The sequence below is a fragment of the Streptomyces sp. NPDC014006 genome, from assembly GCF_043088925.1.
Lineage (GTDB): Bacteria > Actinomycetota > Actinomycetes > Streptomycetales > Streptomycetaceae > Streptomyces.
The window spans coordinates 203,747-258,248 of the sequence record NZ_JBICAJ010000010.1 but is presented as its reverse complement, the minus strand read 5'-3'; the positions used below and the strand labels follow the sequence as shown (position 1 = coordinate 258,248).

Below are 54,502 nucleotides of genomic sequence, written 5' to 3'. Positions count from 1 at the left end.
CCGCAAGGTGATCTGCCCCGACGGCCCGGCAGCCACCCACGGCAACGCGGACTACGCCTGCAGCTACAACTCCCTCGGCATGCCCCGCGTCACGACCGGCGGCATGAACAAGATCGGCACCGCCCGGCCCGCGAGGCGGGCCGGGCCGCGGTCAGGCCACCGGATCCAGGAAGGTCAGCACCGAGGCGTCCTCCTCGATCAGCGGCGCGAGTTCGGTGTTGAACGGCGCACCGTACGGGGCCGTCAGGTGCGCCTGGAAGGCGTCCTCGTCCCGGTACGTCTCGAAGATCCAGTAGGAGCGCGGACTCGACGCCTTGGTGTAGACGTCGAAGGCGAGGTTGCCGTCTTCCTCGCGTACCTTCCGGGCGTACTCCAGGATCAGGCGGGCGACCTCGTCCTCCGCGCCCTCGCGTGCGGTGAACTCGGCGAGCAGGGTCTTGTTCACGGGTGGTGTCCTCCTTGGTCGGGTGTGATGTGAGGATCAGTCGCGGTAGGAGTCGAGCTGCCAGACACGGGCCCGGTCCAGCTTCACCGAGCCGTTCTCGGCGAAGACCTGCACTCCCTGACTGTCGGGGTCGGGGAAGATCTGGTCGGTGATCACTGCTTCGCCCCTGCCGCCGAAGACCTCGACGGACGACCAGTCGACGAGGATCCGCAGTTTCACCTTGCCGTTCCTGGCCTGCAGCGGTGCTCGCTGGGCGCCGGGGAAGGTGCTGTTGAAGTCCACGGCACCGGAGCGGGTGCGGTCGACGTACAGCTCCTGGGTCGTGGTGTCGTAGCCGATGACGGTCTCCTCGCCTCGGGCGCCGGTGCGCACCTTCAGGCCGAACCGTTCGGCGTCCTCGAGCGAGAAGGTCGCCTCGATGTCGAGCGCTTTGCCCTTTGCCGCGGGACCGATCAGGGGCTTCGAGGTGCCGTTGACGGTGACGTCGGCCGCCGTCGCCGGGCGCTTCTCCCGGAGGGACTCCAGGCTGCGCACCGGCGTGCTGGTCAGCCGGATTCGGCCGTTGACGGTGCGCAGGGCCATCTCCCGGGGGACGCTCTGCGCGCCACGCCAGGGGGAGGTGGGGATGGCGCCGCCGTAGTCCCAGTTGTTCATCCAGCCGACCATGTAGCGCTTGCCGCCCGGGGCGTCCTCCCAGGACACCGCCGCGTAGTAGTCCTTGCCGTAGTCGGCCCAGTCGGCGCGCTGCACGACCGACTTGGCGGGCTTGTCGGCTTCGGTGAACTGATCGGCCATGATGTGGCCCCAGCCGGCGGTGTTCATGTCGACGACCTGGATCTGCGCCTTCTTGCCGAGGTAGGGGTGCAGGTCGAAGGAGGCCCAGTCAAGGGTCTCGCTGTTGGAGCCGGTGGCGCTGCGGACGACCTCGCCGTCGACGATCAGGTTGACCGACGTCTCCTGGGAGACGGGCTGGGCCTTGGTGTCGGAGAGCATGATGTGGTCGACGTTGAGGTGGCCCCAGCCGCCGGTGTTGTCGTCGACGATCCTTATCTGCGCCTTCTTGCCGGCGAGGTCGCCGACGTCCCAGGAAGACCAGTTGAGTGCCTCGGCGTCCTTTCCGGTGGCGCTGCGCACCACTTGACCGTCGACGAGGAGTTCGAGGGCGGTGGGATTGGCGGAGCCGGCGGGGTGGTTGCCGCCGCCGATGAGGAAGTTGATGTGGTTCTTGTCGATGGTGAATTCGGGGGAGGTGAGGGTGCCGGTGGTGGCGTCACCGTTCAGGTAGGTGTCGACCAGGCCGTTGCCCAGGAAGCCGGAGACTTCTTGCTGGTCGGGGAGGGTGCTGGTGGCCGGTGCGGTGCCGAAGGCGTCTCCCGTCTTCGTCCAGTCGCCGTAGGTGCCGCCTTCGAAGTCGGCGAGGACCGTGCCTGCGGGTGGTGGCCCTTGCTCCATCACGGTTCCGGGCTCGTGCGGGTGCCGTCCGCCGCCGATTTCGAAGTTCAGATAGGGGCCGGCAACGGTGAATTCGGGTGAGGTGAGGGTGCCGGTGGCGGCGTCGCCCGCGTGAAAGCTGTTGGCGAGGCCCTTGCCGTCGTAGCCGTCGACCGTACCCTGACCGTCCAGCGCCCCGGCTGCCGGCGCCTGGCCGAACGCGGTGCCGGTGGTCGTCCACGCGCCGAAGTCGCCGCTCTCGAAGTCCTGCACGACCTGGCCGGCGGGCGGGGTGTAGGTGCCCTTGTCCTCGGCGGTGAACTTCCTTCCGTCGAAGTCGCCGATGAAGTACTGGGCGGCCGAACCGCCTGCGATTCCACCGGGGTTGATATTGACGACCAGCACCCACTTGATGTTGTTCTCGTCCCCGTCGACCGCGAGGGGGAACAGGTCGGGGCACTCCCACACGCCACCGGTCGCGCCGGCCGGCCCGAACTCGCTGAGCTGGTTCCAGTCCCTGAGGTTCTTGGACGAGTAGAACCGCACCTTGTGCTCGGTGGACAGCGACACCGTCATCAGCCAGCTCTTGGTCGGCGCGTACCACTGGACCTTGGGGTCGCGGAACTCTGTGGAGCCGATGTCGATGACGGGATTGCCCTGGTACTTGGTCCAGGTGCGGCCGCGGTCGGTGCTGTAGGCGAGCGACTGGGCCTGCTTGCCGCCGTTCTTGTAGGCGCTGGTGTAGATCGCCACCATGGGCGGGTTCTTCTTCGTGCCGAACCCGGTGGTGTTGTTCCAGTCGACGACCGCACTCCCGGAGAACACCATCTCCTTGTCGTCGTGCGACAGGGCGAGCGGCAGCTCCTTCCAGTGCACGAGGTCCGTGCTCACCGCGTGCCCCCAGGACATGTCACCCCAGGAGTTGCCGTTCGGGTTGTGCTGGTAGAAGAGGTGATACTCACCCTTGTAGTACACGAGGCCGTTGGGGTCGTTCATCCAGTTCTTCTCCGGGGTGAAGTGGAACTGGGGGCGATAGGTCTCGGCGTAGGGCGGGGTGTCGGCAGCCACGGCCTGAGGGGCCAGTGAGGCGGCGGACAGAGCGCAGACGGCTGCGACCGCCGCGATCAGCCGAGTGCGGGCATGAGGGGATACGCGTCCAGAGCTCATGGTGTCTCCTGTGCTGCGGCCGTCCGCGCTGCGGAGCCTGCTGCCCGGCAGGGGCGGACCGAAAAGTGACGCCTCGTCGGCACCGTCGTCCGCCGGCACCTTGCAAGGCGGTGTCATCGTTGACTTGTGTCATCGATGACATCGAGTGGCCCGATGATGAAGGCAATCCGGCCACTGCGTCAACGGTGCGAGCCTGACTGTCCCGCGCGGCCTGGCTGACCGTTCACGCACGCCCGGCTGCCGCGAGCTGCGCCGGCTCGCTCTGCCACGGCGGGTTGGGACCCGCGACGGAGCAGGTCAGGGCCGCGACCCGGGTGGCGAACCGGCAGGCTTCGGCGACGTCGTCGAGGCGTATTTCCTTCAGCCGTCCGCCGAGGAGGCCGCGGGCCCCGAGGTGGTGCAGCAGCCCGGCCGTGAAGGAGTCCCCCGCCCCGACCGTGTCGACGACCCGTGTCGCAACGGCGGGAACCTGCAGCCGTTCGCCGTCGAGTGAGGCCAGGGCGCCGTCGGCACCGCGCGTGATCACGACGAGCCGCGCCCCGGCCGCGTGCCAGATGTCGCACGCCTGCTCGGGCGGCGTGCCAGGGAGCAGGAGCTCCAGGTCGTCCTCGCTCAGCCGGAGCACATCGGCGAGGTCGCACCAGCGCGCCAGCCGGGCGCGGTAGACCTCGGGCCCCACCAGCAGTGGCCGGACGTTGGGGTCGATGCTGATGGTCGCCCGAGGGGCCGCCGCGGCCAGGAAATCCTCCACCACCGCCGCTCCGGGCTCCCGGACCAAGGCGAGGGATCCGGTGTGCACACAGCCTGTCTCGGACAGGTCCACCCCTGCCAGTTCCTCGGCCGTCCACTGCCAGTCGGCCGTGGCCTGTGCATGGAAGGAGAAGGCGGCCTGCCCCTCGGCGTCCAGCTCCGCCACCGCCAGCGTGCTGGGTTCCGCGGCCGCGACCGCGCTCGACAGGTCCACCCCGGACGCCTCCAGGTGGGCCCGGAAGAGGCGGCCGAACACATCGCCGGACAGCCTCGCGAGGAAGCGTGCCGGGGTGCCGAGGCGGGCCAGGGCGACGGCCGTGTTCGCAGGCCCGCCGCCGGGCAGCACTCGCAGGGCGAGTTCGTACGAGGCGCTTGCGGGTCCGGTGAACGCGTCCGCGACGCACTCCCCCAGGACGGTGATCTGGCGCGGGCTCATGGGCTGCTCTTCTCTGCGAATGCACGGGCGAAGCGGGCACGGACCGGGCGTCCGCCGCGACCGTTACGGACTTGTGTCGGGTGCAAGGCATTGACGTTGCCGGGAGACGGAGTCCATCATCCTCGGCAAGCAGTGTCAACGATGACATAAGTCAACGATGACACCCGGAGACGGCGTGCTCCGATGCCGCCGCACCGCCCGCAATCCCGCAGGAGTCGTTCATGTCTCGCACCCCTCGGCTGCCCTCAGCCATCCTCAGAGTCGCCGCGTGCACCGGCCTGGCAGCACTCACCCTGACGGCCTGTGGATCCGGCTCCGGAACGGACACCGCCGGCTCCGGTTCGGGCAGCGTCAAAGTCGGTCTGATCACCAAGACCGACACCAACCCGTTCTTCGTGAAGATGAAGGAAGGCGCGGAGAAGGCCGCCAAGGAGAACGGCGCCCAACTCATGACCGCCGCGGGCAAGTTCGACGGGGACAACGCCGGTCAGGTCACCGCCGTGGAGAACATGGTCGCCGCCGGGGTGAAAGGCATCCTGATCACCCCCAGCGACTCCAAGGCGATCGTGCCCGCGATCGCGAAGGCGAAGGCCAAGGGGGTCCTGGTCATCGCCCTGGACACCCCGACCGAGCCGGAGAGCGCCGTCGACGCCCTCTTCGCCACCGACAACCTCAAGGCCGGCCGGCTGATCGGCGAGTACGCCAAGGCCGCCATGAAGGGCAAGACCGCCAAGATAGCCACCCTCGACCTCGCACCGGGCGTCTCCGTCGGCATCCAGCGGCACAACGGCTTCCTCAAGGGGTTCGGCGCCACCGACAAGGACGTCGCGTGCGCCCAGGACACCGGCGGCGACCAGGCCAAGGGCCAGACCGCCATGGAGAACTGCCTCCAGAAGGAACCCGGCGTCAACGTCGTCTACACCATCAACGAGCCGGCCGCCCTCGGCGCGTACACCGCGCTGAAGGCCAAGGGCCGCGAGAAGGACGTCCTGATCGTCTCCGTCGACGGCGGCTGCACCGGCACCCAGGCCGTCAAGGACGGCAAGATCACCGCGACCTCACAGCAGTACCCGCTGAAGATGGCCGCCGAGGGCGTCAAGGCCGTCGTGACGTACGCCAAGGGCGGCAAGAAGGCGTCGGGGTACACCGACACCGGCGTCACCCTGATCACCGACAAGGCCCAGGCCGGGGTCACCGCCAAGGACACCGCCTACGGCCTGGAGAACTGCTGGGGCTGAGCCGCCCCCGAGGACCGTACATCCGCCGCCTCTCCATTCAGCGGGGCGGCCGGCCCCACCTCCCCGACGGGGACGGCCGCCTCCCCCGCCGCCTTGTCCTCCCGTTTCACCGCAAAGCCGGACAAGGACTCCTGCCTTCCGACAAGGACTTCGCATGACCGCCACGTCCACGCCCCCGAGTACGTCCTCGGTGTACGCCGACCTCAAGGCGCCGACCACAGCCCGCAGGCTGCTCACGGCACCGACCACCGGCCCGCTGGTCGCCCTCCTTCTGGCCTGCGCCTTCTTCTCCTTCTCGACCGACCAGTTCCTCACCGGCGGGAACTTCTCGCTCATCGTTCAGCAGGTCATGGTCGTCGGCACCCTCGCCATCGGTCAGACGCTGATCATCCTCACCGCGGGCATCGACCTGTCCTGTGGTGCCGTGATGGCGTTCGGCAGCATCATGATCGCAAAGATGGCCGCCGAGGGCTCGCTGCCCCCGCTCCTCGCCATCACTGTGGGCATCGCGGTCTGCGGCGGCTTCGGGCTGCTCAACGGCCTGCTGGTGCAGAAGATCCCGCTGCCGCCGTTCATCGTGACCCTCGGCATGCTCAACGTGGCGTTCGCGCTGACCCACATCTACTCCGCGGAGCAGACGGTCACCGACCTGCCCGGCCCGCTGACGGCTCTCGGGCAGACCTTCCCGCTCGGTCACACCGACATCACGTACGGCTCCCTGGTCACCATCGCCCTGTTCCTCCTCCTCGCCTACGCGCTGAGCAGCACCGGCTGGGGCCGGCACGTCTACGCTCTGGGCAACAGCCAGGAAGCCGCGCGGCTGAACGGCATCCGCACCTCTCGACTGACCATCGGCGTCTACACCGTGGCCGGCCTGCTCTACGGCATCGCCGCACTGCTGCTCATCTCCCGCACCGGAGTGGGCGACCCCCAGGCCGGCCAGACCGACAACCTCGACAGCATCACGGCCGTGGTCCTCGGCGGCACCAGCCTCTTCGGCGGACGCGGCTCGGTCCTGGGCACCTTCATCGGCGTCCTCATCGTCGGTGTCTTCCGCAACGGCCTGCAGCTGATGGGTGTCGCCTCCATCTACCAGACGCTGATCACCGGAGTCCTGGTGATCCTCGCGGTGACCGTCGACCAGATCTCCCGGAAGAAGGCCCGATGACCGCCACCTCCTCCCCCACCCCCGTCCTGCAGGCCCGCGGTCTGGTCAAGCGCTACGGCCACGTCACCGCCATCGACGGCGCCGACTTCGACCTGCTGCCCGGCGAGGTCCTGGCCGTGATCGGCGACAACGGCGCCGGAAAGACCAGCCTGATCAAGGCACTTACCGGTGCGGTGGTCCCCGACGCGGGCGAGATCCTCCTCAACGGCAAGCCGATCCAGTTCTCCGGGCCGCAGAGCGCACGCGCCCACGGCATCGAGACGGTCTACCAGGACCTCGCCGTCGCCGCCTCCATGGACATCGCCTCCAACATGTTCCTCGGGCGTGAACTTCGCCGCCCCGGCATCCTCGGCAGCGCCTTCCGCATGCTCGACAAGAAGCGCATGCGCCAGGAGGCCGCCGAGCACATGGCCGACCTGAAGATCGGCCTGCGCTCGCTGACACAGCCGGTCGAGACCCTCTCCGGAGGACAGCGGCAGGCCGTCGCGGTCGCCCGTTCCGTCGCCTGGGCCCGCAGCGTCGTCGTCATGGACGAACCCACCGCCGCGCTCGGCGTCAAGGAGTCGGGCCAGGTCCTGGACCTCATCCGCCGCGTCCGGGACAAGGGCATGCCGGTCGTCCTGATCAGCCACAACATGCCCCACGTCTTCGAGATCGCCGACCGGATCCACGTCCACCGGCTGGGCAAGCGCGCGGCCGTGATCAAGCCGTCCGACTACTCCATGGCGGAGGTCGTCGCCATCATGACCGGCGCACTCACCGTGGACGCGGCCGGAGATACTGTCGTAACGGATTCCAAGGCGGCGAAGGCCGCGGGAGTCCAGGCCACCTGACCGCATCACTCGACACTCGACGGAATCCGGCCGAGGCCGCGGCCGGAACCGACGAGCAGAGGAGACCGTTCCTCCATGGCAGCGAACCGCCGCCCCACCCTGGCCGACGTCGCCCGAGAAGTGGGCGTCAGCGCCAAGACCGTATCCCGCGTCCTCAACGAGGACGGGCCCGCCTCGGCCCAGACCAGGGAACAGGTGCTCGCCGCCGTGGCCAAGCTCGGCTTCCAGCCGAACCTCATGGCACGCAACATCCGCGTCGGCGGACCCGACACCACCATCGGGCTGGTCATCCCCGACCTCGGCAACCCCTTCTTCGGCGCCGTGGCGCGCAGCATCGAGGACACCGTCCGCGACCGCGGACTGACCCTCCTCATGGGCTCGTCCGCCGACGATCCCGACCGCGAACGCGCCCTGACGGACAAGTTCCTCGCCCGCCGCGTCAGCATCCTCATGGTCGTGCCGTCCGTCGGCGCCGACCACTCCCACCTCAAGACCCACCGCACCGCGGGCCTGCCCGTCGTCTTCCTCGACCGTCCGGGCGTGGGCCTTTCCACGGACAGCGTCGTCAGCTCCAACCGTGCGGGCGCCCAGGACGGCGTCGCCCACTTGATCGCCCACGGCCACCGGCGCATCGGCTTCGTCGGCGACCTCCCCGCCAAGCTCTACACCCGCCGCGAGCGCCTGGCCGGATACCGTGCGGCCCTGCAGGAAGCGGACATCCCCTACGACCGCTCCCTGGTCACCGATGCCCACGACCAGCACGGGGCCTCCACCGCGACCTCCCAGCTCCTGAGCCTGGCGGATCCGCCCACCGCCCTGTTCGCCGGCAACAACATCGTCGCCCTGGGCATCATCACCGAACTCGCCCGCCGCAAACGGAAGGACGTCGCCGTCATCGCCTTCGACGACGTGGAACTCGCCGAGGCACTCGAGCCGGCCCTGACCGTCGTCGCCCAAAACCCCGAAGAGATCGGCCGAACGGCGGCGACCACCGCCCTGGCCCGTCTGGACGGCGACCGCTCCCGCGCCCGCGGCATCACCATTCCCACCCGCCTGATCGTCCGCGGGTCGGGGGAACAGCCGGCTCCGGTGCTGTAAGGCTGGGCGGGGATCAGTCCTCTTCGGCTTGGACGTCCGAGTACTCCGGCTGTGTTGCGGTCCTTGGCATCATCTCGGCCGATGAGTTTCCGGCGATGGTGCGGTCTACCCGTCCAACGAAGGGAGCGCACCATGCGCAAGATCATCGTTTGCACGTTCCTGACGCTGGACGGCGTCATGCAGGCGCCGGGCGGTCCGGACGAGGACGCTGAGAGCGGCTTCGAGCACGGCGGCTGGCAGAAGCCGGTGGCCGATGACGAGGTCGGCGCGGCCATCGCGGGTTGGTACGAGGACTCCGACGCGATGTTGCTCGGCCGCAAGACGTACGAGATTTTCGCGTCGTACTGGCCGACCGCCGATCCCGGCAACCCGTTCACCGACCGGATGAACAGCATGCACAAGTACGTGGCGTCTCGGACCCTGACGTCCGTGGAGTGGCAGAACTCCACGCTGCTGGAGGGCGACGTCGTCGATGCCGTAGGCAAGCTGAAGGCGTCCGAGGGCGGCAACCTCAACGTCGTCGGCAGCGGCGACCTCGCCCAGACCCTCATGCGGCACGGCCTCGTCGACGAGTACCGGCTGACCATCCATCCGGTGATCATCGGCACCGGCAAGCGGCTGTTCGCCGACGGAGCGATCCCCACTGCGCTGGAGCCGGTCAGTGTCTCGACGACGAAGGGCGGCACGATCATCGGCGTCTATCGACCGAACGGTAAGCCGAGCTACGACAGCTACTAAGGCTCGCCCTTCTGGTCCTTGTCGGATCAGCGCACGGAAACTGCCGGCGGGCGAGGTGCTCACGGCGTCAGCACGCGTCCGGCCGGGCGCTGGTGCGGACCGCGCCCGTACGGAAGCAGCGATGACGTGGACGGAGAAAGACCATCTGAGGCGGGTGCGCCTGGGGTTGCCTGTGCGTGCGGCCCAGACGGCCAGGCCCAGGAACGTGACGTTGAGCAGGAGGGCGACCAGAAGAGCCGTGACTCCGGCCGACTTCCATACAGGAGCAACTGCCCACTGGCGGACGCCACGAAGGCCGCCAGGACGAACAGTTCCTTCTCCATCGGACCGGACAGTGTGGAACCTGGCTGGTCATCACCAACGCCACGAAGTGTGGGTGCCGGTGCCGCCTTCAACGAAGTTCGGGCAGTGAGAGCCACGAGATACGTCGCGACCGCTCCCACCGGCATGGCGATGCCATAACCGGCAAGGAGCCCGGCGAGCAGCGCCGCGCTCACACGCGGTGCACGGTCGGCCTCCGCGGGCAGCCCGGCTGCTGCTGGTCCCGCCCCGCGAAAGCGGAGGAGGGCATCTGCAGCACGGGAACGGTCACGGTGGTCATGGTGAGAATCCTCGGTGGCTCCCGGCCCGCCGGGCAACTCAATCAGCGTCTCTCTCCACCCCGACGTGTCGGCGTGGCGGGCGGCGCAAAGGGCGCACGCAACGGGCGTCCTCGATCAGCCGGCTGACGGAGACGTTCATGACGGAGGAGTGGTTCGCGGAGTCCACGTCGCCGAGTCGGCCCGGTGGCTCCGTGCCGCCTCGGCCCGGTGGGTGCCGCCGGCCGTTCACCGCGGCCCGTGCAGCGCACCCCGGTGGGTGACCCCTACCTCGCCCCTGACCGACACACTGGCCGCCTGCCGGCCGGGTCACCCCGCACGAGCGGGCCGGAAGGCGTGCAGCGCGTCGTCTCCCGGCTGGAGGACGCCGTAACTGTTCTCCGGTACTTCGTTCCAGGCGCCGGCGAGTTCGCCGAGTGGTTCGGACACGACGAGACGGGTCTCGTCGGAGATGTCCCTGAGGAAGGCGGCGTCCGGGTGGAGCGCGCGCAGCGCGGCCACCTCGGTGCTGTAGTACAGCGACCGCGAGCGGCCTTCGCTGGAGTAGCGGAAGGCCCACACACGCTCGCCGTTCGCCACCGCGATGGTCATCTGGAGCGGATGCCGGACGCCGCGGGCGTGTCCCGTGTCCTCGATCAGGTTCACCATGCGCGTCACCGCACCGGGTGGATCCTCTGTCAAGCCGAAGGTGAGTGCCAGAAAGAACATGAGTTCGGAGTCGGTGGAGCCCTCGATGTCGGGGTACAGCCCGGGATCGACGGCCACGGCGAGGTCACGCCTCATGAGCCGGAACCCGTTGATCATCCCGTTGTGCATCCACATCCAGCGGCCGTGCCGGAAGGGGTGGCAGTTGGACTGCTGCACGGCGGTCCCGGTCGCCGCCCTGATGTGGGCGAAGAAGAGACCCGATCGAACGTGGTGGGCGACCTCCTGGAGGTTGCGGTTGTTCCACGCGGGGCCCACGTCCCGCACGACAGCCGGAGTGAGGGCCGTGTCCTCGGCGTACCAGCCGATGCCGAAGCCGTCCCCGTTGGTCGTCTCCACCCCCATCCGGGAGTGCAGGCTCTGGTCGATCAGCGAGTGCTCCGGCTCGAACAGAACTCTGCTGAGAAGGACAGGAGTGCCCGAGTAGGCGATCCATCGGCACATCTTGGATCAGATCCCTTCGCTCCTCAGTGCTTCACAAAAAGCTTGAAGGAGATGATCAGCAGACCGAGGACCAGATTGACCACGGCCGTGAGCACGACCAGACGCGCCGGGGCGCCGGCCCGCCGAGCCGCCGCCACCGACCACCCCATCTGCCCCACGACGGCCACGGCGAGCGCCAGCCACAGTGCGCCCTGCACATCGAGTCCCAGCAGGGGGCTGACCGCCACGGCCACCGCCGGCGGGACGGCGGCCTTGACGATCGGCCATTCGTCCCGGCACACGTGCAGGACGGTATGGCGGTCGAGGGGGTGCTCCGCCAGGCGCGCGCCGAACAGCTGGGCGTGCACATGCGCGATCCAGAAGGCCACCGCGCTCAGGAGAAGCAGCGCGACCAGTTCCAGACGGGGGAAGGAGCCCAGCGTGCCGGCACCGATCACCACGGTGGCGGCCAGCAGGGAGCCGTAGACACCGCCGGTGTAGTCGGCGTGGGCGCGGCGCTCCCTGCGCCGCTCACGGGCAACGGTGGGGTCGGGTCTCAGCATGATGACTGCCTTCCGGACGTCGGCTCAGCCGTCCCAGGACTTCGGTCCGGGGACGGCTGGGCCCGGCCGTCCAGCCGGCCGTACCAAGGTCGCTCGGAGTCCGCCGGCATCCCACGGTTCACCTCGCCGGGTCGGCCCGGGCCGCGACGCTCGCACCCGGGGCGGCGGCCGGCCGTCCTGCCGCCCTTCCCATCGCACATCGATCCCCGGCGAGCCACCTCACCCCTTGCGGGGGATCGCGCGTGCGCAGATGCCGCCCGACAGCCGCGCCGCCCGTGGTTCGGTGGCGCCGCGAGCGGTCACCGCGCCGGGCCGCCCCTGATCCTGGCGGCGCCGGGAGCAGCCACCGAAGCGGTCGTCGGCGTGCGGTCAGAGGAGCCCCAGTCCGCGTGCCCGCCGCACAGCGTCGATCCGCCGGCTCACCGCGAGCTTTCGGTAAAGGCTCTTGACGTGGGTCTTCACCGTGTTCACCGACACGAAGAGGTCGGCGGCGATCTCTTCGGTCGACATCATCTGTGCGAGGAGCGCCAGCACATCCCGCTCACGTGCGCTCAGTCGTTCGACCAGTACGGGCGCGGGCTCGGCCCCCGCACCGGCCACCGCGTCACCCGACGTGAGCCACCCGGTGGCCAGCTCCCGTAGCGGGACCTGCTCCAGGAACGGTGCCATCCATTCACCGGCTTCCCGGAACGGCCGGCGCAGTCTGTCGCGGCGGCCGGTCAGCAGCGCTTCGGTGAGCAGCCGGCGGGTCGCGGTGTCGTCGCCGTCGGCGTGGGCGGCCTGCGCCCGCAGCAGTGTGGCGCGTACGCGCAGCGCCGGGCCGATGTGCTGCGCGCCGGGCATCGCGTTGAGCACGCTCAATGCGCTCGACCGGTCGCCGGCTGCCAGGTGGGCCCGCGCGACGCCCACCGCACACGCCGGCTGGTCGGTGCCCAGATCACGCAGCACCTCCGCTGCGGCGTCCGGCCGGCCTTCGGCCAGGTGGGCCGCGGACGCGGCGAGCGCGGCGTAACCCTCCGCCCAGGGACAGGCGGCATCGGCCGGCACGTCCTCGGCGCTGGCCGCCATCGCGGCGCGTTCCCTGCCCCGAGCCAGCAGCAGCCGGGCCGTCACGAGGGACCTTCCCGCAGCCGTCACCGGGTCCGGCGCCTCGCCATCGGGCGTCTGGTCGAGCAGGGTCTGGGCCTGGTCCAGTTCGTCGCGCTCGACAGCCACCGCTGCCATGACCAGCCCCCCGAGGCCGGAGTCGGCCCGCTCGGGCAGGGAGAAGCGTTCCGACTCCGCGATGGCTGCGGACACGTGGTGCTGGGCCCTGTCCGGCCATCCGTTGAGATAGTCGATCAGGGCCAGGTGGACCAGTGACTCCTGTCGGGGAAGCGCCGTCGACGCGCCGCCACGGTCGCCGGTGACCACGGTCAGGGCGGCTCGTGCCTCTTCCAGACGCCCCGCCCACAGCCGCGTCGAACCCACGTGGGTCAGCAGCAGGGCGGACACTTCGGGGTGTTGGTCGAGCAGCTGGACGGGGACCTCCCGCTGGAGTTCGCCGGCCGTCTGCGCCGCCTGTTCCGCCTGGTGCGGGGAGCCGGACAGCCGGGCCGCCAGGGCCTCCAGCAGCGCGCAGCTCAGCTTCGCCGCCGGGGGGCCTGGGGCCTCGGCGGCGAAGTGTTCCTTCGCGTGGTGCAGATGGGCCAGACCGCGGTCGACGTCGTGGCGGGAGAGGTCGCAGGCCGCCTGGACAAGGTCCGACTCCGCGGTCGGCGGAACAGGGTCCATGTCGGCGAGCAGCCCGGTCAGGTCGTCGGAGCACAGACCTGTGAACAGCTGCCCGATCGCCAGGTCGTCGATCAGGGCCCGGGCTGTGAACTCCCAGTCGTCCGCGGCCGCGCCGTGGCTGACCATCTCCGGCAGTGTCCCCGATCCTCGCAGCCAGTGCGCGGCCCGCCGGTGCAGTTCCGGCTCCAGGCCGGGGCATCGCTCCCGCAGATGGACGCGCAGGATCTCCCGGAACAGCGGATGCAGGCGGTACCAGGAGTGCCCGAGGTCGTCTACGAAGGCGTTCACGCGGTGCAGTCCGGCCAGGATGGGCGCGGCATCGCGGCGCCCGGTCAGCTCGTCGGCCAGGTCGGCGCAGAAACGCTCCAGAACACTGACGCGCAGCAGCAGGTCCTGCGTCGGCGGCGGCTGCCGCTGGAGCACCTCGACCAGCAGGAAGTCGGCAACCGTGCTGTGACCGGCTTCGAACTCCTTCAGGTAACGCTCCGGATCCGCGCTCTGGCGGGCGGCCAGGGCGCACAATCGCAGGCCGGCCGCCCAGCCGCGCGTGCGGTCCACGAGGGCGTCGGCCACCGCGAGGGACACGCGCAGTCCGTGCAGGTCCAGCAGTTCGGCGGCCTCCTCGGGGGTGAAGGCCAGCTCGGCGTCCCTGATCTCGGCCAGTTCGCCGGAGGCACGATAGCGGTGCAGCGGCAGCAGCGGTTCGGTGCGGGTGACCAGCACCAGCCGCAGTCCCGGCCCGGCGTGGTGCAGCACGAACGCCAGTTGTTCCGAGACCTCGGGCACGGTTTTGTCGTACTCGTCGATCACCATGGTCACGCCGGTGCTGTTGCCGCTGAGCTGTGCCGTCAGCCGGTTCAGCAGCGTGCGGTCCACCTGCCGTGCGTCGGTGGGGAAACCGATGTCAGCGGGCATCGGCACGCCCGCGGTGTGCAGGGCCCTGATCAGGTGGGCCCAGAACATGCCCGGCCGCCGGACCGTCTCGTCCACGGTCAGCCAGGCGAACGGCTGCTCGAGGCCCGCGGCCCAGTCGGCGACGAGCAGGGTCTTGCCCGCCCCGGCGCCTCCGTTGACCATCACCAGCGGTGTGGAGGAGGCGTGCCGCAGGCGTGCGACCAGCCGTTCACGACGCAGGAACGTCACAGGTCGCGCCGGCAGGGCGAACCGGGACCGCAGAAACGGATCGCCGAGCGGATCGAGCTCTTGACCAGCAGGATGTCGCGGGATCTCGTCTTCAGGTGCCACAGCTCTCATCACCCGCCGGATCGCGGTGGCTGGCTCCCCCACCACCATCACACCCTCTCAGCCCCGGACGCGCCACACGGGGGCCGAACGCCCCTGGCCTGGCGCCCGCCGGCCAGGGAAGGCACTTACGGGCTCGGGCGCCGTGGCCCGGCTTCACCCGCGGCGGGTGATGCCGTCGTCGCGGCCGACGCGAAGGCTGGAGGCGTGCCGGCCGGCCCGGCACCGTGCCGAAGGGCATGTCCGCGAGCCGGAGGCCGTCGTGACCGAATATCCGCCCATCGCAGAGCACGGCATGATCGGCGACCTGCAGACAGCCGCTCTGGTCTCCTCCAGCGGACACATCGACTGGTGGTGCACGCCCCGCTTCGACTCCCCCAGTGTCTTCGCCTCACTGCTGGACAGCGAGCGCGGTGGGCACTGCCGTCTCGCCGCGGACCTCGCCTCCGGGAGCGGCTCGACGGTGCGGCAGCTGTATTTGTCCGACACGGCCATCCTTGTCACCCGTTTCATGGCGCCCGAGGGCGTCGGCGAGGTGGCCGACTTCATGGTTCCCCTCGACTCCACCGCACCCCAGGACCGGCACCGGCTGGTGCGGGTCGCCCGCGTGGTCCGCGGCAGTCTGTCCTTCGCTCTCGCCTGCCGTCCGCGCTTCGATTACGGCCGCGCTCCCCACGAGCTGGCACTGGCCGATGACCACACGGCGGTGTTCCGCGGCCCGGGCACGGATCTCTGCCTGCAGTCCACCCCCGGTGTGTCGCTGCGTGCCGAGGGCGACGACGTCACCGCCCGATTCACGCTCGCGGCCGGTCAGGCCGCCGCGATCGTGCTGACCAGCACGGCAAGCGGCCGTTCCGCGCCACCACGCCCCTCACTGGAGGGCGTCATCGACGACCTTGAGGGCTGCCGCTCCTTCTGGCTGTCCTGGCTGCGTTCGTGCACGTACCACGGGCGTTGGCAGGACATGGTGAACCGCTCGGCGATCACCCTCAAGCTGCTCACCTACGCGCCGACCGGAGCTCCCATCGCCGCCGCCACGATGGGGCTGCCCGAGCAGATCGGCGGCGAGCGCAACTGGGACTACCGCTACACGTGGGTGCGAGACGGCTCCCTTTCGGTCCGTGCTCTGATCGACCTGGGATTCCAGGAGGAGGCGCACGCCTTCCGCCGATGGCTGCGGGACCGTATCGAAGCCCGGGAGACCCCCCACGGCGACCCCCTGCAGATCATGTACCGCGTCGACGGCGATCCGTACCTCACGGAGGAAGTCCTGGACCACCTGGAGGGGTACCGGGGCTCCCATCCGGTGAGGGCAGGCAACGCGGCGGCGGACCAGCTCCAGCTGGACATCTACGGCGAGGCGTCGGACGCCTTGATCGTCGGCGGAGACATCGGGGCGATCCGCGGGTGGAAGGCACTGAGCGACGTCCTGGAGTGGCTCACCGACCACTGGGACCAGCCGGACGAGGGCATCTGGGAGACGCGCGGCGGCCGGCAGAACTTCACCTACAGCCGGCTGATGACCTGGGTGGCCTTCGACCGCGGCATCAAGGCGGCCTACGCCTTCTCCCGCCCCGGCGACACACTCGGCTGGACCAGGGCGCGTGACACGGTGTTCCGACAGATCGTCGAGCACGGCTGGCACCAGAAGCGGCAGGCGTTCGTACAGCACTACGACACCGAGGTGCTGGACGCTTCCCTTCTGCTCATGCCGAAGGTCGGCTTCATCTCGCCGCGCGACCCCGACTGGCTCAGCACCCTCGACGCCATGGACCAGGAACTGGTCAGCGACAGCCTGGTCTACCGCTACGACCCCGCGGCCTCCCCCGACGGACTTCGCGGGTCGGAAGGCACCTTCAACCTGTGCAGCTTCTTCTACGTCGAGGCCCTGGCCCGCAGCGGAAGGCTCGCCCAGGCCCGGTACGCCTTCGACAAGATGCTCACCTACGCCAACCACGTCGGTCTCTTCGCCGAGGAGATAGGCCCCTCGGGCGAGCAACTCGGCAACTTCCCGCAGGCGTTCACCCACCTCGCCCTGGTCACCGCGGCCATGGCACTGGACGAGGAACTGGCCAAGGCGGGCAGCAGGCCGCGGGCCGACGGCCGACAGCACCCGGCGACTCGCGGTATGAAGGTGCCCACCGAGACCACTCCTGGGAGTCCCGGCCGTGGTTGATCCGGCCGCGCGCCACCGACCGGCAGGGCCCCGACGAGCCCTGGCCGCGCTGGCCCTCGCCCAGTTCATCTGCAGCTTCGCCGGCTCCAACATGAACGTGATGATCAACGACATCAGTGAGGACCTGGACACCACCGTCCAAGGCGTGCAGGTGGTCATCACCGTCTTCTTGGTGGTGATGGCGGCACTGATGATCCCCGGCGGCAGACTGACGGACCGCTACGGCCGCAAACGCTGTTTCCTGACCGGTCTCGTCATCTACGCGATCGGCGCCCTGCTGAGCGCGGCGGCCCCCGGCCTGGGTGTCCTGATCCTCGGCAACTCGATCCTCGAGGGCATCGGGACGGCCCTGCTCATCCCGCCGGTCTACATCCTCACCACCCTCCTCAACCCGGACCACGCCTCACGTGCCCGTGCCTTCGGAATCGTCATGGCGCTGGGCGGCGTCGGTGCCGCCGCCGGACCACTCATCGGCGGACTGATCACCACGGGCATCGGCTGGCGTGCGGCGTTCGTGTTCCAGGCCCTAGTCATCGTGGTGATCATCGTGCTCAGCCGCCGCCTCGACGATCCACTGCCGCCGGATCCCACCCGCTCCTTCGACGTCTTCGGCGCGGTGCTTTCCGCGGCGGGTCTCGTCCTCGTCGTGATGGGAATCCTGGCCGCGGACAACAACATCTGGCTCACGATCGGCCTGCTGGTCCTCGGCGCGGGCGTCCTCGTGTGGTTCTTCCTCTCCGCACGTGCACGGGAAGCATCCGGAAGGGAGCCACTGCTGTCGGTCTCGCTGTTCCGCGACCGTGTCTCGAACGTCGGGCTGATCACCCAGAACATCCAGTGGCTGATACTCATGGGTACGTCGTTCACGGTGGCGGCATACCTCCAGACCGTGCGCCATTACGACGCCATCCAGACCGGGATCGTGTTCACCGCGGCCACGCTCGGGCTGCTGTTCACGTCGTTGTCCGCCGAACGGCTGGCCAGGCGGAAGCCGCCGCGCACGCTGATCATGACCGGCTTCATCGCCTGCGACGCCGGTGTGGCCCTTCTAATCGCCCTGGCCGGCGCCTTCTCCACCGCCTGGGCTTTCGTCCCCGGGCTGCTGCTGATCGGACTGGGGCTGGGCCTGATGTTGACGCCGTCCGTCAACGTCGTGCAGTCACAGTTCCCCGAGAAACAGCAGGGAGAGATCTCCGGACTGTCCCGCAGCGTGTCGAACCTCGGTTCGTCCTTCGGTACCGCCGTCGCCGGCACCATCCTGGTCTCCGGACTGACCACAGGGGCCTATGCCGCGGCAATGATCACCCTGGCCGTCGTCGGACTCGGCGGCCTGGCCGCGGCCGCGCGCCTCCCCCGCGCCGAAGGGGCCGGTTCCGTGCCCGCGCCACGAGGCACGGACGTGTACCACAAGGGCTGACGCCGGGCCGGCCGCCGGCGCGGCGGGTTCGCTCGTCAGGACTTGGAGCGCTTCCCCCGGCGCCCGGAGACGTCCTTGCGGGCCGTGCGCCAGCGGGAACGGGTCTGTTCCACCACGCTTTCCCACTGCTGACGGACCTCGTGCTCGGAAGGCTGCCGGCCCTGCCGGATCCGGGCGAGCTCGTCGCCCACCTCGCGGCCCAGCGAGGCCGACGCGACGAGGACGAACATGGCCGCGAAGACAGCGGACAGCATCGCGAAGACACTGCCGACGACGCCGTAGCGGTCCGCGTAGGTGTTGAACAAACGCGGCAGGTAGAAGGCCGCGCCCCAGGAATAGACGGCCGTGAGAACGGCTCCGGTGGCTCCGAACGGGATCAGCGCGCGCCGGGCGATCCGTTTGGCCGACAGGATCCAGCCGCTCCAGGTGAGGAACACCGCCGTCACCGCCGCCTGGCACACGCCGGCCACCAGACCGGCGGCCCACTCACCGAGCACCGCGGAGATCCACCCGCTGACCAGGGCGTAGGCCCCGAGGGTGAGGATCCACCACAGGCCGTTGCGCGAGTTGCGCACGCTGAGCGGCTTCAGTTCCCAGGCCTGCTCGAAGAGCCGCTGTGCGGCGCGCGCGAAGCTCAGGACGGAGATCGTCAGGAACAGCACACCGAAGACGCCGTTGCTCGCGCTCTCGTTCTGCGCCGGGGAGAAGAGCAAGTTCACGGCGTCGGCTCCGGCGCCGCTGAGGTCGTAGCGCCGGATGATCCGTTCCGCGGCGTCGACGTGCACGATGCTGCCCAGGACGACGCCGACCAGGAGGGCGAGCGGGACCAGCGCCGTGAAGGCGCTGGAGGCCAGGGCCATCGAGCGGTCGAACCCCGCGATGTGCTGGAAGCGGTTGAGGACGCGCAGGGCGAAGGCAGGACGCAGCCAGAACGTCAGCGTCCTGCGCAGACGCTCGCGGTTGATCCCAGCCGTCTCCCTGCCCTCCCTGAGGTGCACGAACCGTGAAACGGCAGGAGCGTAACCGCCGTCTGCGCGCCATCGGGGACGCCACAAGGATCGTTCAGCGGGCCGAACCCGTGTGGCTCACCCGCGCCCCGGTCGGAAGCCGCCTGCGAGGGGGTGGCGAAGCCCGTCTCTGCCCGCAATCGCCGAGACGGACACGGGTCACCTGCCCAGGGTGATCCCCGGCGCCGCCGCAGGGCGTGAAGCTGGAACCCGAAGACCCGGACGAGCACAGCCATCGGCTGTCGGCGGGAGTGCGGCACATGCGCTACGAGATCCGCGTCGAGGGACATCTCTCGGAGACACTGGCCAAGGTCTTCCCTGAGCTGAACCACGTGGTGATCTCCGATGAGACGGTGCTGTACGGCCCTGTCGTCGACGAGGCCCACCTGTACGGGCTCCTGGGCCGCTGTCAGTCGCTGGGGCTGAGGGTGCTCGAGATGCGCCGGCTGCCCGACTGACGCGGGCGCCCCTGCCTGTCACACCATGGCCGCGCGCACTCACAGGACGGTCGCGCGGAGGCGGCCCGAGGCGACGGCCGCGGCCAGTGCGCCGGCGTCCTGCTCGTTCTGGTCGGCGTACGCCTGTGCGAAGAGGGCCAGGGCCCGGTCGAAACGGTCGCCGCCGCCCAGGTAGGCGGCGATCGCGACGGGGTCGCCGGAGCGGGCGTGGGCCCGGGCCAGACCCGCCCCGCACAGGTGGGCGAACAGACGAAACAGGCCCGGGTCCATGGTCTCGGGCCGTGCGATGCCCTTCCAGTCCCGGAGCTGCCGGACGTAGAAGTCCCGGCCGACGCCGTCCAGGCCCACCGCGTGAGTCCAGCCGAGGAAGATGTCGCTGGTGGTCTGGATCAGCCGCTGTCCGGTCACCACACGGCGGCCCTGGTTGTCGTAGCGGGCGGCACCGGTGTGGGCAGCCAGGACCGACTCGTTGGCCTCCTTGGCCTGCAGCAGCAGCGGATCGTCGTCCCCCTTGCCGAGCAGCAGCAGGATCCAGCATCGTGTGCCGACGCTGCCGACGCCCACCACCTTGCGGGCCATGTCGACCAGCCGGTAGCGGCGCAGCAGGAACCGGCGCTCCGAGGACAGCGTGCGCGCGTATCCCTCCACCACACCGCGCAGCTCCTTTTCCTGCCGGTCGTCGGACGGGTCGTCCAGCAGGTCCCGCAGCGGGGTGACCAGCGGGGGATCCGGCGTGATCCGCCGCCCCTCGGCCGTGACCCGGGTGAGCTTGGCGAAAGCCTGCAGATGGGTGCGGGTGCGGGCCTTCGCTGTCGCCTCGGCGGTGCGCCGTCTGGCCTCCTTGTTCATCGACGAGGCCATCAGGGCACGCATCCGGTCGGCGTCGTCCTGCGCGTACCAGACGTCCAGGGTGGGCATCGCGGCGAACTCCCGCATGCGGGTGCGGTAGGCGCGCACACACTCGCGTACGGCGCTGTCCTGTTCCGCGGTCGAGAAGCCGTTGTGCCGGCCGGCGATGGCGAAGGAGGCCGCGAGCCGTTTGACGTCCCACTCGAAGGGGCCGGCCAGGGTCTCGTCGAAGTCGTTGATGTCGAAGACCAGATGACGCTCGGGCGAGGCCAGCAGCCGGAAGTTCAGCAGATGGGCGTCTCCGCACAGCTGCACCGTCAGGCCCGTGTTCGGCAGCTGCCCGAGGTCCATGGCCATGAGACCGGCAGCGCCCCGGTAGAAACGGAACGGCGACTCGAGCATGCGGCCGTAGCGGACGGGCACCAACTCCTGCACGCGGGTGGCCGACTGGGCCTCCAGTACCTCCACCGGGTCGGGGCGGCCCCCGTCCGCCTCGAACCATCCGTGGCAGGAACGCGGGGCGCGCTTGCGGGCGTCCTTGCCGTACTCCGCCCGTTCGGCGGTCGACAGGGCCGTGTTGGTCGTCGGTGTCGTCATGGCCGTCCCTCCGTCTGCCCGCCGCCCTCGTCCTGCCCCGCCGCCTGCCCGTTCCGGCGGCGCAGTCCGGTCTGCACGGCGTAGGCGAGGATCCGTGCTGCGACGAAGACCAGCATGAGTCCGCCGGCCATCTGGAGCATCGTCACCACGCGCGCGGTCTGCGAACGGGCGTTGATGTCTCCGTACCCGACGGTCGTGAACGTCGTCAGCGTGAAGTACAGGGCGTCGGTCTTGGTCAGCGGTTCGTTGAAGGAGCCCGTGGCGGACTGCTCCAGGAGGTAGTACGTGCCGGCGAAGAGGACCAGATACAGCACCACCGTGGCAGCCAGCGCTTCGACCGCCTTCAGGCGGGGGTTGGGCGAGTGCATGATGGTCCGCACCTCCCACGCGAAGACGCCGGCCACGGCGAGCAGACCGCACACCAGAAGCGCGGTGGTCCCGGCCTCTCCGCCGTGGTCCAGAGGCAGCAGGTAGTACGCGGCTATGAGGGCGGCCGCTATGAGGCCGGCCCGCACGAGCGCGGCAGCCGTCACCAGACGGCCGGAACGCGTGGACCTGACCGGCGGGGAAGCAGTCCCACCCGGCTCGGAGACCTGTTCGCGGGCGGCGGCTGGATCAGTCATGGCGTCTCACGTCGTCCCTCCGGAACGCCTTGCCTCTACAGGGACCAGCCCACCGCCACGGCCCCCGGCGCGGATCACCCCCGAGGGGTGACCCAGCCCGCGGTGACGCGCAGGAAGCTGGGCGGGCGAAGGCGTTGCGCGAACAGCACGCGCACCGTTTCACCGGCGGTCCGATGCCGGGCCGTGACATGCGAGGAGGAACCATGACCGTGTCGCGTGGTACGGCACCGCGCACCGGATCCGAGCCGCTGACCGAGTCGGCGGACCTCGCCCGGGACGGCGGCCGGGCCCAGTCGGCCGACGCGACGGACGCCGGTCCCGAACGGCAGCTGGCGCAGCTGGGCGGTTCCTGGACCTGGCTGCTGGGTTCGGCGGTGACGACGCTGGTGCCGGGCATCCTGGTCCTCGTCTGGCCGGACGAGACCCTTCATGTGCTGGCTGTGCTCATCGGCCTGTATCTGGTCGTGACAGGGTGCTTCCGGTTCGTCGCCGCCTTCGCCCGGGAGCACGGCGACCGGCACACGGGCCTCCTGGTCGCGGTGCTTTTCGTCCTGGCCGGCGTGTTGTGCCTGCGGCACCCGCTGCAGACGATCGCCGCGCTCTCCCTGATCACAGGGGCTGTCTGGCTCATGACCGGCATGCTGTCCGCCTGGACGGCCCTCGCCGCCAAGGGCATGCCGCACCGCGGCTTCGTTCTCGGCTTCTCGGCCCTCGCCGTCGTGGCGGGCGTGGTGGTGCTGGCGCTGCCCTCCGAGTCCGCCGTCGCCCTGACCCGGCTGCTCGGCCTGTGGCTGGTGCTGCTCGGGGTCGCCGAACTCGGGCTCGCCCTGGCGCTGCGGGCCACCCTGCGCAGGGACCCGCACCGGACCGGGTCCAGCCCGTCGCCGCCGGCATGAGGGTCAGGTCCGAGATCCGAGGAGTTCCGCCATGGCCTCGAAGACACCCCCCGCGTCCTCCGACTCGGGCCGCGGCTCCGGCACCCACGTGGCGCTGAGCGCCGAGGAGCACGCCGACTACAAGCGGCTGCGCCGGGCCGCGACCGTACGCCACCGCAAGACACGCTACGCCGGTGCGTCCCTGGTGCTTCTGGTCGCCCTGCTGCTCGCACCGCTGGCCGTGGTCGCGGCCTGGGTGGGCGACACGGTCACCGACACCGGCCGGTACGTACAGACCGTCGCCCCGCTGGCGAAGGAACCGGCCGTCCAGGCGGTCGTCACGGACCGGCTGACCAACCGTGTCGTGGCCAACGTGGACGTCGAGGCGGTGACGGCGTCGTTGAGCAAAGCCCTGGCGGACGCCGGGGCACCGCCCGGCGTGGTGGACAAGTCCGCCGCTCTGGCCGGTCCCCTGCGCGGCGCGCTGACGAACGCCGTGCACGGCATCGTGAACCGCGTGGTCACCGGCGATGTCTTCCAGCAGGCGTGGGTGGGCGCCAACCGGCGCGCTCACGCGGGCGTCGTGGGCATGCTCACCGGGGACGAGAGCAGGGCCGTACGGGCCCAGGGCGACACCATCAAGCTGGACCTCGGCACCGTCGTCGACCAGGTCAAGCAGCGCCTCGTCGACCAGGGCTTCGAGAAGGCCGACGCCATCCCCACACCCGACCGGCAGATCACGCTGTTCGAGACCGCCAAGCTCTCCAAGGCGCAGGACGCCGTGCGGCTGCTGGACATCATGGGCGCATGGCTGCCGGTCATCACCGTCGTGCTGGCGGCCCTCGCCGTGTGGATGGCTCCGGCGCACCGGATGATGCTGCTGATCACGGCCTGCGGTGTCGGTCTGATGATGATCGTGCTGCTGGTCGGGCTGGCCGTCGTGCGCCGGGTCTACCTCGACTCCGTGCCCACCTCGACGCTGCCCCCGGACGCCGCCGCGGTGGTCTACGACACCTTCATCCGCTTCCTGCGCAACAGCACCCGCACCCTGCTGATCGTCTCCGTGATCACCGCCCTTGCCGCGTATCTGTACGGCCCGAGCCGGGTGGCCCGCACAGTGCGTTCGCTGGCGGGACGCGGTACCGGCGCCGCGGGCCGCGCACTGCGGGACGTCGGCATGAACACCGGCGCCACCGGCCGCTGGCTGGACGGTCACCGCTCGTGGACCACCGGTGCCGTCATCGGGCTCGGGGCGCTGGCCCTGGTGCTGTGGAACTACCCCACCGTCGGGGTCGTGGTCCTCGTCCTCGTCCTGGTCGTCGTGGTCCTCGCCGTGCTCTCCGTGCTGGCCGCGGCGGCCGGCCGGGCCGGAGGGACGGCTGAACCGGGCCGGGCAGTCCCGTGAGCGGGGCGGGGACTTCACCCGCCCCGGGTGAGGCCCGGCGAGCCTCAGCGTGTGCACGCTGAGATCAGCCGGGGACGGCCGCAGGACGCTCGCCCGGAACCGAGAAGAGAGATGAGTACCCCATGGAACTCGCCTACGACTACCCACTCCTGAGCATGTTCTGGACCATGCTGTGGTTCTTCCTGTGGATCATGTGGTTCGTCCTGCTCTTCCGGATCATCGGCGACATCATCCGCGACGACGAGCTGAGCGGCTGGGGCAAGACCGGCTGGATGATCTTCGTCATCGTGCTGCCCTTCCTCGGCGTCTTCGTCTACGTCATCGCCCGCGGCAAGAGCATGGGCCAACGCGAGATCAGCCACGCCCGTGCCCAGCAGGCGGAGTTCGACGCCTACGTCAAGAAGGCGGCCGGCGACTCCGGTCGCGCCACGAGCGCGAACGAGCTCGCCAAGCTGTCCGACATGCGCGCCCGCGGAGACATCACCGACGAGGAGTTCCGCCGTGCCAAGGACCTCGTCCTGAGCGAGGCCGGCTCTCCCGTTCGTCCCGGCACCGCGACCACGTCCGCCACCCACTGAGCACGCACCAGGAAAACGAGGCAGACAGATGACCGCCACCCATGCGCCCCGGGCGGGGCACTCCACGAAGTTCGCGTGGGCCGCAGGCCTGATGACCTTCGCCGCCGTCATGCTCACCCTCGTGGGCATCCTGGACATCTTCCGCGGCATCATGGCGATCGCGGAGGACGACGTCTTCCTCACCACACGCAACTACGTCTTCGAGTTCGACCTGACCGGCTGGGGCTGGGTCCATCTCGCCCTGGGTGTGGTCGCCGTGATCGTCAGCATCGGGCTGTTCCAGGCGGCGACGTGGGCGAGGGTCCTCGGTGTGGCCATCGCCGGGCTCGTCATCATCGCCAACTTCCTGTCCCTGCCGTACTACCCGGTGTGGTCCGTCATCATGATCACCATGTCCGGGTTCATCATCTGGGCCCTGTGCGTCGCCCGGAAGGAGGACTTCGGCGACCCCTTCGACACCGTGCCACGCGGCGACAGGTGAGGGCGTCGGTCGTAGCGCTCACCGCCCCCGGAGGGTGACAGCAGAGGGCGTCCTTCGCCCCGCTCGCCGCCCCCTGGGGGAAGCAGAGGAGATGCACCGTGCAGCCACTGGACCCGCGGACCGTCCGGCCCCCTGGGCCGGACGGTCGTCCGGCCGTACCCGTGAGCGCCAATCGTCGCAGCGCATGGATGGCGCGCGCGGCCCTGCTGGCGCTGCTCGCCGGCATCCTGGTCCCGCTCGTCGTCGCCGGGCTGCGCAGCGCGCTGTGGATCCTGCTCGGCATGGCCGCACTGGCGCTGGCGTCGGTCGGTGTGTGGTGGACCCTGGCGCACACCGGTGTCCTGCGCGGCCTTGGCGTGGCGGTGGCGGCGGCCGCACCTCTCACCGTCCTGGGCCTGTACGCCACGCACGGCATGCTCGGCCCGGCCGTTCTCTCCGCCGCCCTGCTGCTGTTCGCCGTCGCCGCCGCGCGCAGCGCCCTGGCCCCGCCTTCCCCGACCACTCGAGCGAGGAACGGCCCGACCCCGGCCAAGGCACCCAAGCGTCCCTGGGTGCTGATGAATCCGCGCTCCGGAGGGGGCAAGGTCGGCCGCTTCCATCTGGTCGACCGGGCCCTGGCGGCGGGCGCCTGGGTGACGCTGCTGGACACCGGCCAGGAGGACGCGGCCGACCTGGCCCGTCGCGCCGTCGCCCAGGGAGCCGACCTGCTCGCCGTGGCGGGCGGGGACGGCACCCAGGCGCTCGTGGCCCAGGTGGCCCACGAACACGACCTGCCCTTCGTGGTGATTCCCGCGGGCACCCGCAACCACTTCGCCCTCGATCTCGGTCTCGACCGCGACGACCCGGCCGCGGCCCTGGAAGCCCTCACCGACGGCGTCGAACGCCACGTGGACCTCGGGTTCGCAGCCGACCGGGTCTTCGTCAACAACGCCTCCTTCGGCACCTACGCCGCCGTGGTGGGCGACTCCGCCTACCGGGACGCGAAGGTGCACACCGCACTGCGCGACCTGCCCGAGCTGCTCACGGGCGACTCTTCCCTCCGCTTGCGGATGCGAGCAGGGGACCTCCATGCCGAGGGACTGCAGGCGGTACTGGTCAGCAACAACCCCTACCAGTACGCGATCAGCCCGCGCCGAAGCCGAAGGGGCAGTCTGGACGCGGGGCTGCTCGGAGCGCTGTACGTGCACGTCGACAACACCGTGCAGGCGGCCCGGGCCGTCAGGAGCGGGCGCGGCGCCGGGCTCAGCCGGCTGACCTCCACCGAGGTGGTCGTCGATGCGGACACGGCGACCATCGCGGCCGGCATCGACGGTGAACACGTCGTCCTGTCCGCTCCTGTGACGTGCCGGATCGTCCCCGGAGCCCTGCGCATACGCGTCCCCCGTCGCTTGCCGCCCCCACGCGCCCGGCACGGCGTCGAGTGGCTACGGGTCCTGGGCCTCGCCGGAACGGCACACCGGCACGAGGCCGTGCCGGGGGCGGCGCTGGACCAGTCGGTGGTGTCAGGTGGTGTCAGGTCAGGTGGTGTCAGGGGGGTGCGCCGGGAAGGCGGCCGTCGCTGAGGTGGAAACGGCGGGAGGTACGTTTCACCTGGTGAACCTTGGAGGCGTTCGCGCTGGACGTCAGCGACGCTTGGCAGCCTGCCGAGTGTGCAGCAGCCCGGCGAGCCAGGCTCCCGCCAGCAGCGCACAGGCGGACTCGGCGAACCCCCTGGGGCCGTCGCCGCCCGTGGCGAGGTCGGCGACATAGAGGATCGCGAGTGCGGCTCCGAAGGCAAACAGGGTGACGGAGGCGGCGCCGAAGGCCGGCCGTAGTCGTTTCACCGTGGCTCCTCAAGGTGGGTGTGGGGACGGGCCGATGGCTTCGCGGCTGTGTCAGTCGGTCAGCGGCGGAGGTGCCGAACCTCAGTCGTCGAACGGGGCCGTCGTTCCCGCTCGGCTGCGATGCAGTCGAGCAACACCCTGCCCGCGATGATCCCCTGCTGCGTCATGCAGTCCCCCTCGGACAGTCATACACATGCGCTCGCAGAGCACTCCCGGCCCCTGGGATTCCCCGGATCTTACGGACGGACCTCCGAGCGATCAGTGACGGCCTCGTCGTACCTCGGCGGCCCGCTGCATTGCCCCATGCCGCATGTCCACACCGCGCTCGGTGGCCGTGGCGGAGGGTGCGAGATCCGCTGCAAAGAGTGAGGAGAGGGTCGTCCTGGGTCTTTTGCACCACCCTCACCTGAACTAATGTGAGCCCGACCACGCGGCGATGGTGCTGGATCGAGACCCGGCCGATGCACCTCCGCGTGGCTGTCGGGAGTTGCTCTCCGCCTTCCCGCCCCCGTCTGCCTCCTGAACCGGCAAGCAGAGCCTGGGAGTTGAATCGGTCTGTCTCGACGGACGCGGTACGCCCACCGTCCGGCGCGAGCCCATGTCTGCGGGGACATGTGACGGGCAACGACCGATCCCGCACGAGCTGTCCACTGTCCATCGCCCTCAGCAGCGCGGTCGAGACGACACGAAGGCAAGATCACGCACCGGTGAGGTGCGGGAATGGGAGCCGACATGCCTCTGATCAACCTTTCCGTACTTCGTGACCTGCTCGACGAGTTCGATGCACTCGCTCCCCAACTCGACCCGGAGCCGGACGCCCGACGGCGACTGGAAGACGTTCAGTACACCGTCTGCGTCTATACCGGCCTGCGTGATCCCCAGCAGGCGGTGTCCCACGCACGCGGGCTGCTCAGCGAAGCACAGGCTGGAACCATATGAGGCCGACGACGGAGCACTGTGACAGCCGAACAACGTGACGACCAGGAGAAGAGCCCACCTCTCGCTGCGCGCTTTCGCCGAGTTGACGGCATCCGGGTGCCCCGCGATATGCATGACCCTCTGAAACCGACTCGTCCACAGAGAGCCCTCCTTGTCATGGCCACTCCGCCCCAGAGCAACCCGTACGCCGCCGGTCCCGCAACGGCCGGCTCCAACCCCTTCGCACAGCATGGCGGTTATCCTGCCGGAGCCACTGTCCCGCCGCAGCAGCAGGGAGGCGCCACCCACCCTTACCCCGCGCAGCCCGGTCACCAGGACTACGCCGGCCGTCCGACCCCCGGATTCGCGGCCGCGGGATACTCCCAACCCCCCGTCCCCCAGTGCAGGTTCTGCGGAGGCGCCCCCGCCGTCGACGTCACCTTCCGGGCCCACCGCGGACTGGTGCTCCTCATGACCTTCCGGAAGCTGGACGGCATGATGTGCGCGACATGCGGGCTCGCCGTGTACCGGGCGCTGACGACCGAGACGCTGTGGCAGGGCTGGTGGAGCCCGTTCTCGCTGGTCCTGCTCACCCCGTTCACCCTGATCCACAACCTCGTCGTCTCCCGCAAGGTGAAGAAGCTGCAGGCACCGGCGCCTGGGCAGCACGGGCAGCAGATCGACCCGGGGGTGCCCATCCACCGGCGGCCCCTCGCCTACGTGGGCCTCGCACCTGTGCTGTGGATCTTGTTCGTGGTCATTTCTGGGCTGACCCAAGGGTCCTGACCCACGATCGCCGTCCCGGCGCCACGCCGGCTGGGGGTATCAGCAACGGTGGCGGTAACGCAGCGGCCGGCCAGGGAGGTCGGCCGCTCGACCCCACCGCGAAGTCCTGCTTCGCCTTCCGGCCCCGCACGTGCCGCCCCCGGCTGCGAACCGCAGGCAACAGGTGACGGTCTAACTCCTCATTGCGTCGATCTGCCAGGCAACCACGCCTGTTGCTCCCGGAGCGGCATCGAGGTCGACACGCAGCGGCATCTGTGCAGTGATCCGCTGTTGGACCACCGACTGGTCACACGGCACCGTGGCCGCGGTGCCCGCGCTCGCCGGCTTGAACGTCAGCCGGGCGCTTCCGCTGCCGTAGCAGACAAGACTGAGGTGGTAGGTCTTGTCCGTCGTCAGATGGGGCTCGGTGTGGATGCCGTCCGTGACCCGCTCAGCGCCGGCTTCGACCATCCCACCGCTGTGAACAGCGGTCAGAGCGGCCTGGGCCCGATCGGTGAGCCTCTTCTCGTTCGCCTGAGCCGCCGTCGCGGAGCGGCTCGGTCCGGTTGAGGGAGTGCGGCTGGCGGCCTTGCCCTCGTGGGCGTTCGACGTGCACGACGCGAGGAGAAGCGCCGCAGCCACCGCTGCGCACCCGGCAATGCCCGACCTGCGGCGCACCTGAGTCATGACGATGTCTCCCCCTGCTTCCAGCCCGTCCCGGGGGGGCGCAGGCGCCGCTGGGGCGGAACTGCTTCCGCGTCACCTTCTGAATCCCCCGAACAGTACTGCAGGTGTTCCGGCTCTTGCTCACCGCGGCACACCGCTCCCCGTTGCCCTGTCTGCGGCGTCCGGCCGTTGTCAGTGCCTGCTGGCAGGATCACCGGCATGACACCCCTGCTTCTCGCCGACGTCGAACGAGCCGTTCGCAGCAGTTGGAGCGCCGAGACGTGCACCCCCGAGTTCCGAACGCGCTGGAGCAAGGACAATCCGGCCCGGGACCAGTGCGGGGTGACCGCCATGGTCCTCAATGACCTGCTGGGGGGTGAGTTGATCCGGGGAGAGGTCCACGTCGACGGAGAGCGTGTGGACTACCACTGGTGGAACCGCCTGGGCATGGGCATCGAGATCGACCTGACCCGCGAGCAGTTCCGGCCGAAGGAGATCGTCACGGGAGGCATCGTGATTCCTCGCCCGCCCGTTACGGAGTGGCGCAGGCTGCGCGAGGAGTACGAACTCCTCCGCGACCGCGTCTTGGAGAAGCTCCATCAGCAGCAGGCACCGGCCTCTGCAGCCGTTTCTGGGCAGCCGACCTGAAACATCACGTTGCCCGGGTGCGGCAAGGACCGGGGATGGGTGACTGCCGAGGGATCTCGTTGCCTGCCGGAGCGCGCCCCAGGGAAAGTGATGCCCCTTCGGTGGACCACGGCGGGAGACGAGCGATGACGACGAGGATCGGTACCGTCCGAGAGCCGGACGCACCGCCGCCTCCTGCGGGAGCCGGCTGGAACCGGCTGACGGGTACGGCGCTGATCCTTATGTCACTGCTCGCCGCACTGTCGTGCCACTCGGTGTTCACCACCTGGCTGCCCGCCGACCGCGCACTGTACCGGGAATACCAGGCAGCCAGGACGTGCCCCGACCACACAGTGATACGACCGTCGGAGAACTGCCTGCGGCACGTCACCTTCACCGTGGAGTCCACCAGCACAACCAGGAGAAACATACGCGCGACCCTGCTCGGCCCACCCCACTGGTCGAAGGTCGTCGTGCCGTTCGGCGACCGGGGACCGGTGCTGAGCGAACTTCGGACGGGGGACAGGCTCACCGGAACCGTCTGGCGTGGCGTCGTCGTCGTGATCGCGCAGGGCGACGACCGGCAGGAATCAGCCGACGCGCCCCGCGACGAACCCCAGATGACGGCCGCCATCGGCACCTTCGCGGGTCTGGTGGCGGGGCTGGCGCTGGCGTTCGGCGTCATGCGTCTGGCCAGACCCCGCGACCCCGGACTCTTCGCCTGGCGCCCCTACGGCAAGGTGCTCCTCATCGTCACGGTGGCCAGTTGCGGCGTCGTCGGCCTGGCCACCGTATGGACGGGCCTGCCGTGGCTGCTCGTTCCCACCGTGTGCGGGACGGTGCTCGGAGGTACGGCATGGTTCCTTCACCGAGATCTACGGCGAGGGGCCGTCCGGCAGGACGGGCCGGACGCCGCATAGTGCACGGCCGTAACGCGCGGCCAGAGCTGTCAGGTCCGGTTCTCCGAATCCTGGGCGCAGGGCGTTGAAGGTTGGGCGTCCGGTCCGGAAGTGCAGGCCTGCTCAGGCCGATTGCGAGTCGGTGGCGGGCACCTCCGGACCGGCGGCGGCAGACCCGTTCCACGGGGCTGCCTGGCGGTCACTTCCCGCCGATGCCCTTGTCCCCGATGTGGAAGATCTTGTGGCTGGAGCGGGTCATGTCGACGACCAGCTTGGTCGTGCTGGACTTGCTCCAGGTGAGGGTGATCACCGCCTCCGTGTAGTCGCCGGTGCCGTTGTCGGTGACCTTCCAGGCGAGCGGCACGTTCTGGGCGCGCAGGACGCCGTTGGCGTGGTTCTTGGCCTCCCAGGCGTCCAGTTCCTTCTGGAGGCCGGCGGTGAGGTAGTGGCTGCGCAGGGCCTGGCCCAGGCCGCCGCTGTCCTCGTCGGTCACCGCGTCGATGTAGGCGCCGTAGAAGTCGGCGATACGGGTGATGTTGTCGGACGGCTTGCCGCTGACGCTGCGCGGAGTCCCGGCCGTGGCCTGGACGGTGGCGCCGACGCCGAGAGCGACGGCAAGGACGCCGGCGGTGAGTGCCGTGCGGGTCGTGCTGTTCATGGCTGTTCCCCGTTTTCTTCTGTGAGCGGGTGACCGAGAGGTCGGGTGATCAATCAGTCGGGTTGTGCTGTGGCTGTCGGTGCGCGGGCGGCCCTCCCGACCCCCGTGGCGGGAGGGCCGCCCTTCGTCAGCGGAGCTTGTTCACGGCCCTGGTGGTCGTCTTCTTGAAGGCCTGCACCGGAGTGCCCTCGAAGCCGCCGAGCTGCGCCCACTTCACGACCGTGACGGTGCGGCCGTCCCGGCCGACCGACAGCAGGCGGACGTCGCTCGCGCCCCAGGAGGTCTCGGTGTGGACGCCGTAGACGTGGGCGCCGTCCTCGACGGGCAGCGTCCCGTAGTCCTTGCCGGTGGCCTGGGTGTCCGGGTTCTGCTGCTCGATCCGGGCTGGGAGAAGCGTGCCTGCTCGGATGCGTTTGGGCATGGGTGTCCCCCCGTGAATGAGTGCTGTGAATCTCGTGCGGTGCGGTGCTATGCAGCGCAGTGCATGCGGGTCGGATGGCTTCCCGGCGGCTGGTTGGTCTTTCCGCTGCGGGTCGGTGCGACACCAAGAGCATCGGCTGTCACGGCAGGCCGGCGCAACGGAAGGCGTCCCTTTGGCGACGGTGGAACCATCCCAGCCCAGTTGACGTGCAGGTATATGAGTGCCTGGGATACGGGATCGCGGGCGGACCACGGGGGAACGGTGTCAGCTCGGGACGATGGCGAGGAGTTCACGGCCCTGCTGCGCCGGCTGAAGGACCGCACAGGCCGCAGCTACGGCTCCGTGGCCCGCCGCGTCAACATGAACACCTCCACGCTGCACCGGTACTGCGCGGGCGAGGCCCTGCCACAGGACTTCGCGCCCTTGGAGCGGCTCGCGGCCTTCTGCGAGGCGACAGCACAGGAGCGGCTCGAACTTCACCGGTTGTGGTTGTCAGCGGTCGCGGCCCGGCAGCGGAGGAGTACGGCCGGTTCCGTGCAGACCGAAGCAGTTCCGTCACCGGCACCGGGACAGGGACCAACGTCGGAGCCAACACCGGGCGCCGACGCGGACGAAGCACTCGCCGAGACGAGTGACTCCCCGCGGCAGCCCGAGGACCATCCGGGCCCGGACCGTCTCGACCATCCCGGCACTGACGCGCCCGTCCCCTCCCCCGCTGCCCGCCGTTGGTACCGGCGACGACAGGTCCTGGCATCCGCCGCCGTCGCCTGCGCGCTGCTCGCCACGGTGGGCAGCATGTCCGCCCTGTCGCACGACCGTTCCTCCCAGGCGGACGCCCCCGACCCCGTGCTCCCGCCGACGACCGCCCCCGGCACACCGCACCACTCGGCGAAACCGTCGGCCCGAACCTCGCCCTCCCCCAGCCGTTCCCGCAGTTCCGCGTCGCCCGGCCCTGGGCATACGTCGCCCGGCCCTGGGTTCAAGGCGCCCGATCCGTCCGCCGACGGCGGCAACCCCACCGCGGCGGCGGAGCCGACCACCGGCCTGCCCCTCACCTGGAGCGCCGACTCCCAGGTCTGGGACATGGGCTGCGGCCACGACTACGTCATCGACAAGCCGCCCGCCCAAGTGCCCCCGCCGCCGGTGCAGCAGGACGCGGGGACGTGGGCGGCGTCGCAGGGCGCGGTGCATGGGCGGCAGACCATGGTGCAGGTCTCGGTGCAGGGCCGTTCGTCCACGGCCGTGGTCCTGGAGGCGTTGCGCGTCCGCATCGTCAGCCGCGGCAACCCGGCCGCCGGGAGTGCGTACGCGATGGACCAAGGCTGCGGTGGCGAGCTGACGCCCCGCCGCTTCGCCGTGAATCTCGACGCCGACCGCCCCATTGCCCGCCCGAAGGACGGTGCCGACAGCGAACACAGCCTGCCGGCCGTGCACTTCCCCTACCGCGTCTCAGCGGAAGACCCGGAAGTACTGCTGGTCGACGCGACCACGCTGGCCCACGACACTCGCTGGTACCTGGAGCTCGACTGGTCCTGCCAGGGCCGCACCGGCACGATCAGCATCGACGACCACGGCCGCCCGTTCCGCACAACCAGCGTCAAGCAGATGCCCCGCTACTGGTACGGCACGACTGACACAGGCGGGCGTGCCTGGATCCCCTACAACAGCTAGGAGCGATCGGCCCCCGGACTGTAGGTGTCGAGCACGAGGCGCATGAGGCGGCGCGCTCTCGCCGCGGCGGAGCGGCTTGACGACTCCGGCCTTGCGCATGTCTCCGTCGCGGCCGACGGGGCGGGCCGACGAGGTCGTCACGCCCGGCCTGGGCGACGAGCTCAGTCTCCCAACCGTCGCACGCACGCAAGAAGAGCTCAGTTCGACGTCGGCCGGCCGTCTCGGACCCAGGTCACCAGGACCAGAGCTGCGGTGACGTACATGAGGACACTGAAGGTGGATACAGATTCGACGTACTGCTCGTAGCCGTCTGCGCGCAGCTGGAGCGCAAGGGAACCGAGCACGGTCCCAAGGGCCGCGGTAGCGGCGGACATGGCGACGAACGGACCCTTGGTCATTGGTAGTTCCTCCAAGCCGCGAGACGATTGATCACGACCGAGATTACATGCGACTCAGCGTCACACCGGAAGCGAACGTGACCGGCCGGCTCGAACTCGCCCTTCACCACGACGGCCGTCCTGGTCGGCGACCACCGAACGCGACTGCCCCGGAGCGCATGCTCCGGGGCAGGTGAATCCGTGGTGCGCGGTCAGACGGCGGTGATGTTCTCCGCCTGCGGGCCCTTCTGGCCCTGCGTGATGTCGAAGGTCACGGCCTGACCTTCGACGAGCTCACGGAACCCGGAAGAGTTGATGTTGGAGTAGTGCGCGAAGACGTCCGGCCCGCCGCCGTCCTGCGCGATGAAGCCGAAGCCCTTTTCGGAGTTGAACCACTTCACGGTTCCGCTGGCCATGCTCATACCTCTCAGTCGATGTCGGGACGCACTGTGCGACCCGGAGGTGGTCGTCCTGGTCCGGTATTGCACAGCAAAACGCCCACGCCAAAGCGCGGGCAGGAACTGCGAACCACGACAGCTGGTAGTGAAACTACACGGTGGAACTGCCCATCACCAGGGAGCAACGACTTCCAGCCGCCACTCGAGCGTATCGGCCACCACTCCTGGCGGTGGGCTCGCGACGCACCAACCCGGGGAAGAGGGCGTGTGCCAGGGACCGGCACCTCGGCACACCCAGTGATGGCTGGTGCCGGCGGGCAGGCTCAGGCTGCGGCATTCGTGTGAGGGTCCGCAATGAAGGCCAGAATGTGCGGAACTGCCTCGCGCAGACTGACGAAGTGGCGATGTACGCCCTCCACCGCGGCGGCGGCGTTCACCCCCCACACCGTCATCCCGGCACCCAGCCCGGACCGCACCCCGGACGGGGCGTCCTCGATGACCAGACAGTCTTCCGGCTCGGCTGCGAGCCGCTCAGCGGCCAGCAGGTACGGGACGGGAGAGGGCTTGCCCTCCTCGACAGCGGCCGCGTCCACGATCACGTCGGGTACCGGCAAGCCGGTCCGCAGGAAACGGCCGCGCACCCGGTGCTCGTAGTTCGACGTCACCAGCGCCCAGGACTCGGGTGGCAGGCCCCGCAGCAGCTCCGACGCGCCGTGGAAGGCCGTATAGACGCCGGACCGGACGTCTTCGTCCTCCAGCTCGTGCAACGCGGCCAGGCACTCGCGCGGGTCCCGGTCAGCGGCGACCTGGGCGAACGTCTCCATCGGTCGCGTCCGCAGAGCCACCTGGTAGACCTCGTCCGCATCCAGCCCGTACCGGTTCGCCCACGTTCCCCAGACCTCGCGCTGGTTGCTCACCGCGTCGATCAACGTGCCGTCGACATCGAAAAGGACATATTTCTTGCGGCCCGGCCGCGCAGGTTGGCTGATCACCGGTCGATCATGCCAGGCAGCAACGTACGTTCGGGATCGCCGTATGCGTCACCGTCGGACCGGGCACTCGCCGTCGCCTCTTCACATCGTCAGTTGTCGCTGCCCGCCGGGTCGGTGTGCAGGTCGAGGGTCCAGTTCTGGCCGACGAGATCGTGGCCGAAGCTGTGGTGGTGTTCCTCGTCGGCGAGGGTGAAACCGAAGCTCTGGTAGATCTTGCGCGCCGCCACCAGTACGTCGTTGGTCCACAGCGTCACCTGCTCGTAGCCCGCCTCACGGGCGAAGGCCAGGCATTCCCCGACCAGACGCGTCCCGAGACGAAGACCCCTGCCCTCCGGAGTGACTAGCAGGATCCGCAGCTTGGCCACCTTCGGCTGATCGCCGACGACCAGGAAGACGCAGCCCACGCGCCGGCCGTCGACCTCGGCGATCCAACCCGCCTCGCGGGCGGGATCGTGCTTCACGCCGTAGTCGGCGACGATCTTGGCCACCAAGGCCTCGAAGTCGGTGTTCCAGCCGAACTGCCGGTCGTAGACCTCGCCGTGCGCCATCACCACCCATCCCAGGTCGCCGGGACGGTCGGCGCGACGCACGACGGCCTGCCTGTCATCTTGGTGCGACATGAGCTGTTCTCCCGGCCTCCGCGACCACCCTCACCGACGACTGAAACAGTCGTTTCAGTTACGTTAGGGTAGCCATGTGCCCCAGGAAACGCCAACCCCGTCCGCCCGGCAGCGTGAGTTGCTGGAGGCGGCGTACCAGTACGCCCTCGCCCACGGCCTGACCGATCTGTCGCTGCGCCCGCTGGCCGAGGCCATCGGCTCCAGCCCGCGGGTCCTGCTCTTCCTCTTCGGCAGCAAGGACGGCCTGGTGCAGGCGCTGCTCACGCGGGCCCGCGACGATGAGCTGGCGCTGCTGGCCCGGGTCAGGCAGCCCGATCGTCCGGCCGGGCTGGTCCCGGCCGTCGAGCGGGTCTGGGCGTGGCTCGCCGCGAAGGAGCACCGGCCACTGCTGCGGCTGTGGGCCGAGGCCTACGCGCGCTCCCTCGTCCAGCCCGACGGGGCCTGGGCCGGGTTCGCCCGTGCCACGGTGGAGGATTGGCTCGGCGTCCTGGCCGACTGCCAGCCGCCGTCCGAACGCGACGGCGAGGACGGTGCCGTCCGCCGCACCCTGGCCCTGGCCGTGTTGCGCGGCGCCCTGCTCGACCTGCTCGCCACGGACGACGAGCAGCGGCTTACCGCGGCCGTCGAGCACCAGCTCGCCCTGCTGCGGGACTGACCATGTGGGTCGTCCCGGCGAGCGTTATGTGGCTGGAGCGGCGTACGACCGCGCGAAGGAAGCCATGAAACCCGTTCGACGGACCGGGCCGGTACGGACCATGATGCGCACTCGTGACGACGACGAAGCAGTTCGTGATCCAGGCCGCCGCCCGCAACAACGCCGAGTGGTGTGCGTCGATGAGCCGGTCGCACGGCTTGACGGGCGAGTTCGGAGCGCAGGCCTGGGCCGTCCCCGCCCGGCCGCCGCGGTACTACCCCGACGCGGTCACGCTGGTGCCGGGGGCCGATGCCGCCGCGCTGGTGGACCGTATCGATACCGCCGCTGCCGGCGCCTGCGTCAAGGACAGCTTCGCCGACCTCGACCTGGCGGGGGCCGGCTTCGAGGTCCTCTTCGACGCGCAGTGGATCCACCGCCCGGCGAGCACGCCGGCCACCTCGCCTGATCTCACCTGGGGCGTGGTCAGTGACCGGGACGTGTTGCGGGCCTGGGCCCTCGCCTGGGACGACGGCGGCGGCAACGCGGACCTTTTCCGGCCCGCACTGCTCGATGACCCGGCCACGTCCGTGCTCGTCGGACACTCCGCGGACGGCTTGGTGGCCGCCGGGGCGGTGGCGAACCCCAACGAGCAAGTGGTCGGAATCTCCAACGTCTTCGCGTTGGAGGGCGGCTCCGACCGGGCCTGGCCGGGGGTGCTGGGCGCGGTGCACCGGCTGTTCCCGGACCTGCCGGTGGTGGGCTATGAGCACGGCGCCGACCTCGATGCCGCTCTCCACCACGGCTTCGAGGCGGTCGGTCCGCTGCGGGTCTGGCTGCACGGTAGTTGACCCGCAGGTCAGTTCCTGCGGAGGGCTGGCCTCAGCCGGGCGGCGTGGCCGAGGACCGCACGCCGAACCACTGCTCGGCGCCGTACTCCTCGAACCGTTCCACCTCGGTGAAGCCGAGCTTCGCCGCGAGGCGCATCGAGCGGTCGTTGGCGGTCTGGGTGCAGAGGACCACCGGTTCGCCGGGGAGTGCGTCGGCGCACCAGTCGAGTGCGGCCGCGCAGGCCTCGGCGGCGTAACCGCATCCCCACGCCTGCGGCAGGAACATGTAGCCGAGCTCGGGCTCCCCGGCGTCGGGACGGACGTGCCCGGGCCGCTCTGCGTCGCGCCGGTCGAGTGAGACCGTGCCGATCATCGCTCCGTCGAGATCGATCACGAAGACGCCGGGACGCCGCCCGGGCACCTCGGGCACCGCGCGCTCGAGCTCGTCCCGCGGTCGGGGACCGCCGAGGTAGGTGCGCACCTCCGGCGAGAGGAAGAGATCGATGAACGCCCCACGGTCCCGGGCCTCGGACTCGCGGAGCAGGAGGCGTTCGGTCCTTATCGGGGCAGGTGGCCAGGAGACGGGTCCGAGTCCGGTCATGGCGGGCAACCTATCGCACGCCACGTGAGAGTGATCCGAAAGGATCAGGTCTCTGATCGGCGACGGGCGGATGCCGTCGCAGCGCGGGTGCATGGGATCGCCGGTATGGCGCTGCGACCTGTTCATGCGAACATCTAGGCTCTTGACGCCTCGGCGGTCGGCCGGTTCTGGGCGGAGGCGCTCGGCTGGAGCGCCTACCGCCCCGGCGTGACCGCCTATGTCGGCCCCGCCGGCGGCCTCGTCTGGCCGGACCCGGTCGTCCTCGGCGTCGACGTGGTTCCCGTACCGGAACCGAAGACAACAGCGAAGAACCGCCTGCACCTTGATCTCGCCACGACCTCTGCGGCGCATCAGGCGCAGCTGGTGGCGCGCCTCCGGGCTCTCGGCGCGACGGCCGCCCACGTGGGCCAGGGCGACGTGCCGTGGACAGTCCTCGCCGACCCCGAGGGCAACGAGTTCTGCGTACGGGAACCTCAGGAGATCCACCGGGACACCGGGCCGGTCGCCGCGGTGGTGGTCGACTGCGCGGATCCGCGGGCCATGGCCCGGTTCTGGGGCGAGGCGATGGACTGGACCCTGCACGAGGTGACCGAGGATCGCGCGGTGCTGCGTTCCGCGAAGGGTGTCGGCCCCTATCTGGAGTTCCTGCGTACGCCCGACCGGAGGACGGTGCCGGACCGCGTCCATCTCGACCTGCTGCCGTATCCCGGTGACGACCAGGATGCGGAGGTGGCCCCGGCTGCGGGCCCTCGGCGCCACCGATCTCGACCTCGGCCAGGGCGACGTCGCGTGGACGTGTCTGGCCGACCCGGAGGGCCACGAGTTCTGCGTCCTCGTCCCCTCCTGAGGCGCAGCCGACATCAGCTCGCTCGCGGTCACGCGCCCGGCCTGGCGGGATGCACGCGATGCGCCTGCTGACCTGCGGAGACCTCGGTCTGATGCCGATCCGCGCGGTGCACCGGTTTCCGCCCGTCCGTCAAGGGCAGGTGGGTGAAGGAGAGCTCAGGAAGGGACCGACATGAGTGCCGGAGAGAGAGCCAAGGCCAAGGCCGAGCAGGTTGTCGGGAAGGCCGTGCGGAAGGTGGCCCACGCTGCCGGTAACAGGACCACCGAAGCCAAGGGCGCTGCGCTTGAGGCCCGTGGCAAGGCCCGATCCGCCAAGGAGAGGGCCAAGGACGCCTTCGGGCGCTGACGATGTCCACGCAAAGGCCCCGTCCGTATGCGGGCGGGGCCCTTGTCCTGTACGCGACGGTTCGTTAATCACTCGACGTCCCCTGCCGGCTGCGGGAGACTCCGCCCGATGACGCAACGAACCGATACGCCCCCCGCCTGGGACGAACGCACGCAGCTGATCACCTTCCTGGACTACGCCCGTGACACGGCACGAGCGAAGTGCGAGGGGGTGTCCGCGGAAGACGCTCGCAAGGCCCCCCTCCCGGGCTCGCCGCTGATGACGATGTGCGGGCTGATCAGCCATCTGCGCTGGGTCGAGCACTACTGGATCCAGGTGATGTTCCTCGGGGAAGAACTGGCGGGACCGCTCACGGAAGCGAGCGACGACGACCCCGACCCGGAGATGCGGACAGCGGTCGACATCCCGTTGCCCCGGCTTCTCGCCGAATATCAGGACCAGAGCGACCGCTACCGTCACCTGCTGTCCGGCCACGACCTCGACGCAACGGCCGAGCGAGCCATCAGCGACGGCCGCCACGTGGACCTCCGCTGGGTGCTCCTCCATCTCATCGAAGAGACGTCCCGCCACAACGGCCACCTCGACATCGTGCGTGAGCTCGTCGACGGACGGACCGGCGTCTAGACCTGGCTTGGTCAGCGGCCGCCCCGCTCGTCGCAGGCGGGGTGGATGGTGGTCAACACGCCGGGATGAAGGGCCTGTTGAGGTGAGCCGTGGCCAGCAGGGCGCGCTCCCCGCGAGCTTGGTCGAGCAGGCCGGTTCGGCGGGCCGCCGGGCTTTTGGACGAGGTGGGCGGGCCCGCCCGACTGGCGCGCCGGGGCGTGCGCGCGGTGCCGACGCCGGGGCACACCATCGGCCACCGGTCCGTGCTGGTCGACGGCGGGCGGCGCAGGATCTACGTCACGGGTGATGTGCTCGTGCACGCCGTGCAGCTGATCGCCCCGTCGGTCGCCTACCGCTGCGAAGGGGACAAGCCGAGGCGAGCCGGCCTCGGTGCGCTGCACGACGTGCCGGGCGTCGCCGAACAGCGGTGTGCCGTCGGCCCGACGACCCAGCCGTAGTGGTCCTCGTGCAGATGGGTCAGTACGACCGTGTCGACGTCCCCGGGTTCGATCCCGCCTCGGCGAGGACGCCGGGCAACCGCCCGGGCACCGGCGCCCAGCCCGACGCGGGGCTGCCGGCCGGCCCCACCCCGGTGTCGACAAGGGTGACGCGTCCGCCCGGACGGCGTATCGCACGAGCACCAAAAGCTCAGCCGCCAGGTCCCGTCCGGTCCCGCCGCCTGCGCGTCGGTACGACCGGCGCGCTCCCACACGGCGTCGGTGGCGCTGCCGGAGACGTCCCGCCGTGCGCCGGGGAACGTGCCCACGCGTCCGGCAGGGCCAGTACCTCGTACCGTCCGGCCCGCCGGGTCACCACCCGCGTGACCCGGCCCGTGGCCGCCACCGCCGGCCCGCCCGCACCGAGCGCGCTCCGCGGCAGCGCCCGCCACCGCTCGCACGGTGCGGCGCGCGGGGCCCGTTCACGGCCCTGTTCCTCCCCGACCCCCTCGTGTCCGAGGCGCCCCGACCCCCGTCCGGGGCGCTGCGTCGAGAGTGCCGGGGCCGCAGGCGGCCGGTCTTGTAGATCCTTGTCTGCTTCTTCCGGCGTGGTGCGCGTGCTCAGCCGCGTCCACTCAGCAGGCTTCGCAGCCGTCCCGGTGGGAGGCCCGCCAGGTCCCGCACCACATGCGTCAGATGGGCCTGGTCGGTGAAACCCAGGTCCTGCGCGAGCCGCGCCAGGTCACGTTCCCCATCCCCGAGGTGCTCCAGCGCCCGGTTGACCCGCAGCCCGTTGCGGTAGCGGGTCAGGGTCATTCCGGTGACGGCCGAGAAGACACGGCTGAGGTGGTGCGGCGAGCAGCCCACCAGGCGGCTCACGTCGGCGAGGCTCAGCAGCGGGTCGTCGTTGAGCGCGCTGCGCGCCTCGTCCACCAGGCGCCGGCGGGCCGCGGCCGTGCCGGGACGACCCGACTCCACACGCTCGGGGGCGAGTCGGCCGAGCAGCTGTGCGGCCAGAGCGGTGACCCGCTCGGCGATCTCTAACCCGTCCGTGCCTTCGGCGCGGCTGCGCCCGAGCAACTGCCGGTGCGCGACGGATAGATCGGGCGTGGTGAAGACCAACCCCTCGGGCACGGACGGGTCACCGCCCAGCAGATCGGCGAGAGCCGTCTCGCTCACCACGATCTCGGTGTAGACGTCGCCGCCGCACGGATGGCTGAACTGCTGCTCGCACCCCGGCCGTTCGACGTACACGCTTGATGGATCGAGCAGCCGCTCCCGGCCGTCGACGCGGCCTCGCACCAGGCCCCGGCGCACCAGCACCAGTCCGAACACGGTGGCCGGCCGCGGCTCGGTCCATCCGCGCGGAGGACGACCGCAGCACACGTCGGCCAGCAACAGACCGTCCCTGTCCAGGAGTACGTGCCGCTCCACAGGCATGCCCCACAGCCTACGGCGTGGAGCAGAGCACTCACTCGGACATCCAGCCACGCACGGCTGCCGCGCTTCATCGCGTCCCGGTCGGCCGATGAGGGCCGACCGGGGCGCCGGGCTCAGACGAGGTCGAACCGGTCGAGGTTCATCACCTTGTTCCACGCGGCCACGAAGTCGCGCACGAACTTCTCTTCCCCGTCCTCGCCCGCGTAGACCTCCGATACGGCTCGGAGCTGGGCGTGCGCACCGAAGACGAGGTCGACGGCGGTGGCGGTCCACTTGACCTCGCCCGTGATGCGGTCCCGGCCTTCGAAGACGTTCTCGTCCGTAGCCGATGCCTTCCACTCCGTGCCCATGTCCAGCAGGTTGACGAAGAAGTCGTTGGTCAAGGCTCCCGGCCGCTGGGTGAAGACACCGTGGGCAGCCCCCTTGAAGCCGGTGTCCAGAGCCCGCATGCCGCCGACCAGCACCGTCATCTCGGGAGCGGTCAGTGTCAGCATGTTGGCGCGATCCAGCATGAGGGTCTCCGGCGAGAGCTTCTCCCCCGTCGGAAGGTAGTTGCGGAAGGCGTCCGCCTTGGGCTCCAGCACGGCGAACGACTCCACGTCCGTCTGCTCCTGCGAGGCGTCCGTACGCCCCGGCGCGAACGGGACCGTGATGTCGTACCCGGCGTTCCTCGCGGCCTGCTCGACTGCCGCGCACCCGCCGAGGACGATCAGGTCGGCCAGGGAGACCCTCGTCGCGCCGGTCTGAGAGTCGTTGAAGTCCTGCTGGATCCGTTCCAGCGTCCGCAGCACCTCGGTCACCTCGGGGAGGTCGTTGAGCTCCCAGTCCTTCTGCGGCGCGAGACGGATCCGCGCACCGTTCGCCCCGCCGCGCTTGTCGGTGCCGCGGAAGCTGGCCGCCGACGCCCAGGCCGTGGTGACCAGCTGGGAGGTGGACAGGCCCGAGGCGAGGATCCGGCTCCTGAGGGCCGCGATGTCCTCGTCCCCGACCAGCTCGTGATCGACATCGGGGACGGGGTCCTGCCACAGCTGGGGTTCGGGGATCCACGGGCCGAGGTAACGCGAGAGGGGCCCCATGTCGCGGTGCAGCAGTTTGTACCATGCCTTGGCGAAGGCCAGCGCGAGCTCGTCCGGGTTCTCGTGGAACCTCTTCGTGATCGGCCCGTAGATCGGGTCGACCCTCAGCGCGATGTCCGTCGTCAGCATCATGGGGGCGTGCCGCTTCGACGGATCATGGGCGTCGGGCACGGTGTTCCTGGCCGCGGGATCCTTCGGAGTCCACTGGTGGGCACCGGCGGGGCTGCTCGTCAGTTCCCACTCGTACCCGTACAGGTTGTCCAGGTATCCGTTGTCCCACCTGGTCGGCTCGTTGGTCCAGGCGCCCTCCAGACCACTGGTGAGCGCGTCGGGGCCCTTGCCGCTGCCGTACGTGTTCCGCCAGCCGAGGCCCTGCTGCTCGAGGGGGGCGGCCTCGGGCTCGGGGCCGATATAGCTGGGGTCGACCGCGCCATGGCACTTGCCGAAGGTGTGGCCGCCGATGATGAGCGCGGCGGTCTCCTCGTCATTCATCGCCATGCGCCTGAACGTCTCCCGGATGTCCCGGGCGGCGGCCATCGGATCGGGGTTTCCGTTCGGCCCCTCGGGATTGACGTAGATGAGGCCCATCTGCACGGCGGCGAAAGGACCGGTGAGTTCCCGGTCACCGCTGTAGCGCTCGTCTCCGAGCCAGGCGTCCTCGGGGCCCCAGAAGATCTCCTCGGGTTCCCAGATGTCCTGCCGCCCGAAACCGAACCCGAACGTCTTGAATCCCATGGATTCCATGGCACAGTTTCCGGCGAAGACCAGAAGATCGGCCCAGGAGATTTTCCGGCCGTACTTCTGTTTCACCGGCCAGAGCAGACGGCGCGCCTTGTCCAGGCTCGCGTTGTCCGGCCAGCTGTTGAGGGGGGCGAAGCGCTGCGCGCCGCTGCCGCCCCCGCCGCGGCCGTCCGCGATGCGGTACGTTCCGGCGGCATGCCAGCTCATCCGGATGAAGAGCGGCCCGTAGTGACCGTAGTCGGCGGGCCACCAGTCCTGGGAGGTCGTCATCACCGCGAAGACGTCACGCTTCAGCGCGTCGACGTCGAGGGTCGCGAACTCTTTCGCGTAGTCGAAGTCCTCGTCCATCGGATTGGAGCGGGGCGAGTGCTGGTGGAGAACCTGAAGGTCCAGTTGATTCGGCCACCAGTCCCGGTTCGTCCTCGGCCGCCGAGTCGGCGTGGGCGTCGGGGAAGGGATTGCTGGGTTCTCGCTTTCGCTGCCGGACATGCCCGTCCTTCTTCCTGTCTCGGTGTTCCTTCTGCTGGCCGCTGTTCTTGACGTCATTCGCCTTTACCGGTTGCGAGCATGTCGACCCACACGCTCAGCGCGCCATGGCGCCCACCGGCCGAAAGATGTGTTGTGCCGCGTCCGTATGGTCGCGCACCGCAGACCGCACCGCTATGGAACACGCAGAGCACACCCCTATGAAAGACGGGAGAGAACGGACGGCCTTTTCCGCTTCCGCGCCGACTTCCAGCGGGCTGAGGAGGCCCGGTGGCACCGATCCGGCGCTTGCACTCAGCACAGCGGGGCACTGGCCAAAACTCGTCGGCGTTGCAGGTGCCGGATCTAGAGTCGGACCGGATGCTTCGTGATCAGGTGAGGGGTGTGGCTGCGGTGGCGGACGAGCGGGTGGTCGTGGTGACCGGCGGTGGCTCGGGCATCGGTGAGGCCACCGCCCGGTTGCTGCGCGAGCAAGGCCACCACGTCGTCGTCTCCGGGCGCCGGCCCGAACCCCTGCAGCGGCTCGCACGGGAGACGGGTGCGCTGGCGTACCCGTCCGACGTCGGCGAGCCCGAGGCGGCCGAGGGAGTCGTCCGGGCGGCCGTCACCGCCTACGGACGGCTCGACGGGGTCGTGCTGAACGCCGGCATCGGACGCGGCGGAGCCGTCGGGGACCTGACCCTGCGCGACTGGGACGAGGTGATGCGCACCAACGTCACCGGGCCGCTCCTGCTGCTGCGCGCGGCGCTTCCGCGGCTGCTGGAGTCCGGCGGCGCAGTGGTCGCCGTCGCCTCGGTGTCCGCGCTGCGCAACGGCACCAGCAACGCTCCCTACGCCACCTCCAAGGCGGCGCTGCTTCAGCTGTGCCGCTCGGTCGCCGTCGACTACGGGCGCCGCGGGGTGCGTGCCAACGTCGTGTGCCCGGGATGGGTGCGCACCGAGATGGCCGACCGGCGCATGGCGCGGTTCGCCGAGGAGGCCGGTCTGTCCGGTGGCATCGAAGAGGGCTACCGGGAAGCGACCGGGTTCCTGCCGATGGGACGGCCGGGCGAGCCACGCGAGGTCGCCCAGGCGATCGACTGGCTGCTCTCCCCCGCGGCTTCCTACGTCAACGGCGCGGTCCTCACCGTCGACGGCGGGACGACTGCCCTCGACCCGGGGACGATGGGCTTCGACCACCACATCGGCCCCCGCGCCGCCGAACCCTCCGACACCGCCGGCTGAGTCCCGCGGGCCCGGCGAGCGATGCCCGAGCCGCTGCGGCGGCCGATCCACCGGCTGTCCTGCGCGGTGGTCACGGGCTGTCCGAAGGGCGCTGTGCCGCTCTGCCGACAGCAGAGTCCGGCCGGACCGGGCTCCGCCGTCACTACAGTCCGTTCTCATGACGACGGTCACAACGCGCACGGTCACCTACCCTGCCGACGGTCTGACGATGAGAGGGCACCTGGCACTCCCCGCCGGTGCCGGCCGCCGGCCCGCGGTCCTGATCGGGCCCGAGGGGCCGGGCCTCAACGACGTCCAGCGCCGCCGGGCCGACGCCCTCGCCGAACTGGGGTACGTGGCCCTGGCCTTCGACCTGCACGGAGGTCGCTGGTTCACCGACCCAGAGGAGATGCTGGCGCGCGTGATGCCGCTGCTCGCCGACCCCGACCGGATGCGGGGGATCGGCCGTGCGGCACTCGAGGTACTGCGCGCCGAACCACGCACCGACACCGACCGGATCGCCGCTGTCGGCTATGGCACCGGCGGCGCGATCGCGCTGGAACTGGGGCGCGCCGGCGTCGGCCTACGGGCGATCGGGACGGTCAACGCACTGACCACGGGCCGGCCGGGCGAGGCGGCGCGCATCCGTTGCCCCGTGTGGGCAGGGGTGGGCTCGGAGGACCCGATCATGCCGCCCGCGCAGCGGGAGGCCTTCGCCGCGGAGATGCAGGCCGCGGGCGTCGACTGGCGCCTGGTGGTCTACGGCGGAGCCCTGCACGCCTTCCACCACCCGCCGGTCGACCACGCCGTGGTCCCCGGCGTCGGCTACCACCCCGAGCATGCGCAGCGGGCCTGGCGCGACATCGTCGACCTGCTCGCCGAGTGCCTGCCCGTGGACGACTGACGTGTTCTTGATCAGTTCGAGCGGACCCTGAAAGTAACAGTGCTTATATAAGTACTGTTACGATGTGTCGCATGGCCGACAACCATGCGCTCGACCCGACACAGCAGAGCCTCTGGCGGCCCCTGCGCTTGCTGCAGGCGTCGATGGACGCCGACATCGCCCGGATCTACGCCGGGCAACAGATCGAGGGGCTCAAACCCAGCTACGTCATGGAGCTGCTGCGGCTGCATGCCCGCGGGCCCATGACCATCGCGGAACTGGCCGACTCGGTCCAGCGCACGCATTCCGCGCTCAGCCAGAAGGTCGCCGCCATGCGCACGGCCGGCTGGGTGCAGACCGTCGTAGGCGATGACGCACGCACCAAGAAGGTCACGCTCACCGACAAAGCCCACCGCGTCGTCGGTCGGCTGGCGGCGGAATGGCGGGCCACCGAGGCCGCCCTCACCGACCTGGAAGCCGAGATCCCCTACCCGCTCTCCCAGGTCGTCACCGACATCGAGCGAGCTCTGGAGCGCAAGAGCCTCCACGACCGGATCAGCGAGAAGCTGGCCGAGGATCCCGGATGGGGCTGAGGCGCACGCTGATCGACGTGACGCCGTTACGGTCGTCGCCACCGTTCCGACGGCTGTGGATCGGCCAGACCCTGTCCGGCTTCGGCAGCCAGATGACGCTCGTCGCCGTCATGTTCCAGCTCTGGCAGATGACGAAGAGCCCCACGTGGACGGGCGCCGTCGGACTGGCACAGGCGATTCCGCTCGTCGCGCTCGGACTGTGGGCCGGCTCGCTGGTCGACCGAGTGGACCGCCGGGCGTTCTATCTGCTCACCACCGGCGGGCAAGCCGCGTGTTCGCTCCTCCTCGCACTCCAGGGCTTCCTCGGGCACGTTCCCGCCGTCGGCGTGCTGGGGCTCGTCGCCCTCCAGTCATGCTTCGTCGCGGGCGGGGGCCCGGCCTCGCGTACCTTCATTCCCCGGCTTCTGCCCACGCACCAAATTGCCGCTGGGCTGGCGTTGAGACGCATCGCCTTTCAGGGCGCCATGCTGCTCGGTCCCGCGCTCGGCGGTTTGCTCGTGGGCGGGCTGGGAGTCGGCGCCTGCTATCTGATCGACGCCATGACGTTCGTCGCCGCGTTCCACGGTGCCTGCGGATTGCCGCCGATGCACCCGGGAGACGCGCCTGCCCGGCCCGGCCTACGAGGAGTGCTCGACGGCCTGGCCTTCCTGGGCCGCACCCCCGTCATTCGCGCAGCCCTGCTCACGGACCTCGCCACCACCGTGTTGTCGATGCCGATCAGCCTGTTCCCCTTGATCAACGGCCAACGGTTCGACGGCGACCCCCGCACCCTCGGACTGTTCCTCACGGCCATCGCCGTCGGTGGCATGGTCGCGTCCCTCTTCTCGGGGACCTTCACCCGTGTCCCGCGCCCCGGCTTGATCATGCTGGGCGGTTCCGCCGCCTGGGGCGCAGCGTTGACGCTGTTCGGCATGGCAGCGAACGCATGGGCCGGTTTGGTCTTCCTCGTCATCGCCGGGGCCGCCGACACCGTCTCCGTCGTCTCCCGGAGCACCGTCGTCCAGAGGCACACCCCGCAGGAGCTGCTGGGCCGCGTCGGCGCAGCTGAACAGATCGTGGGGCAAGCCGGACCCGACATCGGCAACATGCGAGCCGGCCTCGTGGCGGACGCAACCTCCGGAACAGCTGCCCTCGTCAGCGGCGGCTTGCTCTGCCTCGGCGCCGTCGCCATGGTGGGCGCCACGACGGCACGACTGCGCGGGTCCTGCACGTCCTCCCCTGCCCACGCAGTCTCGGAGGGCCCCTGAGCCCACTCGGAAGCGGTCAGGTGGCGGGCAGCGCTCGGCGCGCGTGAGGGTGCAGACGGTCGGTGAGGAAGGCGAGGATCTCGTCGCGGGCCCGGACCGTGGGGTGGCCGGCCTCGTCGAGGAGATGGGCGGTGACGACGCTGTGCGGGGTGCCTACCAGGTCGGCGAAGAACGGCGGCGGGGCCGGGTTCGCCGCACTGTCCGGGAGCACACGCCCGTCGAAAGCCTCGCCCAGCAGCGCGCGGTAGGCGGCGAAGCGCTGTCCCGTGCACCAGCGGTCGCCCTCGAACCGGTAGGCGAGGACGGTGAGTCGGTCACGGTCGAACCGGTCGCGTAGGGCGCGCGCGTCCGCCTCGTCGAGTTCGAGTCCGCCGGGGTCGTCCAGCGGCAGCGACGGGTGGTTGACCACGGGGGCGATCACCGCGGGCTCCAGGGCCATGGTGAGGGCGAAGTTGCCGGTGAAGCACAGGCCGATCGCGCCCACCCCCGGCCCACCGCACGCGGTGTGGGCCTGGCGCGCCAGGCCGCGCAGCCAGAGAGTCACCGGGCTGGTGCCGCCCCCGGCGAAGGCGCGGAACTCCGCGCTGACACAGGCCCGGTGGACGATCTCCCGGCCGCCCTCGACCGTGGGGAAGGCGCCGTCCGTTCCGAACAGCGAGGGCACATGGACGGTGAAGCCCGCGTCGCGCACCCAGCGTGCGAGCCGCAGGACGTCGGGACTGATGCCCGGCATCTCGGGCAGCACCACGACCGCGGGCCCGGCCCCGGCCACGTACACCGTCTTCGCCACCCCTTCCACGGCCACGCTCCGGCGGGTGAAGTCGGTGATCGGATCGTCGTCGCTCATGGGGTCAGCGTGGCCTTGGGGCCGGTCACGGGGTGAGGGGCGGGATCGCCGAGGGCAGGGGTAATCTCGCCACACACGAGGGTGCCGGAGCGGCACGCGGGCGGGACACCAAGGAGTGGCGATGACGTACGACGGCGCCGGGCCGGGTGCGTTGAGGGTCGGGGTCCTGGCGTACCCGGAATGCTTCGCGTCCGAAGTGTTCGGCATCCCCGACCTGTTGACCATGGCCGGGCATGTCGCCGGAGCGGACGCGCCCGGCTACCGGGTGTCGGTCGTCTCGCCCCGCCGCCGGGTCACCGCATCGGGCGGCGTGCGTCTGGATGTGCGTCCCTTGCGCGAGGTCGACGTCCTCGTGGTCCCCGGCTTCGAACTGCGCCCGGACTCGGACCTCGACGCACGGCTCGCCCGGCTCGCCCCCGAGGTCGCGGCGATCCGCACACAGGCCGCCGCGGGCACCGCCGTCGTCTCCCTCTGCGTCGGCGCGTTCCTGCTCGCCGAGGCCGGGCTCCTCGACCGGCGCCGGGCCACCACCTCATGGCTGCACGCCGGTGAACTGGCCAGGCGCTGCCCGGACGCCGAGGTGCGGCCCGAGCACCTGGTCGTCACCGACACGGGGGTGACGACCACGGCCGCCTTCAGCGCCATGTACGACTTCGCGCTCGACCTGATCCGCCGGCACGACGGCGCCCGGGTGGCCCGCACCACCGCACGGCTGGCGCTAGTCGACGACGCGCGGACCTCTCAGACGCCGTACGTCGATCCGCGGCTCCTCCCGCAGCCGGGCCGGGAGTTCTCCCAGCGGGTCATGCGGTGGCTCGACCAGCACCTCGCCGAGCGGTACGACCTCGTGGCGCTCGCGGCCGCCTTCCAGGTCAGCACACGCACGCTGCTGCGCCGTTTCGCCGAAGAGACCGGACACAGCCCGCTGGCCCATCTGCAGGCCTCGCGGGTCCGCCGGGCCCGCCACCTTCTGGAGACCACCGATCGCACAGTCGCCGCTGTCGCCGCGGCAGTCGGCTATCAGGACCCCGGCACCTTCGGCGCTCTCTTCGCCCGCCACACCGGCCACCGGCCGAGCGCCTACCGGGCCGTCTTCCGCCGCACGGACCGGGAGGCCACCGCGGACGGCGGCACCCAGGTCCGTTCGCGATCACCGCATCGTCGGTCTGTTTGAGAGGGAGGAAGAGATCTCCGACGCCGCGTGGGTCAGCGGTGGGTGCTCGGCGGGCCGGCAGGTGTGTCCCCGCGCAGCGTGATGCGGTGCATGACCCGGTGCTGGTCGCCGTAGTCCCGGTTGGCGTAGTGAGCCGTGCTGCGGTTGTCCCACAGGGCGACGTCGCCCGGTTGCCGGCGGTGCCGTACGACGTGCTCGGGCTTGGTCAGGTGGGCGTAGAGGATGTCGAGGACGCCCCGGCTCTCGCGCTCCGAGACGCCCACGATGTATGAGGTGAAGCCCGGGTTCACGAACAGGCTCTTGTGGCCGCTCTCGGGATGGACACGTACCACCGGGTGCTCCACCGGCGTCAGTTGCGTGAACGTCTCGCCCTCCCACAGGTTGCCGCGGCCACCTCGGCGCTGGGCCAGGTAGTACCCGAACTCGCGGGTGCCGTCGTGGACGGCGGTCAGCGTGTCGACGAAGTCCCGCAGGCCCGGCGACAGCGACTCGCAGGCCAGTTGGCTGTCGGCCTGCGTGCACCAGGGAGCAGCCGGCACCGGCGCCAGTCGGGTTCGGCGCCGGGGTTGGGCGCGAGTTGGTGCAGTCGGGCCAGAGCGGTCCCCAGCCATTCAGCGATGTCGGTGTCGCCGATCGGCTCGCCGTCGACCCACTCGTGGGTGCCGACGACGCCGTCGCCGTCGATGTCGGCGGCGTAATCGAAAACGGCGTTCACCGGCTCAACGGGTGTGGGCATGGCGATACCCGCCGCGCGGGCCTGCCGCTCGACGCCCATCGCACGCGGCTCGGAACCCTACTTCTTCAGATGTGCAGTTCGGACGGAAAGCCCGTCCAGCGCAGTTCGGCGGGCAGATGCCGCATGTCGTTGGAGAGGAGGACCGTGGCCGCGCGACCGGGTGCGTAGCGGATGACGGTGAGTGCCGCGTTGCAGTGGTTGAGGCCGAGCCAGCGCCACTTCGGCGCCTGCATGGCGTCGCGGACCAGCCAGGCGACCAGGAAGTTGTGGGTGACGACCAGTTCGTGCCGGTCCTCTTCGCCGGCCACCGGGCCGGCGAACAGCTCCAGCGCCTGGCGCGCCAGCACAGGTCCGTGCCTGCGTTCCTCGGCGGTGGCACCGGCGAGGAAGCTGAGGTAGAAGTCTGCGGAATCGGCCGGGAGTTCGTCCGCCTCCGGGACGTAGGGAACGTAGTCACCGGCGATGTCTGTGCAGTTGAGAGGGACGTTCTTGAGGTGCGCGCCGATCAGGCGTGCGGTCTGCTCCGCGCGCGGCAGCGGACCGTGGTGAACTGCCGTGAAGGGGATGTCCCGGAGGCGTCTACCGAGCAGTGTGGCTTGCCGACGACCCGCCTCCGTCAGTGTGCTTTCGTCGGGCGACGCCTCACCGTGCCGGACCAGATAGAGGTGACGGGAGGCGGTGCCGGTCATCTCGAACTCCTCTGCGCCGTTGGGGATCTTGTGCATCCAATGGACGCTGCCGCATGGCGTGCCGGTTCCCTCCCTGCCCCCCTTCCGTGGCAGGACGTCACAGCTCGGCCGCCACCGTCAGCCCCTCGGGGACCGCTTCCTCCACCGTGCGCGGAGTGACGCGGTCCCCGGCGGTGAAGACACGGTCGGCCGGTATGCCCAGGGCGACGGGGTCGAGGTCGTCGACCGGGTCGTGCCCCTGCGCGAGAGACGTTCCAGCGACGCCCGGCACGTCGACGCGTGCCCTGTACCGTCCCGGCGGGCGGCCACCGCGGGCAGCGCAGCGGCCGGCTCTGCATGCGCGGTCGGCGTACGTCTGGCAGCCTGAGAGATGTGAGCGTCACCTGGGACATACGCCGGACAGGGCCGACGGAGTCCGCACACCGCGTCCTGCTCATTCCCGGCGGCATGTGCACCACCGAGGCCTACGCGGACCTCATGGCGGAGAAGGCCCTGGCGGGCGTCCACCTGGTGGCCGTGACCCAGCCCGGCTTCGGGCTCACGCAACCGCCCGACGACGTCAGCATGGAGCATTACGCCCGTCTCCTCGCCGACATCGCCGTCCGGGAACGCTGCGACGTCGTCGTGGGCCACAGCCTGGGCGCGAACGTGGCGCTGGAAATGGCGGCCGCGGGCCTGTTCACCGGCCCTTTGGTGCTGCTCTCCCCCACCTTCTCCCGCGGCGACGAGGCCAAGGCGCTGACCGTGTTGAACACGATCGGACGGGTGCCGGGACTCGGCCCGCTCGCCTGGAGCGGCATGCTGAAGATCGTGCCCCGGGCCATACGCAGAAGCCTGCCGCCCCACCAGGCAGCGACCGTGGAGCGGGCGATGGCCCACAACGACCCGGCGGTCTGCCGACGCATGGTGCGCGAGTACTACACGTATCTGGACCGGTATCCCTCACTGGTGCCCCGGCTGTGCGAGGCGGGCGTTCCGACCTGGGTGGTGCGCGGCGAGCACGACGAGATCGGCCTCACCCAGGGCGAGCGACGGGGCCTGGAGGCCTGCCCGCACGTGACCACCGTGACCGTGCCCGAAGCGGGGCATCTCGTCCCCGTCCAGCAGCCCGCACGGGTCGCCGGCATCCTGCTGGAAGCGATCGCGGCGAGTCGCTGAACCGTCCTCCGGGGCCCCGGAAGGGCCGAGCGCGGGCGGGGTGACCGTTCTCGGCCCGGCTTCGTTTGACCTTGACACGGTGACAAGGTCTTCACTGCGGCCAAGGAGGTGGTCCTCATGACCCAGGCGAAGCAGGACACCGAGCGGCGAGTCCTCCAGGGGCTCGACAGCGACAGCGCGTCGATCCGGCTGCAGTCGGCGCTGGCGGTCGGCACGGCCCCGGACCCGGCCGTCATCGGGAAACTGGTCACGCGCTGCGCGATCGAGCCGGAGTTCCACGTACGCGAAATGCTGACGTGGGCGCTCACCCGCCACCCGGCATCCACGACGGTCCCGTTGCTCGTCGACGCAGTCCGCTCGGAGCGGGCACAGGCAAGAAGCCAGGCGTTGCACACGCTGTCCAAGATCGGGGATCGGCAAGCTTGGCCGGTGATCACACCGGCGCTGCTGTCCGACGCCGACGACGAGGTGGCCCGGAGCGCCTGGCGGGCAGCGGTCGTCCTCGTGCCCGACGGGGAGGAGCACGAGTTGGCCGTAGTGTTGGCGACACAGCTCGGGCGCGGGGGGCGTGAGACGCAGCTGAGCCTCAGCCGGGCCCTGATCGCGCTCGGCGAGGTGATGTTGCCGGTTCTGGGCGCCGCGACGACGAACGGCGACCCGCGCGTGCGCGCGCACGCGATCGCCACGGAACGGCTGTGGCACGACCCGGACGCCGGGTTCGGGTTCGCGATCGAGGAGGCGAAGCGTGTCGTGGCCCTCGGCGGAACCGGTCAGGAGGGGCGGTAGGCAGTGCTGATCGGTGATGTCGCGCGACGGTCCGGGGTCAGTGCCCGCATGCTCAGGCATTACGAATCGCTCGGCCTCGTGCGGCCGACGGGTCGTACCGGCTCCGGCTATCGGGAGTACTCCGGCGACGACATCCGCCGGATCTTTCACATCGAGAGCCTGCGGTCACTGGGGCTGTCGCTGCGCGACGTCGGGCGGGCGCTCGACGACCCGGACTTCGCGCCCGGCGAGCTCGTCGACGACCTCATCCGCGGGACGCGAGAACGCATCGCGGCGGAGAGGGAGCTGCTCACACGGCTTCGCCGGATCGGTGCCGCGGAGCCCGCCGACTGGGAGGACGTGCTGCAAACCGTGGCGCTTCTCCAGGCGTTGGGGTCGAAGAGCGCGGGGGCGCGGCAGCGCGCGGCCCTGTCCGCGGTCGCGGAGGCTCAACTGCCGGTGGAGGCGCTGGTGGAGGCGGTGCTGCGCGAGTCCGACCCGAACGTCGCCGGAGCCCTGCGTTGGGCGCTGGCCCAGTCGGGCGGGGACGGGCTGGAACTCCTGGCCGAGGGCCTCGGCTCACCCCGTGCCGAGGTGCGCAAACGTGCCGTCCAGTCCATCGCCGAGATGCCGCACGGCGAGGCGACCGCAGTGCTGCGGGACGCCCTCACGCATCCCGACGTCGTGGTGCGCGGGTACGCGGCTCTGGCGCTCGGGGCACGCGGAGTGGCCGACGCGGTGCCGACGCTCCTCGACATGATCGTCGCGGGGAGCAACGACACCGACGCGGCCGACGCCCTCAGCACGCTGGCGAGTGATCCCGCGCTGGCGGATCACATCGCTGCCGGGCTCGTCGACCGCCTCACCGACGACACCTCGGGGGCGTCGGCACGTGGACGGCTGACACAGGCGCTCGCGGACATCCCGGGTACGACGACGTCACGCGCCCTCGCCGACCTGTCACACGACGAGGACCGCGCCGTCGCACTCACCGCGACCTACCTGCTCGAGCGACGCAACGCCCGAGTGCCGGGCGAGCCGCAGGCCGTTCGCGTCGCTGCGAACCAACCCGAGTCCGCGTCAGGCCACGGCGGGCCGTCCTGACCGGTGTCCTCGGAGTGTCCCCACCCGGATCCGCCGGCAGACTCCATGTCCCGCACAGGGCCGTGAGCGGGCGCGAACTCGGCATGCTGCGCCTCGTCGGCGCCATCAGGCGCCAGGTGATGGCCATGCTGCGCTGGGAGGGCCTGCTGGTGGCGG

The 54,502-nt window shown here is 70.3% G+C and carries 55 protein-coding genes and 5 pseudogenes (1 of these 60 only partly in view); 33 read left to right on the top strand and 27 right to left on the bottom strand.

The window, feature by feature from the left end; all coding sequences use genetic code 11:
- Positions 1-151: 151 nt before the first annotated feature.
- From ACF1GV_RS30905 to ACF1GV_RS30895, 3 genes are all read right to left on the bottom strand, one after another.
- Positions 152-445, bottom strand: coding sequence for a putative quinol monooxygenase (locus ACF1GV_RS30905; RefSeq protein WP_391687059.1), 294 nt, complete (start codon positions 443-445; stop codon positions 152-154).
- A gap of 36 nt (positions 446-481) precedes the next feature.
- On the bottom strand, positions 482-3,043 hold the full coding sequence (locus ACF1GV_RS30900; protein ID WP_391687056.1) for a GH32 C-terminal domain-containing protein: 2,562 nt from the start codon (positions 3,041-3,043) through the stop codon (positions 482-484).
- Between the two features lie 223 nt (positions 3,044-3,266).
- On the bottom strand, positions 3,267-4,229 hold the full coding sequence (locus tag ACF1GV_RS30895; RefSeq protein WP_391687053.1) for a carbohydrate kinase: 963 nt from the start codon (positions 4,227-4,229) through the stop codon (positions 3,267-3,269).
- Between the two features lie 221 nt (positions 4,230-4,450).
- Here ACF1GV_RS30895 and ACF1GV_RS30890 point away from each other — a divergent pair, with 221 nt between their 5' ends.
- The 5 genes from ACF1GV_RS30890 to ACF1GV_RS30870 all read left to right on the top strand — a co-directional run bounded on the left by ACF1GV_RS30890 (position 4,451) and on the right by ACF1GV_RS30870 (position 9,304).
- Positions 4,451-5,467 carry a sugar ABC transporter substrate-binding protein gene (locus tag ACF1GV_RS30890; protein ID WP_391687050.1) on the top strand — a complete coding sequence of 339 codons (1,017 nt, stop codon included), beginning with the start codon at positions 4,451-4,453 and terminating at the stop codon, positions 5,465-5,467.
- 154 nt (positions 5,468-5,621) lie between these two features.
- Entirely contained in the window at positions 5,622-6,635 is a 1,014-nt protein-coding gene (locus ACF1GV_RS30885; protein WP_363262993.1) for an ABC transporter permease, read from the top strand.
- The gene (locus ACF1GV_RS30880; RefSeq protein ID WP_391687046.1) at positions 6,632-7,468 is read left to right on the top strand and encodes an ATP-binding cassette domain-containing protein; all 837 of its coding nucleotides are present in this window, start codon (positions 6,632-6,634) and stop codon (positions 7,466-7,468) included. Before ACF1GV_RS30885 ends, ACF1GV_RS30880 begins: the two co-directional genes overlap by 4 nt.
- Before the next feature lie 75 nt (positions 7,469-7,543).
- Positions 7,544-8,566: a LacI family DNA-binding transcriptional regulator gene (locus tag ACF1GV_RS30875; protein WP_391687042.1), complete on the top strand. Its 1,023-nt coding sequence runs from the start codon at positions 7,544-7,546 to the stop codon at positions 8,564-8,566.
- Positions 8,567-8,698: 132 nt separating this feature from the next.
- Complete coding sequence (locus ACF1GV_RS30870; protein WP_391687039.1) at positions 8,699-9,304, top strand: dihydrofolate reductase family protein; 606 nt, start codon at positions 8,699-8,701, stop codon at positions 9,302-9,304.
- A gap of 368 nt (positions 9,305-9,672) precedes the next feature.
- Here the strand turns inward: ACF1GV_RS30870 and ACF1GV_RS30865 are convergent.
- The 4 genes and pseudogenes from ACF1GV_RS30865 to ACF1GV_RS30850 form a co-directional block, all read right to left on the bottom strand.
- Positions 9,673-9,801, bottom strand: a pseudogene (locus tag ACF1GV_RS30865) (lysine transporter LysE); the annotation flags it as partial.
- 411 nt (positions 9,802-10,212) lie between these two features.
- Positions 10,213-11,052, bottom strand: a complete 840-nt coding sequence (locus ACF1GV_RS30860) for a class II glutamine amidotransferase (protein ID WP_391687036.1) — start codon at positions 11,050-11,052, stop codon at positions 10,213-10,215.
- 23 nt (positions 11,053-11,075) lie between these two features.
- Positions 11,076-11,594 carry a hypothetical protein gene (locus ACF1GV_RS30855; RefSeq protein ID WP_391687033.1) on the bottom strand — a complete coding sequence of 173 codons (519 nt, stop codon included), beginning with the start codon at positions 11,592-11,594 and terminating at the stop codon, positions 11,076-11,078.
- Positions 11,595-11,963: 369 nt separating this feature from the next.
- Entirely contained in the window at positions 11,964-14,621 is a 2,658-nt protein-coding gene (locus ACF1GV_RS30850; protein WP_391687031.1) for a LuxR C-terminal-related transcriptional regulator, read from the bottom strand.
- Positions 14,622-14,871: 250 nt separating this feature from the next.
- Here ACF1GV_RS30850 and ACF1GV_RS30845 point away from each other — a divergent pair, with 250 nt between their 5' ends.
- Positions 14,872-16,785, top strand: coding sequence for a glycoside hydrolase family 15 protein (locus ACF1GV_RS30845; RefSeq protein ID WP_391687028.1), 1,914 nt, complete (start codon positions 14,872-14,874; stop codon positions 16,783-16,785).
- Positions 16,778-18,202, top strand: a complete 1,425-nt coding sequence (locus tag ACF1GV_RS30840) for an MFS transporter (protein WP_391687026.1) — start codon at positions 16,778-16,780, stop codon at positions 18,200-18,202. The genes ACF1GV_RS30845 and ACF1GV_RS30840 overlap by 8 nt, the downstream gene beginning before the upstream one ends.
- Positions 18,203-18,237: 35 nt before the next feature.
- Here ACF1GV_RS30840 and ACF1GV_RS30835 read toward each other — a convergent pair whose 3' ends face one another.
- Positions 18,238-19,200: a YhjD/YihY/BrkB family envelope integrity protein gene (locus ACF1GV_RS30835; protein ID WP_391687024.1), complete on the bottom strand. Its 963-nt coding sequence runs from the start codon at positions 19,198-19,200 to the stop codon at positions 18,238-18,240.
- A gap of 269 nt (positions 19,201-19,469) precedes the next feature.
- Here ACF1GV_RS30835 and ACF1GV_RS30830 point away from each other — a divergent pair, with 269 nt between their 5' ends.
- Positions 19,470-19,667 carry a hypothetical protein gene (locus tag ACF1GV_RS30830; protein ID WP_363262981.1) on the top strand — a complete coding sequence of 66 codons (198 nt, stop codon included), beginning with the start codon at positions 19,470-19,472 and terminating at the stop codon, positions 19,665-19,667.
- A gap of 39 nt (positions 19,668-19,706) precedes the next feature.
- Here the strand turns inward: ACF1GV_RS30830 and ACF1GV_RS30825 are convergent, their stop codons facing one another.
- Together ACF1GV_RS30825 and ACF1GV_RS30820 are read right to left on the bottom strand one after the other, a co-directional pair.
- Positions 19,707-21,113, bottom strand: coding sequence for a DUF2252 domain-containing protein (locus tag ACF1GV_RS30825; RefSeq protein ID WP_391687021.1), 1,407 nt, complete (start codon positions 21,111-21,113; stop codon positions 19,707-19,709).
- Entirely contained in the window at positions 21,110-21,736 is a 627-nt protein-coding gene (locus ACF1GV_RS30820; protein WP_391687019.1) for an ion channel, read from the bottom strand. The genes ACF1GV_RS30825 and ACF1GV_RS30820 overlap by 4 nt, the downstream gene beginning before the upstream one ends.
- Positions 21,737-21,939: 203 nt before the next feature.
- On the opposite strand from ACF1GV_RS30820, the gene ACF1GV_RS30815 reads away from it, so the two are divergent.
- The 5 genes from ACF1GV_RS30815 to ACF1GV_RS30795 all read left to right on the top strand — a co-directional run bounded on the left by ACF1GV_RS30815 (position 21,940) and on the right by ACF1GV_RS30795 (position 26,637).
- Positions 21,940-22,632, top strand: coding sequence for an HdeD family acid-resistance protein (locus tag ACF1GV_RS30815; protein WP_391687016.1), 693 nt, complete (start codon positions 21,940-21,942; stop codon positions 22,630-22,632).
- Between the two features lie 31 nt (positions 22,633-22,663).
- Complete coding sequence (locus tag ACF1GV_RS30810; RefSeq protein ID WP_391687013.1) at positions 22,664-24,016, top strand: hypothetical protein; 1,353 nt, start codon at positions 22,664-22,666, stop codon at positions 24,014-24,016.
- A 122-nt stretch (positions 24,017-24,138) separates the two neighbouring features.
- Positions 24,139-24,594, top strand: coding sequence for an SHOCT domain-containing protein (locus ACF1GV_RS30805; protein WP_391687009.1), 456 nt, complete (start codon positions 24,139-24,141; stop codon positions 24,592-24,594).
- 28 nt (positions 24,595-24,622) lie between these two features.
- Positions 24,623-25,075 (top strand): hypothetical protein, encoded by a 453-nt coding sequence (locus ACF1GV_RS30800; RefSeq protein ID WP_391687005.1) that lies wholly within the window; start codon positions 24,623-24,625, stop codon positions 25,073-25,075.
- A 188-nt stretch (positions 25,076-25,263) separates the two neighbouring features.
- A complete protein-coding gene (locus ACF1GV_RS30795) occupies positions 25,264-26,637 on the top strand; it encodes a diacylglycerol/lipid kinase family protein (RefSeq protein ID WP_391687326.1) in 1,374 nt (457 codons plus the stop codon).
- 60 nt (positions 26,638-26,697) lie between these two features.
- Here the strand turns inward: ACF1GV_RS30795 and ACF1GV_RS30790 are convergent, their stop codons facing one another.
- The gene (locus ACF1GV_RS30790; RefSeq protein ID WP_391687002.1) at positions 26,698-26,898 is read right to left on the bottom strand and encodes a hypothetical protein; all 201 of its coding nucleotides are present in this window, start codon (positions 26,896-26,898) and stop codon (positions 26,698-26,700) included.
- Between the two features lie 720 nt (positions 26,899-27,618).
- Between ACF1GV_RS30790 and ACF1GV_RS30785 the strand changes: the two genes are divergently transcribed.
- Together ACF1GV_RS30785 and ACF1GV_RS30780 are read left to right on the top strand one after the other, a co-directional pair.
- Positions 27,619-27,837, top strand: coding sequence for a DUF5133 domain-containing protein (locus tag ACF1GV_RS30785; RefSeq protein ID WP_391687000.1), 219 nt, complete (start codon positions 27,619-27,621; stop codon positions 27,835-27,837).
- 450 nt (positions 27,838-28,287) lie between these two features.
- Positions 28,288-28,602 carry a hypothetical protein gene (locus ACF1GV_RS30780; RefSeq protein ID WP_391686997.1) on the top strand — a complete coding sequence of 105 codons (315 nt, stop codon included), beginning with the start codon at positions 28,288-28,290 and terminating at the stop codon, positions 28,600-28,602.
- Positions 28,603-28,773: 171 nt separating this feature from the next.
- Here the strand turns inward: ACF1GV_RS30780 and ACF1GV_RS30775 are convergent, their stop codons facing one another.
- A complete protein-coding gene (locus ACF1GV_RS30775; RefSeq protein ID WP_391686994.1) occupies positions 28,774-29,268 on the bottom strand; it encodes a hypothetical protein in 495 nt (164 codons plus the stop codon).
- A 198-nt stretch (positions 29,269-29,466) separates the two neighbouring features.
- On the opposite strand from ACF1GV_RS30775, the gene ACF1GV_RS30770 reads away from it, so the two are divergent.
- Together ACF1GV_RS30770 and ACF1GV_RS30765 are read left to right on the top strand one after the other, a co-directional pair.
- Positions 29,467-29,895 carry a hypothetical protein gene (locus ACF1GV_RS30770; RefSeq protein WP_391686992.1) on the top strand — a complete coding sequence of 143 codons (429 nt, stop codon included), beginning with the start codon at positions 29,467-29,469 and terminating at the stop codon, positions 29,893-29,895.
- A 125-nt stretch (positions 29,896-30,020) separates the two neighbouring features.
- Positions 30,021-30,794: a hypothetical protein gene (locus ACF1GV_RS30765; protein ID WP_391686989.1), complete on the top strand. Its 774-nt coding sequence runs from the start codon at positions 30,021-30,023 to the stop codon at positions 30,792-30,794.
- Positions 30,795-30,972: 178 nt separating this feature from the next.
- Here ACF1GV_RS30765 and ACF1GV_RS30760 read toward each other — a convergent pair whose 3' ends face one another.
- Positions 30,973-31,431, bottom strand: coding sequence for a hypothetical protein (locus ACF1GV_RS30760; RefSeq protein WP_391686986.1), 459 nt, complete (start codon positions 31,429-31,431; stop codon positions 30,973-30,975).
- 127 nt (positions 31,432-31,558) lie between these two features.
- Positions 31,559-31,813: pseudogene (locus tag ACF1GV_RS30755) on the bottom strand (hypothetical protein); the annotation flags it as partial.
- 255 nt (positions 31,814-32,068) lie between these two features.
- On the opposite strand from ACF1GV_RS30755, the gene ACF1GV_RS30750 reads away from it, so the two are divergent.
- Positions 32,069-33,523, top strand: a complete 1,455-nt coding sequence (locus ACF1GV_RS30750) for a helix-turn-helix domain-containing protein (RefSeq protein WP_391686983.1) — start codon at positions 32,069-32,071, stop codon at positions 33,521-33,523.
- A 197-nt stretch (positions 33,524-33,720) separates the two neighbouring features.
- On the opposite strand, the gene ACF1GV_RS30745 is transcribed toward ACF1GV_RS30750, so the two are convergent.
- The 4 genes from ACF1GV_RS30745 to ACF1GV_RS30730 all read right to left on the bottom strand — a co-directional run bounded on the left by ACF1GV_RS30745 (position 33,721) and on the right by ACF1GV_RS30730 (position 35,910).
- Positions 33,721-33,921, bottom strand: a complete 201-nt coding sequence (locus ACF1GV_RS30745; protein WP_391686980.1) for an SCO3870 family protein — start codon at positions 33,919-33,921, stop codon at positions 33,721-33,723.
- Positions 33,922-34,112: 191 nt separating this feature from the next.
- On the bottom strand, positions 34,113-34,316 hold the full coding sequence (locus tag ACF1GV_RS30740; protein WP_361623846.1) for a cold-shock protein: 204 nt from the start codon (positions 34,314-34,316) through the stop codon (positions 34,113-34,115).
- Between the two features lie 305 nt (positions 34,317-34,621).
- Entirely contained in the window at positions 34,622-35,290 is a 669-nt protein-coding gene (locus ACF1GV_RS30735; protein ID WP_391686976.1) for an HAD family hydrolase, read from the bottom strand.
- A gap of 89 nt (positions 35,291-35,379) precedes the next feature.
- Positions 35,380-35,910 carry a GNAT family N-acetyltransferase gene (locus ACF1GV_RS30730; protein ID WP_391686973.1) on the bottom strand — a complete coding sequence of 177 codons (531 nt, stop codon included), beginning with the start codon at positions 35,908-35,910 and terminating at the stop codon, positions 35,380-35,382.
- 76 nt (positions 35,911-35,986) lie between these two features.
- Between ACF1GV_RS30730 and ACF1GV_RS30725 the strand changes: the two genes are divergently transcribed.
- Both ACF1GV_RS30725 and ACF1GV_RS30720 read left to right on the top strand, forming a co-directional pair.
- The gene (locus tag ACF1GV_RS30725; RefSeq protein WP_391686970.1) at positions 35,987-36,565 is read left to right on the top strand and encodes a TetR/AcrR family transcriptional regulator; all 579 of its coding nucleotides are present in this window, start codon (positions 35,987-35,989) and stop codon (positions 36,563-36,565) included.
- A gap of 113 nt (positions 36,566-36,678) precedes the next feature.
- A complete protein-coding gene (locus ACF1GV_RS30720) occupies positions 36,679-37,392 on the top strand; it encodes a hypothetical protein (RefSeq protein WP_391686968.1) in 714 nt (237 codons plus the stop codon).
- Positions 37,393-37,423: 31 nt separating this feature from the next.
- Here the strand turns inward: ACF1GV_RS30720 and ACF1GV_RS30715 are convergent, their stop codons facing one another.
- Positions 37,424-37,972, bottom strand: coding sequence for a GNAT family N-acetyltransferase (locus tag ACF1GV_RS30715; protein WP_391686965.1), 549 nt, complete (start codon positions 37,970-37,972; stop codon positions 37,424-37,426).
- A 105-nt stretch (positions 37,973-38,077) separates the two neighbouring features.
- Between ACF1GV_RS30715 and ACF1GV_RS30710 the strand changes: the two are divergent.
- The 4 genes and pseudogenes from ACF1GV_RS30710 to ACF1GV_RS30695 all read left to right on the top strand — a co-directional run bounded on the left by ACF1GV_RS30710 (position 38,078) and on the right by ACF1GV_RS30695 (position 40,225).
- Positions 38,078-38,819, top strand: a pseudogene (locus ACF1GV_RS30710) (VOC family protein).
- Between the two features lie 171 nt (positions 38,820-38,990).
- Positions 38,991-39,164: a hypothetical protein gene (locus tag ACF1GV_RS30705; RefSeq protein WP_391686962.1), complete on the top strand. Its 174-nt coding sequence runs from the start codon at positions 38,991-38,993 to the stop codon at positions 39,162-39,164.
- A gap of 108 nt (positions 39,165-39,272) precedes the next feature.
- Positions 39,273-39,788, top strand: coding sequence for a DinB family protein (locus ACF1GV_RS30700; protein ID WP_391686959.1), 516 nt, complete (start codon positions 39,273-39,275; stop codon positions 39,786-39,788).
- Between the two features lie 89 nt (positions 39,789-39,877).
- Positions 39,878-40,225, top strand: a complete 348-nt coding sequence (locus ACF1GV_RS30695) for a hypothetical protein (RefSeq protein ID WP_391687341.1) — start codon at positions 39,878-39,880, stop codon at positions 40,223-40,225.
- Here the strand turns inward: ACF1GV_RS30695 and ACF1GV_RS30690 are convergent.
- From ACF1GV_RS30690 to katG, 3 genes are all read right to left on the bottom strand, one after another.
- Positions 40,117-40,479 (bottom strand): MBL fold metallo-hydrolase, encoded by a 363-nt coding sequence (locus ACF1GV_RS30690; RefSeq protein ID WP_391687323.1) that lies wholly within the window; start codon positions 40,477-40,479, stop codon positions 40,117-40,119. The genes ACF1GV_RS30695 and ACF1GV_RS30690 overlap by 109 nt on opposite strands.
- 346 nt (positions 40,480-40,825) lie before the next feature.
- Positions 40,826-41,644 carry a helix-turn-helix domain-containing protein gene (locus ACF1GV_RS30685; RefSeq protein ID WP_391686956.1) on the bottom strand — a complete coding sequence of 273 codons (819 nt, stop codon included), beginning with the start codon at positions 41,642-41,644 and terminating at the stop codon, positions 40,826-40,828.
- Between the two features lie 113 nt (positions 41,645-41,757).
- The gene (katG, locus tag ACF1GV_RS30680; RefSeq protein ID WP_391686953.1) at positions 41,758-43,950 is read right to left on the bottom strand and encodes a catalase/peroxidase HPI; all 2,193 of its coding nucleotides are present in this window, start codon (positions 43,948-43,950) and stop codon (positions 41,758-41,760) included.
- A 390-nt stretch (positions 43,951-44,340) separates the two neighbouring features.
- Here katG and ACF1GV_RS30675 point away from each other — a divergent pair, with 390 nt between their 5' ends.
- The 4 genes from ACF1GV_RS30675 to ACF1GV_RS30660 all read left to right on the top strand — a co-directional run bounded on the left by ACF1GV_RS30675 (position 44,341) and on the right by ACF1GV_RS30660 (position 47,873).
- The gene (locus ACF1GV_RS30675) at positions 44,341-45,171 is read left to right on the top strand and encodes an SDR family NAD(P)-dependent oxidoreductase (RefSeq protein ID WP_391687320.1); all 831 of its coding nucleotides are present in this window, start codon (positions 44,341-44,343) and stop codon (positions 45,169-45,171) included.
- 157 nt (positions 45,172-45,328) lie between these two features.
- Positions 45,329-46,054: a dienelactone hydrolase family protein gene (locus tag ACF1GV_RS30670; RefSeq protein ID WP_391686950.1), complete on the top strand. Its 726-nt coding sequence runs from the start codon at positions 45,329-45,331 to the stop codon at positions 46,052-46,054.
- Between the two features lie 71 nt (positions 46,055-46,125).
- Entirely contained in the window at positions 46,126-46,626 is a 501-nt protein-coding gene (locus tag ACF1GV_RS30665) for a MarR family winged helix-turn-helix transcriptional regulator (protein ID WP_391686947.1), read from the top strand.
- Positions 46,617-47,873 (top strand): MFS transporter, encoded by a 1,257-nt coding sequence (locus ACF1GV_RS30660; protein ID WP_391686944.1) that lies wholly within the window; start codon positions 46,617-46,619, stop codon positions 47,871-47,873. Before ACF1GV_RS30665 ends, ACF1GV_RS30660 begins: the two co-directional genes overlap by 10 nt.
- A gap of 16 nt (positions 47,874-47,889) precedes the next feature.
- Here ACF1GV_RS30660 and ACF1GV_RS30655 read toward each other — a convergent pair whose 3' ends face one another.
- Positions 47,890-48,720, bottom strand: a complete 831-nt coding sequence (locus ACF1GV_RS30655; RefSeq protein ID WP_391686941.1) for a dienelactone hydrolase family protein — start codon at positions 48,718-48,720, stop codon at positions 47,890-47,892.
- Positions 48,721-48,841: 121 nt separating this feature from the next.
- Here ACF1GV_RS30655 and ACF1GV_RS30650 point away from each other — a divergent pair, with 121 nt between their 5' ends.
- Positions 48,842-49,894, top strand: a complete 1,053-nt coding sequence (locus ACF1GV_RS30650) for a GlxA family transcriptional regulator (RefSeq protein WP_391686938.1) — start codon at positions 48,842-48,844, stop codon at positions 49,892-49,894.
- 32 nt (positions 49,895-49,926) lie between these two features.
- On the opposite strand, the pseudogene ACF1GV_RS30645 reads toward ACF1GV_RS30650, so the two are convergent.
- The 4 genes and pseudogenes from ACF1GV_RS30645 to ACF1GV_RS30630 form a co-directional block, all read right to left on the bottom strand.
- Positions 49,927-50,406 (bottom strand): annotated as a pseudogene (locus ACF1GV_RS30645) (TauD/TfdA dioxygenase family protein); the annotation flags it as partial.
- Positions 50,343-50,630 carry a hypothetical protein gene (locus ACF1GV_RS30640; RefSeq protein ID WP_391687317.1) on the bottom strand — a complete coding sequence of 96 codons (288 nt, stop codon included), beginning with the start codon at positions 50,628-50,630 and terminating at the stop codon, positions 50,343-50,345. The pseudogene ACF1GV_RS30645 and the gene ACF1GV_RS30640, both read right to left, overlap by 64 nt.
- A 65-nt stretch (positions 50,631-50,695) precedes the next feature.
- Positions 50,696-51,319: a histidine phosphatase family protein gene (locus ACF1GV_RS30635; protein WP_391687314.1), complete on the bottom strand. Its 624-nt coding sequence runs from the start codon at positions 51,317-51,319 to the stop codon at positions 50,696-50,698.
- A gap of 97 nt (positions 51,320-51,416) precedes the next feature.
- On the bottom strand, positions 51,417-51,590 hold the full coding sequence (locus ACF1GV_RS30630) for a hypothetical protein (protein ID WP_391686935.1): 174 nt from the start codon (positions 51,588-51,590) through the stop codon (positions 51,417-51,419).
- 101 nt (positions 51,591-51,691) lie between these two features.
- On the opposite strand from ACF1GV_RS30630, the gene ACF1GV_RS30625 reads away from it, so the two are divergent.
- The 4 genes and pseudogenes from ACF1GV_RS30625 to ACF1GV_RS30610 all read left to right on the top strand — a co-directional run.
- The gene (locus tag ACF1GV_RS30625; protein WP_391686932.1) at positions 51,692-52,477 is read left to right on the top strand and encodes an alpha/beta fold hydrolase; all 786 of its coding nucleotides are present in this window, start codon (positions 51,692-51,694) and stop codon (positions 52,475-52,477) included.
- Between the two features lie 117 nt (positions 52,478-52,594).
- Positions 52,595-53,263 (top strand): HEAT repeat domain-containing protein, encoded by a 669-nt coding sequence (locus ACF1GV_RS30620; RefSeq protein ID WP_391686929.1) that lies wholly within the window; start codon positions 52,595-52,597, stop codon positions 53,261-53,263.
- A gap of 3 nt (positions 53,264-53,266) precedes the next feature.
- Positions 53,267-54,346, top strand: coding sequence for a HEAT repeat domain-containing protein (locus ACF1GV_RS30615; protein ID WP_391686926.1), 1,080 nt, complete (start codon positions 53,267-53,269; stop codon positions 54,344-54,346).
- 71 nt (positions 54,347-54,417) lie between these two features.
- Positions 54,418-54,502, top strand: a pseudogene (locus tag ACF1GV_RS30610) (FtsX-like permease family protein); its annotated part runs 178 nt beyond the window's last position; the annotation flags it as partial.

Excerpts from the sequence above, each read along its gene's own strand:
- ACF1GV_RS30705 (WP_391686962.1), top strand. The coding sequence starts at position 38,991 with ATGAGTGCCGGAGAGAGAGCCAAGGCCAAGGCCGAGCAGGTTGTCGGG.
- ACF1GV_RS30780 (WP_391686997.1), top strand. The coding sequence starts at position 28,288 with ATGACCTTCCGGAAGCTGGACGGCATGATGTGCGCGACATGCGGGCTC.
- ACF1GV_RS30660 (WP_391686944.1), top strand. The coding sequence starts at position 46,617 with ATGGGGCTGAGGCGCACGCTGATCGACGTGACGCCGTTACGGTCGTCG.
- ACF1GV_RS30765 (WP_391686989.1), top strand. The coding sequence starts at position 30,021 with ATGACGACGAGGATCGGTACCGTCCGAGAGCCGGACGCACCGCCGCCT.
- ACF1GV_RS30850 (WP_391687031.1), bottom strand. The coding sequence starts at position 14,621 with ATGAGAGCTGTGGCACCTGAAGACGAGATCCCGCGACATCCTGCTGGT.
- ACF1GV_RS30900 (WP_391687056.1), bottom strand. The coding sequence starts at position 3,043 with ATGAGCTCTGGACGCGTATCCCCTCATGCCCGCACTCGGCTGATCGCG.
- ACF1GV_RS30760 (WP_391686986.1), bottom strand. The coding sequence starts at position 31,431 with ATGAACAGCACGACCCGCACGGCACTCACCGCCGGCGTCCTTGCCGTC.
- ACF1GV_RS30830 (WP_363262981.1), top strand. The coding sequence starts at position 19,470 with ATGCGCTACGAGATCCGCGTCGAGGGACATCTCTCGGAGACACTGGCC.
- ACF1GV_RS30685 (WP_391686956.1), bottom strand. The coding sequence starts at position 41,644 with ATGCCTGTGGAGCGGCACGTACTCCTGGACAGGGACGGTCTGTTGCTG.
- ACF1GV_RS30775 (WP_391686994.1), bottom strand. The coding sequence starts at position 29,268 with ATGACTCAGGTGCGCCGCAGGTCGGGCATTGCCGGGTGCGCAGCGGTG.
- ACF1GV_RS30810 (WP_391687013.1), top strand. The coding sequence starts at position 22,664 with ATGGCCTCGAAGACACCCCCCGCGTCCTCCGACTCGGGCCGCGGCTCC.
- ACF1GV_RS30855 (WP_391687033.1), bottom strand. The coding sequence starts at position 11,594 with ATGCTGAGACCCGACCCCACCGTTGCCCGTGAGCGGCGCAGGGAGCGC.
- ACF1GV_RS30885 (WP_363262993.1), top strand. The coding sequence starts at position 5,622 with ATGACCGCCACGTCCACGCCCCCGAGTACGTCCTCGGTGTACGCCGAC.
- ACF1GV_RS30745 (WP_391686980.1), bottom strand. The coding sequence starts at position 33,921 with ATGACCAAGGGTCCGTTCGTCGCCATGTCCGCCGCTACCGCGGCCCTT.
- ACF1GV_RS30640 (WP_391687317.1), bottom strand. The coding sequence starts at position 50,630 with ATGCCCACACCCGTTGAGCCGGTGAACGCCGTTTTCGATTACGCCGCC.
- ACF1GV_RS30895 (WP_391687053.1), bottom strand. The coding sequence starts at position 4,229 with ATGAGCCCGCGCCAGATCACCGTCCTGGGGGAGTGCGTCGCGGACGCG.
- ACF1GV_RS30740 (WP_361623846.1), bottom strand. The coding sequence starts at position 34,316 with ATGGCCAGCGGAACCGTGAAGTGGTTCAACTCCGAAAAGGGCTTCGGC.
- ACF1GV_RS30800 (WP_391687005.1), top strand. The coding sequence starts at position 24,623 with ATGACCGCCACCCATGCGCCCCGGGCGGGGCACTCCACGAAGTTCGCG.
- ACF1GV_RS30805 (WP_391687009.1), top strand. The coding sequence starts at position 24,139 with ATGGAACTCGCCTACGACTACCCACTCCTGAGCATGTTCTGGACCATG.
- ACF1GV_RS30665 (WP_391686947.1), top strand. The coding sequence starts at position 46,126 with ATGGCCGACAACCATGCGCTCGACCCGACACAGCAGAGCCTCTGGCGG.
- ACF1GV_RS30635 (WP_391687314.1), bottom strand. The coding sequence starts at position 51,319 with ATGACCGGCACCGCCTCCCGTCACCTCTATCTGGTCCGGCACGGTGAG.
- ACF1GV_RS30875 (WP_391687042.1), top strand. The coding sequence starts at position 7,544 with ATGGCAGCGAACCGCCGCCCCACCCTGGCCGACGTCGCCCGAGAAGTG.
- katG (WP_391686953.1), bottom strand. The coding sequence starts at position 43,950 with ATGTCCGGCAGCGAAAGCGAGAACCCAGCAATCCCTTCCCCGACGCCC.
- ACF1GV_RS30815 (WP_391687016.1), top strand. The coding sequence starts at position 21,940 with ATGACCGTGTCGCGTGGTACGGCACCGCGCACCGGATCCGAGCCGCTG.
- ACF1GV_RS30890 (WP_391687050.1), top strand. The coding sequence starts at position 4,451 with ATGTCTCGCACCCCTCGGCTGCCCTCAGCCATCCTCAGAGTCGCCGCG.
- ACF1GV_RS30750 (WP_391686983.1), top strand. The coding sequence starts at position 32,069 with ATGAGTGCCTGGGATACGGGATCGCGGGCGGACCACGGGGGAACGGTG.
- ACF1GV_RS30620 (WP_391686929.1), top strand. The coding sequence starts at position 52,595 with ATGACCCAGGCGAAGCAGGACACCGAGCGGCGAGTCCTCCAGGGGCTC.
- ACF1GV_RS30715 (WP_391686965.1), bottom strand. The coding sequence starts at position 37,972 with ATGACCGGACTCGGACCCGTCTCCTGGCCACCTGCCCCGATAAGGACC.
- ACF1GV_RS30655 (WP_391686941.1), bottom strand. The coding sequence starts at position 48,720 with ATGAGCGACGACGATCCGATCACCGACTTCACCCGCCGGAGCGTGGCC.
- ACF1GV_RS30870 (WP_391687039.1), top strand. The coding sequence starts at position 8,699 with ATGCGCAAGATCATCGTTTGCACGTTCCTGACGCTGGACGGCGTCATG.
- ACF1GV_RS30795 (WP_391687326.1), top strand. The coding sequence starts at position 25,264 with ATGGCGCGCGCGGCCCTGCTGGCGCTGCTCGCCGGCATCCTGGTCCCG.
- ACF1GV_RS30860 (WP_391687036.1), bottom strand. The coding sequence starts at position 11,052 with ATGTGCCGATGGATCGCCTACTCGGGCACTCCTGTCCTTCTCAGCAGA.
- ACF1GV_RS30880 (WP_391687046.1), top strand. The coding sequence starts at position 6,632 with ATGACCGCCACCTCCTCCCCCACCCCCGTCCTGCAGGCCCGCGGTCTG.
- ACF1GV_RS30820 (WP_391687019.1), bottom strand. The coding sequence starts at position 21,736 with ATGACTGATCCAGCCGCCGCCCGCGAACAGGTCTCCGAGCCGGGTGGG.
- ACF1GV_RS30730 (WP_391686973.1), bottom strand. The coding sequence starts at position 35,910 with ATGTCGCACCAAGATGACAGGCAGGCCGTCGTGCGTCGCGCCGACCGT.
- ACF1GV_RS30700 (WP_391686959.1), top strand. The coding sequence starts at position 39,273 with ATGACGCAACGAACCGATACGCCCCCCGCCTGGGACGAACGCACGCAG.
- ACF1GV_RS30825 (WP_391687021.1), bottom strand. The coding sequence starts at position 21,113 with ATGACGACACCGACGACCAACACGGCCCTGTCGACCGCCGAACGGGCG.
- ACF1GV_RS30650 (WP_391686938.1), top strand. The coding sequence starts at position 48,842 with ATGACGTACGACGGCGCCGGGCCGGGTGCGTTGAGGGTCGGGGTCCTG.
- ACF1GV_RS30770 (WP_391686992.1), top strand. The coding sequence starts at position 29,467 with ATGACACCCCTGCTTCTCGCCGACGTCGAACGAGCCGTTCGCAGCAGT.
- ACF1GV_RS30785 (WP_391687000.1), top strand. The coding sequence starts at position 27,619 with ATGGGAGCCGACATGCCTCTGATCAACCTTTCCGTACTTCGTGACCTG.
- ACF1GV_RS30670 (WP_391686950.1), top strand. The coding sequence starts at position 45,329 with ATGACGACGGTCACAACGCGCACGGTCACCTACCCTGCCGACGGTCTG.